The organism is Thiocapsa sp. C2-2m, from assembly GCF_041903745.1.
In the GTDB taxonomy this organism is placed as follows: domain Bacteria; phylum Pseudomonadota; class Gammaproteobacteria; order Chromatiales; family Chromatiaceae; genus Thiocapsa; species Thiocapsa roseilacustris.
Map to the genome: position 1 here is coordinate 1 of NZ_JBBWVD010000034.1, position 55,653 is coordinate 55,653.

Here is a 55,653-nt window from a genome sequence, read left to right on the forward strand (position 1 = left end):
GTCGGGGTTCAGGGTGGGGTTGATGCGCCTGGCGGGTCGATGGTCGGGGCCGTCGGCATGGGGGTGCCGACGGGAGGGTGTCGGGATACACATACGCATTCATGTTGGTTGACGGCATGGATCAAACGCCGTAGCGCTCCCTGTAGGCTCGGACGGCGTCGGCGAAGGCGTCGAGCTCGGGCTGCTCGTCGAGATAGGTGACGAGGTCGGTCAGGCTGACGATGCTGTAGACCGGGATGCCGAAGCTTGCGGTCACCTCGGCGACGGCCGAACGCCCGTCCAGGCCCTGCTCCTGCCGATCGAGTGCGATCACGACGCCCGCCGGCTCGGCCCCGGCATCGCGGATGATCTGCACCGATTCGCGTACCGAGGTGCCCGCGGTGATGACGTCGTCGATGATGAGGATACGCCCGGCCAAGGGGCTGCCGACGATGAGTCCGCCCTCGCCGTGATCTTTGACCTCCTTACGATTGAAGGCGTAAGCGGTGTCTCGGCCGGATTGCGCGGCGAGCGCGATGCTGGTCGCCGCCGCCAGCGGGATACCCTTGTAGGCTGGCCCGAAGAGCACATCGAAGGCCGGGGCGGCATCCAGGATGCAGCGCGCGTAAGCGCTCCCAAGCCGGGACAGCCGCTCGCCCGTGTTGAAGAGCCCGGCATTGAAGAAGTACGGGCTTTGGCGTCCGGACTTGAGCGTGAAGTCGCCGAAGCGCAATGCGCCGATCGCGGCGGCGAAGGCCAAAAATTCGCGTTGGTAATCTTTCATGCGGGGGTTCCCTATCGAAACGGCGAGGCTAAAAACCAGCAGGGCCGTAGGTTGTGCCGAGCCGTGCGAGGCACAACCAACCGTCGTTGCCGTCAGCTATCAGCTATCAGCTATCAGCTATCAGCTATCAGCTAACAGCTAACAGCTCTCCCTAAATGAGACATCGAGCATGATCGAGACACCGCTGGGGATCTACCTCACCGCTTTTCTGGTCGGCCTGCTGGGCGGCGTCCATTGTCTGTCCATGTGCGGCGGCCTGGTCGGCTCCTTGACCCTGGGATTGGACCCGCGGATCCGTCGCGACCCCTGGCTGATGCTGCCCTATCAGGCGACCTACAACCTGGCGCGCATCGCCGGATATGCCACTGCCGGCGCCTTGTTCGGCGGACTCGGCGCCCTGCTGCTCCAGCTCGATTCCTTTCAGGTCATGCAGCGCGTCCTTTACGGCCTCGCCGGGGTCGTGATGATCCTGCTCGGGTTCTATCTCGGCGGCTGGTGGCGTTTGATCGCCGTGGTCGAGCGGGCCGGCGCCGTGCTTTGGCGGCGTCTCGAGCCGCTGGGTCGACGCGTCCTCCCGGTCCGCACCCCGATGCAGGCTGCGGCCCTCGGTTATCTCTGGGCCTGGATCCCCTGCGGTCTCGTCTACAGCGTCCTCATTACCGCGGTCGCCACCGGCAGCGTCCTGAACGGGGCGCTCGTTATGCTGGCCTTCGGCGCCGGCACGCTCCCGAACCTCCTCGGCATCGGCCTCTTGGCCGGCGCCGCCGCGCGCATCTCCGAGCGCGAATGGGTCAAGCAAGTCGCCGGGCTTCTGGTTATCGGCTTCGGCCTCTACGCCCTCTGGCAGCTCTATTAAATCGCGCCCTGTCGGTCTATGCCCCGTTATCGGATGGGTCGGTGTCGTGCGCCCTGGAGAGGCCGGAGCGGGCGCGATTTAAGTGTTTTAAAAAATAATCTCTTAAACCGCGTCCGCTCAAAGGTCTGTTGGCGGCCGCATCCGTTCGCTTCAACTCGAACCCCTCCTGTCGCAACGAGACGCGGTTTAATCGGTGAAGAACTGCTGCTGGAGCTCGATCGCCACGGGCTCGGCGCCGCCCGGCGGGGTCACCTGGATCTCGAAATCGACGATCTGGAGATTCGCGATTGGAAACTGGCCGACATAGGAGACGCCTGCGCCGACGCTGATCTCGCGCATGGGGATCACGCTTGCAGGCATATTGCCGGTGCTTGCGGTGGCCTCGACGCGCGCGGGAACGTTTTCACGCGTCCCATCCGGGTGCGGCTTGACCACCGAGACGGTCAGCACACCTTTGAGCTTGCTGCGCTGGATCCGGTAGAGATCCGCGATCTCGGGGTTGAGCGTCTCGGCCGTCATGGCGTTGGCGAAGATGCTGTAGTCGCCGGCCGTGACCGGACCCTGAGCCCAAACGCTTTGTGCGGCGAGCAGTCCGGCGGTAATCAGGATCCCGAGTGTCCGTTGAATGATCATGGTGAAACCTCGTTTGGCGGATGAGATGAACCGCGTCCGTTGCGACATGCGTTATCAGCACGTGGGCTCGGACGCACATGAATCAACGACCGTCACAGAAGACGCGGTTCAGAAGTCAAAAAACGCTAAACCGCGCTCGCGCCGCGCTGCGCGACAGCACAGATCACTGCGAGCGCGGTTTATCGGCCACCGGAATCGGGAATGTCCGCGGCGCCTGAATCCGCAGCCGCTTGTATCGCGACTGCTCGCCGCCGATGAGGGACACCTTGGACGGCGCGACACCGAAGGCCTCCGCGATAAACCTCCGCAGTGCCGCATTGCCCTTGCCCTCGACCGGGGGTGCCTTGATGGCGACCCGATAATGATCCCCATCCGGTCCGATAAAGGCGTCCTTGGGTGCGCGCGGTTTCACTCGCAGCGCCAGCTCCAAGTCCTCGCCATCCCAACGGGACCAGGTCATTCCGCCTGACGGGCGGTTCGTGCAGGCTCAGAAGGGGCTGCCGACCAGCCACTTCAGCGGCGGGATCAGCAGCATCTCGAGTAGGACCAACCCGATGATCACCGCCATCGGTGAGAGATCGATCCCGCCGATGGGCTGAATCAGCCGCTGTGCCGGGCGCATGATCGGGTCCGTCAGGCGCGTCAGGAGTGCCACAGCGGGGTTGTAGGGGTCCGGATTGACCCAGCTCAGGATGACGCGAATCAGGATCCCGAACAGAAAGATGTTGAAGAAGAGCTGGATGACCGCAGGCACCGCCCACCCCAGCGCACCGAAGAGCGAGACGTTCAGCCCCAGCACCAGGACCAGCAGCCCCAGCTCGACGGATTTCAGCAGCCATGCCAGCACCAAGGCGGCCAGATCCATGCCGGCATAGCCCGGGATGACCTGACGCAGCGGGCGCAGCACGGGCGAGGTCAGCTTGACCACGAACTGCGAGATCGGGTTGTAGAAGTCGACCCGCGCCCATTGCAGCAGGAAGCGAATCGCGACCAGGGTGATATAGAGCCCGAAGAGGGTCTGGATCAGAAAAACGGCCGGGTTGGTCAGATAGGAACCGCTCATGCTTGCTCCGAAAGGCCCCGTGAGAGATCGACCGCACGATCATGCGCGGCGTGCGCGGCGCGCTTCATCAGGGCGTGCAGATCGGCTTTGAGCAGGTGCTCGAGCGCACGCTCTGTTGTACCGCCGGGCGAGGTGACACGCTCGCGCAGCTGCCCCGGTGTGTCTTCGCTCTCCACGGCCATTTTGGCCGCACCCAATGCGGTTTGGATGGTCAGGAGACGGGCGGTCTCGGCGTCCAGACCCAGCGAGATGCCGGCTTCCTCCAGCGCCTCCATAAAGAGGAAGAAATAGGCCGGGCCGCTCCCCGACAGGGCAGTCACCGCATCGATTTGGGCCTCGGTCTCGACCCAGCGGGTCAGGCCGACCGCACGCAGGATGGTCTCGGCACGATTGCGACCCTCCTCGCCGACCTCCGCACTGGCATGCAACCCGATCGCACCCGTCTGCACCATCGCCGGTGTGTTGGGCATGGCGCGCACGACCGCCATGGTGCCCCCGAGCCAGCGCTGAATCGCCTGCTCCGGTACCCCGGCCATGATGGAGATCACGAGCGGGGCACGCGCCGACGCGGCATCGGCGATCTCGGTGCAGACCTGTGCGGCGAGCTGCGGTTTGACACAGAGCACGAGTGTGTCCGCGTCGGCAAGCGCGTCCCGATTGTCGGCGAAGACCCGGACCCCGTAGCGTGCCTGGAGCATCTCGCGACGATCCGGCCCGGGATCGGCGACTTGGAGCGAGTCCGGCGCGTAGCCGTCGGCAACGAGACCGGCGATCAGACTGGTGGCCATGTTGCCGCCACCGATAAAGGCAATCCTGGTTGTCGTCATGTCGAGCCCTAAAGAGATCGGAGATTAAACCGCGCCCGGTGCGGTATGCGTCGTTTGTTGGATTGGCTTGGCCGCGCCAGCTCCGATAACTGTCGGAGCTGGCGCAGTTTAAGGTATTAAAAATAAGCCTTTTTAAACCGCGCCCCCACAAATGTCGGATAAATCCTTGCGCCCGACACAACATGAAAATGACGCATTTCACTCTGGACGCGGGTTAAGGCGAATACCGGAAACCCTCATATCAACGGCGTAGGTTGTGCCGAGCCGCGCGAGGCACAACCAACCGTCGGCGCAAGTTGTGCCTCCTATCGTCAGCACAACCTACGGGTATGGAAGTTTGCGGAAATCACCTAAGAGGAACGATCATCCCGCATTATAGGGTCGTGGCCCGAAGACTGCCGTTCCCACCCGAACCAGTGTCGCGCCTTCGAGGATCGCGGCCTCCAGGTCGTCCGACATGCCCATCGACAGACAGGCGAGCGGACGGGTCGGGGTGGCCAGCCGATCGCGCAGCAGACGCAGGGCGCGAAAGGGCGCGCGTTGAGCGTCATCGTCCTCGACCGGTGCGGGGAGCGTCATGAGTCCGCGCACATCCAAGCCGGGCAGGGCCTCGCACCCGGCAATCAGGGCCGCGACTTCGCTCGGCTCGACGCCGCCCTTGGTGGTCTCGCCGCTGACGTTGACCTGGATACAGACCTTGAGCGGGGGCAGATCGCTCGGACGTTGCTCGCTCAAGCGACGGGCGTGGGCCGGATCGGACAGACCATGGACCCAAGCGAAGTGGGTCGCGATCTGGCGGGTCTTGTTGGCCTGGATCCGGCCGATGAAATGCCACTCGATGTCGGTCAGGTCGGCGAGCAGGGCGAGCTTCTCGATTGCCTCCTGCACATAGCTCTCGCCAAATGCCCGGTGACCGGCGGCGTAGACTGCACGCACGGCCTCGGCGCCGTGGGTCTTGCTGACGGCGAGCAACGCGACGCTGTCGGACGGGCGCTGCGCCCGCTCGGCTGCCGCGCGGATGCGGGAGTGCACTTCGTCCAGACGTGTCTGGACGCCCTCGTCGCCGATCGTCTCAAGCGTTTCCATCGTCCAACCCGTCAGACGTCGGCGCCCGCCGACTCCAAGATGGCCTGCAGCGCTCGCAGGGCCTGACCCCGGTGGCTCAGCCGGTTCTTGGTCTCCGGATCCAGCTCCGCTGAGCTGCACCCCTGCGTCGGCACCCAGAAGATCGGGTCGTACCCGAAGCCGTGCTTGCCGCGCGGGGCGGCGAGGATCGAGCCCTCCCAGGTGCCTTTGCAGATGAGCGGCGTGGGGTCGGCGGGATGGCGTAGATAGACCAGAACGCACTGGAATCGGGCGGTGCGTTTGGATTCTTCTACCCCTTCCAGGTCGGCCAGCAACTTTTGCAGATTCGCGGTATCGGATGCGCCGGGCCCCGCATAGCGCGCGGAGTAGATGCCGGGCGCGCCGTCGAGTGCATCGACTTCCAGGCCGGAATCGTCGGCAAGGGCGGGAAGATCGCTGTAGCGTGCCGCGTGCCGCGCCTTGAGGATGGCATTCTCCACGAAGGTCAACCCCGTCTCTTCGATGTCCGGCACGGCAAAATCGCTTTGAGGCACCGCCTTGATGCGGGCGCTCAACAGAAGCTGATTGATCTCTCGAACCTTTCCCGGGTTGTTGCTGGCCAGGACGAGGGCCTCTCCGGCGTGCGGGATACTCATGCCATTCTCCTTGTCGACGGATCGGATGCGAGCATCCCCGTCATGCGTTTTTCAGCGCAGCGCGCTGAGCGGTCTGGATCTCGCGGATTCCGGCGGCGCCGATCGCGATGAGTGCGTCGAGCTCGGCGCGGCTGAAAGGCAGTCCCTCGGCGGTCCCCTGCACCTCGACGAAGCGGCCATCGCCGTCCATCACCAGATTCATGTCGGTCTCTGCGCCCGCATCCTCGGCATAGTCCAGATCGAGCACCGCAACGCCTTGGACGATGCCGACCGAGACGGCGGCGATCTGCGCGCGCAGCGGATCGGTCGTGATCTCTCCGCGTGCCAGCAGCCCGTCGATCGCGTCTCGCAAGGCGACCCAAGCACCCGTGATCGAGGCTGTACGGGTGCCCCCGTCGGCCTGCAGGACATCGCAGTCGAGTGTGATGGAGCGCTCCCCGAGTGCCTTTAGATCCATTGCCGCGCGCAGCGACCGACCGATCAGGCGCTGGATCTCGAGCGTGCGCCCGCCCTGTTTGCCGCGAGCGGCCTCGCGCGGACTGCGTGTATCGGTCGCGCGCGGGAGCATCCCGTACTCGGCGGTGACCCAGCCTTTGCCTTGGCCCTTGAGAAAGGGCGGAACTTGCGACTCGACGCTCGCGGTGCAGAGGACGCGCGTCTCGCCGAATTCGACCAGGACGGAGCCTTCCGCGTGGCGGGTGAAGCCGCGTGTCAATCGAATCGGGCGCAGCTCGTCGGGGCGGCGTCCGGACGGTCGGACAAGGGCGTTTGCAGGGGTGTCTGTCATGGCGATGCTCGACCTCGAAACCGGCAAGGGTGTGGCGTGGCGGGACTATTCGGATTCGCTCGGCGGTGCACCCGAAACCCTGTCCGGGCTCCGTGGCACCTCGTCGAGCACCGCCGCGAGGAGCTCTCCGGCATCCTGTGGACGGTCGCCGACCTCCATCGACATCGACCAATCGACCAGCCTGAGCAGGGGGAAAGGATACCGGTTTTTCAGCTCCACGGTGGCCGGAATCAGGGTGTCCTCCTTCTTGCGCTCGGGTGCGGGGGGCGGCGTGCGTCCTTCCATGCAGGCGCGGATGCTGGCCCCGACCGCATAGACATCGGTCCAGGTCCCGATGTGACCGTCGCGCATGTATTGCTCGATTGGGGAATAACCGGCGGTGATGACCTGTCCGCCGCGCGCACGTCCCTTCGCCAAGGGGTGAACGGCGCCGAGGTCGAGCAGCATGGGTCGATTGCCGTGTCTGAGATGAATGTTGCCCGGCTTCACATCCAGATGGACCATGGAGCGGCGATGCATCAGCGACAAGGCATCAAGTACCGGAACAAAGACATCGAGGATGAAGGTCGTACTGAGGCCGCCGCGCCGCGCCTGGACATAGGCCCCGAGATTGCGGCCCCGCTCGTTGGGCATAACCAGGTAGCCGGTATCGTTGGCGAGGAAGAAATCCAAGACTCGAACGATCGATGGGTGCTTTAAGGTGGCGAGCGCCTTGACTTCCTGAAAAAACAGCTTGCGCCCCTGATGAAGATTTTCTGCGAGCTGCGGCTCGCTCGCGGTCACGCGCCGGGCATTCTCGCGCCGCGCGATCTTCTTGGGCATGTATTCCTTGATGACAACCTCTTCGCCCGAGTCTTCGTCAAAGGCGAGGTAGATGAGACTGAACCCGCCCTGCGCGATGGTCTTAACGACTCGATAAGGACCCAGCAAGGTGCCGGCGGGAAGGCTGTCTCGGGCGACGGCCATGATGGTGCCTGTCGGTCTCCGTTCTTGGGTTGGAGATACGCATCCGGCGGGCCGCGGAAGCGTCGGTTCTTCGAAACGAATCCTGCGCCCGGGAGCGGGACAAGGCAATGGATCGCTGCGCGTGCCCTCGAGCACGTTTTCGCCTTTGCCTCGGTCACATCGACCGGGATAATGGTCGGCAGACCATCCGGCGCCATCTGCCATTACCTCGCATGCAGCCCTGCTGCCGGGCGGCGAGTCCAACGCCCCTTCCACGACAACCGATGAGACGACCCAATGATCAAAAGTATGACGGCCTTCGCGCGCGAGTCGCGGTCCGGTGATTTCGGCGAGCTGACGTGGGAGCTGCGGGCCGTCAACCACCGCTATCTCGAACCGCATCTGCGGTTGCCCGAGGAGCTGCGCGCGCTTGAAACCAGCGTGCGCACCCGCCTGGCCGCCCGTGTCCAACGCGGCAAGCTCGACTGCAACTTGCGCTACGTCCCGGCCGTCGGACTTACCGGAAGTCTGCGGGTCAACCGTGCCTTCGTCGAGCAGCTCCTGGCTGCGGGACAGGAGGTCGGCTCCATCATCGGTCGCGGGGTCGAGCCCTCGCCCTTCGAGCTGCTGCGGTGGCCAGGCGTACTCCAAGAGCAGGACCGCGATCTGGATCAGGTGACGGCCGCCGCACTGGATCTTTTGGAAACCGCCATCGACACCTTGCTCGCGACCCGCGAGCGCGAGGGCGAGCGTCTTGAATGTCTCCTGGTCGATCGCTGCGATCGCCTACAGGAGAGCGTTTCGCGTGTGCGCGCCCGGATGCCCGAGGTGATGACGAGCGTGCGCCGACGACTCGCCGATCGACTCGCCGAGCTGCGCGCCGAGCTGGACCCGGCGCGCTTGGAGCAGGAGATGGCCCTAGTCGCGGCCCGGCTGGATGTGGACGAGGAGATGGACCGTCTTCAGGCTCACGTCGCCGAGGTCCGCGACGTGCTCAAACGCTGCGAGCCGGTCGGGCGACGCCTGGATTTTCTCATGCAGGAGCTCAACCGCGAGGCCAACACCCTGGGCTCCAAGTCGGCCGATGTGGATGTCACCCGCGAGGCGGTCGAGATGAAGGTCCTGATCGAGCAGATGCGTGAGCAGGTTCAAAATTTGGAGTGACGGGGCGTTTCCGCGAGTTGTCTCGAAGCTCCCGACGACAATCACCGCAACCCTTGCCGCGACCGACAGCAGATCGCTCTGCGGTGTCACGCATGCCCCGTAGCGCTCTGCGCCCCATGCCGCGATGGCCGGAGTGACGACCAAGGCCCGCGTGCTTCTCAGGGGGCGCAAAAGACAAGACCTTTAGGCGGGGGTCTTGTTTCGATCTCCCGCCAGACGCGAGCGCATCGCGATCAGGACCAAGACGAGGGGCAGCTCGATCAGAAAGACCAGGGTCGCGAACAGCACCAGCTTGACCTGGCCCATGATCAGGGCACCCATGATGGCGACCAATCCGAGATTGCGGGTGCTGAACTCGATCAGCAGCGTGAAGCGGTCCTCGCTCGGAAGGCGCGCGAGCGAACCCACGATGAAGCCTGCCGTCATCGTGATGATACAGAAGGGCAGGGCAGTCGGAAGCGCCGCGCGGACAGCCGCCGGTAGACCCTCGTGCTGGTCGATCAGCATGAGGCTCACCAGGCAGGCAAGGCCGACGAGACTCAAGAGCCGCAAGGGGTGACCTACTGCGGCGACACCGGCCGGCCGCCACGCGCGCAAGGCCATGCCGAGCGTCAAGGGAAGGAGCATCATCAGGCTCAGTTGAACGATCATGCGCCCCGCCGGGATCGCGAGGTCCAAGATCGGGTCCGCGCCGGTCACGGGACGCGGCGCCTAGACCGACCTGTTCCTTCGTGTGACGCGGCCGGCCGCAGGATCCCCAGCTTCTGCATCCTCGAGCGCAGCGTGTTGGGATTGATTCCCAGGCGCTCCGCAGCATTGCCCTTGCCATTGATGCGCCAGCCGCAGCGCTCGCACACCGCCAGGATGTGTGCGCGCTCCACCTGCTCCAGGGTGCGGTCGTCGGCCGCAGTCTCGGGACCCGGCGCCGCGCACTGCATGGGCCTCGTCCCGTCGGCGCCGGGGAGGCGTTCGACCGACAGGGTCGAGCCCGACGAGAGGATGAGGGAGCGCTCGACGATGTTCTCCAGCTCCCGCACGTTGCCCGGCCAATCGTACGCCATCAGATCGGCGATGGCATGGTCCGGGATGCGGGTCACCTGGCGGCCCAGCTTGGCCCGTAGCTTCTCGACGAAATAGGCCGCAAGCAGGGCGATGTCCTCGCGGCGCTCGCGCAGCGGCGGCAGCGTAATGGGGAAGACCCCGAGACGATAGTAGAGGTCGGCACGAAAGGTTTCCTCTCGCGCCATCGACGCGAGATCACGATTGGTCGAGGCAATCACCCGCGCGTCGCTGCGCCGGGTCGTCGTCGAGCCCAGCCGCTCGAACTCGCCGCTCTGCAAGACCCGCAGGAGTTTCGCCTGCAGCTCCAGCGGCAGCTCGCCGATCTCGTCCAGTACCAAGGTGCCGCCGTCGGCGACTTCGAAACGGCCGACCTTGCGGGCGATGGCCCCGGTGAACGCGCCCTTCTCGTGGCCGAACAGCTCGCTCTCGATCAGTGTGGCCGGCAAGGCCGCGCAGTTGACCCGGATGAGGGGTCGCTCGGCCCTGCGGCTGCGTCTGTGGATGGCGGTCGCGATCAAGTCCTTGCCTGTGCCGGTCTCGCCCAGAACCAGGACTGTGCTGGCGGTGGGGGCGACTTGCTCCACCTGAAGCAGTACCCGCTTCAGGGCCGGGCTTTTCCCGACCAGCTCGTCGAATTCGCGGCAATGCAGCACCTCTTCTCGCCACACCGCGTTCTCCGCTTCCACCCGCTCGCGCAGGGCAAGGTTCTCCGCGAGGGCCGATTTGAGCTCCAACTCCTTACGCCGCCGAAGCATGGCATTCGAAAAGACCCCGGCCAGGAGGCGCAGGCGGCGGACTTCCGGCTCCGTCCAGATGTGCTCCTGGCGGATGGCCCCGAACGACAGCCAGCCAAGCGAGCCGCCGGTCGCGGACAGCGGAAAGGTGGCCATGGAGCGAAGCCCGAGCTTGCGCAGGGCCTCCGCGTCTGCCGCCGCCTCGGGCGGAAGATCGGTGATCCGGTTGACGACGACTGCGCTGCCAGAGCGCATCCGCGGGGCCAAATAGGGAAAGCAGGACTCGGCAACAGGCGATGGCACCGGCTCGATGCCCGGCACAGCCCAGGAGTGGGTCGTTGTGAGCTGTCCGGAGTTTTGCTCGTAACGGCCCAGCGTGCTGCGGTCGACGCCGAGGAATTGGACGATACGTCGCAGGGCATCCACGATCAGGTCGTCGAGTACCTCCGGCTCCACGTTGACGAAGGACGCCGTCAGATCGGCAAGGAGATCCTCGAAGCCGGTCGCGTTGACGAGGCCCTCTGCCACGGTATCGGCATCTCGATTGCGATTTGCGGCGGAAGGCATGGGCATCACTGAACAAGAATGCTTCGGAAGTGCCGCGAGTGTACCCGCATTTCCCCGAATCACGGTATTTCGAGAGTTACGAGATATCGTGAGAGATGCCGCTGCATGTCGTCACTCTCGGCAACGAAAAGCCTCTCTGTCTCCGAATGCTCGGTCGTCCGAATCCGGAAATCACGAAGTCCTGCAGTATCTTGATGGAATGTCGAGTAATCGTCTCAGGATTGGCCCGGATTCTGTTTCAGACCACTCCGTGACCTTTCGGATTTCACGTCTGGATACCCCCGGAGGAAGCCTCGTTAAGGTCGACGGCTGGCTGCAGGCCGACGGTATCACGGAGCTGGAGCGCGTTTGCGGCGAGCCGTCGGCGGGGCTGATCTTGGATCTCGGTGATCTGCGGCAGGCGGACGCGTCGGCCCTGGGCGCCTTGAGACGGGCTGCGGCGCGAGGCGCACGCCTCGTAAATTGCTCACCCTACCTTGCGCTGTTGCTCGGTGAACCGGCGGATCCGGCGGGTCATGATGAACATCAAAACAGGATCTTGTAAGAGATCAGAGAAAACAACGACTGGTTTTGAGGAGACTTGAAGAGCGATGCAGCTGATATTCAAAGAACAAGACCGTCGCGGCGGTCGTCCCCTCGGTCGCTTTGGCGCATCCCTGGGACTGATCCTTCTCACCCTCGGCGGCAGCCTGACCCTGGTCACGCCGGCCTCCGCGGCGGATGCGGCGAAGCCCAACGTTGTCGTCATCTGGGGCGACGACATCGGTGTGCACAATATCAGCGCCTACAACCACGGCGTCATGGGCTACGAAACGCCAAACATCGACCGTATTGCCAGCGAAGGCGGGATGTTTACGCATTACTACGCCCAGCAGAGCTGTACCGCCGGGCGTGCCGCCTTCATCCTCGGGCAGCAGCCCTTCCGCACGGGGCTCCTCACCATCGGCATGCCCGGCTCCGAGCATGGCATCCCGGACTGGGCGCCGACCCTCGGGGACCTCCTGAAGGACAAAGGGTACGCGACCGGTCAGTTCGGAAAGAATCACCTTGGCGACCGCGATAAACACCTGCCGACCGTTCACGGCTTCGACGAGTTCTACGGCAACCTCTACCACCTCAATGCGGAAGAGGAGCCCGAGACTTACCATTACCCCAAGGATCCCGAGTTCCATAAGCGGTTCGGGCCGCGCGGTGTCATCCACTCGTTTGCCGATGGCCGGATTGAAGACACCGGCCCGCTGACCCGCAAGCGCATGGAAACCGCCGACGATGTCATCGTCGGCAAGGCGCTGGATTTCATCGATCGGGCCCACGCGGACGACAAGCCGTTCTTTACCTGGATCACCACCACCCGCATGCACGTCTGGACACGCCTGAAGCCCGAATCCGAGGGCAGGACGGGCGTGGGCATCTATCCCGACGGTATGGTCGAGCACGACGACCATGTGGGTCAGATCCTGAAGAAGCTCGAAGACCTGGGCGTACTGGACAACACGATCGTGATTTACTCCACCGACAACGGCGCCGAGACCGTGACCTGGCCCGACGGCGGCATCACGCCGTTTTACGGGGAGAAGGGCACCACGTGGGAAGGCGGTATGCGGGTCCCCGCCATGGTCCGCTGGCCAGGCACGGTCAAGCCCGGTACCAAGTACAACGAGCTGATGTCCCACGAGGACTGGATCCCCACCTTGATGGCAGCGGTCGGCGAGCCGGACCTGGTGGAGAAGATGAAGCAGGGGTATTCGGCAAACGGAAAGGAGTGGCGTGTGCACCTCGACGGCCACAACTTCCTGCCGTTCTTCAAGGGCGAGACCGAGGAAAGTCCACGTAAGTCATTTCTTTACTTCGGGCAAGGCGGCGAGCTGAATGCCGTCCGCTACGGTCCGTGGAAGGTCAACTTTGCGGGTGTCGACGGCAATATCGCGCTCGGGGTCCGTCAAGCGACCAATTGGCCCTTGATCGTGAACCTTCATGAAGATCCCTACGAGATGATGCCGCATCACTCCTTGATGTACATGCGCTGGTACGTCGACAACATGTGGGTCATGGTTCCGATGCAGGAGGTCATCAAAAACTTCTTCATGACCATCCCGGATTACCCGTTCCAGGCGGGTTCCAGTCTCTCCGCAGGCAATATCGGCTACCAGACCCTGGAGAAGGCAGGGGCTTTGGAATCGCTGAAGAAGCTCGAGGCACTGAGTCGGCCCGGCAACTAAAGCGCCCTTGGTCGCCGATGTGCTATCGAGTGAAGACTGGGCGGGGCGCCGAGGCGCCTCGTCCATATCCTGCCTTGTACTAAGGTGATTTCCGCAAGATTCCATACCCGTAGGTTGTGCTGACGATAGGAAGCACAACTTGCGCCGACGTTTGGTTGTGCCTCGCACGGCTCGGCACAACCTACGGCTGCTGTATCGCCATATCGGATGGGAATTCAGCTCCGATTCCGCGTTGGACAACATTGCTTTCAGTGGGCCCCTGCTGGGCGCAACCTGGAGGTTTTGAGGCGCGGACGACACACCGTCTCGGTTCATACGTATTCATACGCGCCTGATCGCGTGCTGTTCAACCAATCATTTGGAACCCATGACATGCGATATAAGACGGCCATCCTTGCGATCCTAATGTTCTGTTGGGTCGCGACGGTTTCGTCGGAGTCCGATCCCCTGCCGTCATGGAAGGATGGGCCGGCCAAGGAATCCATCACCGCGTTCGTGACCGATGTCATCAGCGCCGACGGGCCGAATTTCGTTCCCCCTGCTCAGCGCATCGCCGTCTTCGACAACGACGGCACCCTTTGGGTGGAGCAGCCCATCTATACCCAGCTCGCGTTTGTCCTGGACCGGATCGAGGAGCTCGCGCCAGGGCATCCCGAATGGAAGGACGAGCAGCTGTTCAGGGCGGCGTTGGAAGGGAACATGAAGGTCCTCGGCGACGCCGGCATGGAGGGGCTCATGCAGCTGTTGATGGCGACGCATTCAGGCATGAGCAGCGATCGGTTCGAGATGATCGTGAGCGACTGGCTCGGTGCCGCGCAGCACCCGCGCTTCGAAAGGCCCTATACCGAGCTGGTCTACGAGCCCATGATCGAGCTTCTCGCCTACCTGCGTGCCAACGGGTTCAAGACCTTCATCGTCTCCGGAGGCGGGGCGGACTTCGTGCGCCCTTGGGCCGAGTCGGTCTACGGAATCCCGCCGGAGCAGGTGATCGGCTCTCAGATCGCGCTGCGTTTCGAGCTTCAAGACGGCAAGCCGGTCATCGTGCGCGAGTCCGAGATCGCGTTCATCGACGACAAAGCCGGCAAGCCGGTCGGCATCCAGCGCCACATCGGTCGCCGCCCGATTCTGGCCTTCGGCAACTCGGACGGCGATCTGCAGATGCTGCAGTGGACCACCGCGGGGCCCGGCCCGAGACTCGGGTTGATCCTGCATCACGACGACGCTGAACGCGAGTACGCCTACGACAGGGAGAGTCACATCGGCAAGCTCGATAACGCACTGGATCTTGCCCCCGAGAACGGCTGGGTTGTGGTGTCCATGAAGGATGCCTGGTCCCGGGTATTCTCATGGGCGCCCTGATGCGCAGGATGGCGGCGTCCTCTATCGAGCGGTATCAGCAGCGACAGCCTGATTGGCTTCGGAGTGGGTGCCTTGGGCGGAGGCCTCCTCACGGCCGCCATCATGTGGGACGACGACGATTGGAACGGCCGGCTTCAGCTTACGGCGATGACGCGATGACTCCCGACGGACACCCCGCATTCCGATGCCCCGGCGCCTTCGCGCGCGTCGGGCCGATCGCCGCGCTCGTGCTGCTCGCACTCGCGATCGGACCTCTGTCGGCCGATGCCCCGCCGACCCTGCCCGAGCTTCCGCGCACCGACGGCGCCGGCTTGCCGCCACCGCCGCCGGCCTTCGGACCCCTCGAATGGCCTCGCCTGATCGCCGAGAGCCGCCGTGCGTGTCAGGGTCCGTGCGAGACCCCCTTCGGCCAGGTGCTCGGGGTCGCCGACGGCGCCGAGGCCCGCTCGAACTGTGTCTCGACCTGCGTGCAGCCCGAGCGCAGCTTCCTTGACCTGGAGAGCGGCGAGATCGCGGTGTCGCGGGACGCGCCGCCCGACGGCTCGAAGCAGTATGTCGGCATCACCTACCAATGTGTCGGATACGCGCGGCTCTGGTGGATGAAGAACCGCTCCCTGACCTTTGGCGACGTCGACACGGCCCACGACATCCTTTATCTGACCGAGGCAACCGATCCGCGCACCGGCGCGATCGTGCCGCTGGGGCGTTCGCTCAACGGAACGGCGCGCCGCCCGCCCGAGCGTGGCGATCTGGTGGTCTATCTTGCCGATCGGGAGGATACGGAATGGCGTGCCGGGCACGTCGCCGTGGTCGTCGAGGTGGATCGCGAGCAGGGCCTGGTCGCGCTGGCCGAGGAGAACTACGACAACCGGCCTTGGCAGAATCCGCAGGCCTTCGCGCGGCGCATCCAGATGTTCGAGATCAACGGCCGCTTCACGCTGCTGGATGTCGAGCCGAGCAGCCGCTCCAGTGCCGATGGCGGTCGCATTGCCGGCTGGATGTATCCGGTGTACTGATCGTTGCGACGCAGCGCGCTTAGGTGATTTCCGCAAACTTCCATACCCGTAGGTTGTGCTGACGATAGGAAGCACAACTTGCGCCGACGGTTGGTTGTGCCTCGCGCGGCTCGGCACAACCTACGCCGTTGGTATGAGGGTTTCCGGTATTCGCCTTAGGCGCTCTCCTGAGAGTCGCGAAGCACCAAGAACTCGCACGGTAACGATAGCCTTGCAGATGCTGGTTTTACGCCGGCGGGGTTGGGTCCATGAGGCTGGCCCGCAGATCCCCGAGTGTGATCATGAGGGTCATTGGATGCAGCGGTGAGGGGTCAAATCCAAGGCGGTGGCAGAACGCCTTGGCGGATTCGTCGAGGGCATGCACGAGCAGGCCGCGAATGCCGATGGCGTCTGCAGCGCTGAGCACGCGCCGCCCGGCGTCCTGCATCAATGCCCGGCCCAGGCCCAACCCCTGATGCGAGCGGTCTACGGCCAAACGGGCAAGCACCACGACCGGGATGGGGTCCGGCATATTGCGCCGCAACCGGCCGGTCGCGAGCTCCGATGCCACTGCACTTGATGCCAAGGCTTAGAAGGCAACGACCCGCTGTGCCTCACAGACGACGAAGGTCCGCGAGGCCCCGTTTGCCTGGTTGCGCAACGCCCGTTGCTTGAGCCAGGTGTCGAGCATCTCGCGGCCACACATGAACTCGGCGCAGTGGTGCCGATCGGTCAACGGCTCCGGCGCTCCTACCGTCAAGGCTTCACCCAAGGCGGCACACTCTGCATGGTCTTGCGGAGTCGCTCGTTGGGTTGAGGAGGCGCATCGAGCCGCGCCTTGAAGGCGGCAAAGGCATCGCTGTCGACGCGCAACAGGGCCCGGTCGAGCAGCGCCTCCTCTGCCGCCCGTCGGGTGGCTTCGAGAATAAATTCGGTGCGATTCTTTCCCGTCGCATGGGCGGCGCGATCGATCAGATCACGCTCCTCGGCCTTGATGCGCAGGTTCAGGGTCTGGCGTTTGGCGGTCGGTTCGTGAATGGTCGGCATAGCGTGTCTCCCGTTTGCGCCGAGACTACCACGTCGGTAATGACGACGTCATCACAACCACAGCGGTTTTGGGAAGGCTGGTTTGCGGCGACGCGGTCGTCGCATCTCGTCTTTGAGCCAGAACTGGGGGGCTGGTCTTGAAGTCGCGCCAACCGCAGGGTGGTGTCGGCGGTCATGGCGCCGTTGCCCCGGGGCTGGCATGGATACCTCAGGCACAGACGACGCCTGGCTGTGCCGCCGCGCGACGCATGGATCCTCAGTTTTCAGTCAGGCGCGTCGGCACGGACGTCGCGGCAACCAGCGAACGATAATCCACGCCTTCGATCTCCTCGCTGTCTGCAACCGCTTCCGGGACGGGGAAGATCGGGCTTCCGGGCGACCACAGCTCGGTGCTGTCGGGGTGCTGCTCGTAGTAGTCGGGATCGGTTGTAACGCGCACTGCGGCCGGCATTCCCGGCGCTTGCCAGGACCAATCGCGCGCGCCGAGCGCCTTGGCTTGAATGCCCGGCGGCAGCAGATCGGGGCGGGCAAGCAATGCCCCGAGATCGGCCAGGTCATAACGGGCCGGCGGGCGCTCCGGCGCGTCGAGGTCGACCGCGGTGACCTCGTCGAGGTCGAATCCGGCCTGCTCGGCGGATTCCACCTCCGAGGCGATGTCCGTGACCAGGTTGGCCCTTGCCCTCTCGCGATCCTCCGGGCGGCCCAAGGCGACCTCGGTGATCGCGCGGGGCAGGCGGGCGAGGATGGGTTGGAGGCGGCCGACGAAGCTCTGGAAGAGGTTGATGCGGTGGCGCAGGGCGTCGTCAACGTCGGCTTCGACGAGACGACTTGCATACGCTCTCACCTCTTTCGGCAGTGGCTTGCGCAAGCTGAACCTGCGGTCGCCGTGGTCACGCTCGGTGAAGACCATGCGCTAGCGGCCCAATGAGTAGGTCGTGTCGAACACCTCGGCCCAGGTCAAGGTTTCGATCTGCGTTCGCTTGCCCATCTCCGCTTCCGCATCGCGCTTGGCGATGATGAATGCGCGCGCCAAGAGATCCTGCAGCACCTTCTCGTTCAAGCTGGGTGTTTCTTCTCGAATGTCGGCGATCTCGTCGCGCGCATCTTCGATCCTGGCGATCCAGCTCAGTGACCGTCGCTCCGGCTGTGCTCGCCACTTGATGATGTGCAGCATCAAGCGCACGAGTTGGCGCTTCAACGCCCGCTTTTCAGATCTGAACAAGGCTTCGATCAGCTCCTGGAGACCAAGAGTCGCTTCCGCGATGCGGCCTTCCTCGATCTCCTGCTTGATGGCCACGGCCGTTCTGTAGGGCGAATCGGTCGACAGGGTCTGCCAGTTCATGGTGACTGGATACCCTCGCTCGCTTACGGATAGAAAAGTCCATCGCCTGGCGGACCGGCTCTCTGCTTTGGCGCGGGGCGACCGAACCGGTCGTCCTTGGTCAGCTCCTTGAGCGGCTCCACGCCAACGCACCCGGCACATCCATCACACCGCATACTGCCCGAACACCTCATCGAGCTGAGGATTCGCCGTCAACGGCAATGCCTGCTTGCGCACGGCCTCGCTGTTCAGCTCCAGCCGGAAAAAGCGCTCACCGCCAGCCTTGGAGCCCTGCTTGCGGATGAGTTGGATGCGATGGAACAGATGCCCATGCTGCTCGGCGAAGCGGGCGAGCCCCAGGGCCTTCTCGAAGTTGTCCGCCAGGCTCGGATCGTGCGGCTCCAGGATGTCGAAGCGGTAGCTGACCGCGTCGCCCGCCCCGTCTTTCCGAACGATGAGCAGGTCCGGGAACATCGGTCGAACCTCGCCGCTGGTCTGATAGGGGATCTCAAGTGACCAGGGTTTGCGGTCCAGGTTGCGCAGCCAGCCGACCACATCCGGGTCGGCCAGCTCCTCGGCGAGGAGCTCGCGCTCCCAGGTTTCAAGATCGGCCCGGAAGCTGCCGTCGTCTTTCAGGTACAGGTGGCGCTCGTAGCTCGGGGCGTCCTCGGTGCGCCGGAACTCGATGCGCTGCGGCAACCGCCACTCCACCCCCACCGACTTCGCGGTCGCCAGACGTAGGCGCTCGAAGCGTCCGCGCTCCTTCTCCTTGAGCTTTCCGATCGCCTGCTTGTGCCGGTCGTAGACTGTATCAAAGGCACGCTCGGCTTTGATCTCCAACCGACCCATGACGTCGTGGTTGCGGGCCAGCACGATGACCTCGACCTTCACATCCAGGGCATCGCGGTCGCCGTTGGCATCCCAATAGGTCTGGTGGAGCCCATTGCCCAGGCGCTGGCCCGCCTCGGCGAACTGGCGCTCGATGTCCGCGTCGGACGCCTCGATTTCGTACTCGCGCACCGGGGTGACGAACTCCGCGTCTTTGTCGTCAACCAACGCCATGGGGAGATACACTGCCCGGAATCCCCGATGAACCAACTGAGCGACATGACCCACAGCGTCGAGACTTTCCTCGCGGCCCAAGAGGCCGTCGTCGCCGCGGTCGCGATGACCCCGCGCAGCGCCAACGACAAAGAATACTTCCCCCAGGACTGGCTCGCCGACCGGGTTCGGTCCCTGGGGTTGCCGCTTTACCCGCAGGGGCGCAACAGCTACCCCGACTTCTGGATCGGCGACGATGGCCACCAGCCGATCGAAGGCTACGAGGTTAAGTCGCTGGCCTTCAGCAAGGGGAAACCGGCAAGGCGGGACTACGACTCCAACAGCACGATTCCCTCCGGGCGCAAGGACGGGCGTGACTGTTTTCTGGTTTTCTTCCTTTACACCGGCAGCGGCGCCGCTCCCCGCCCGGTCCATTCCCTGTGCATCGCCCATGGCGATCTGATCAACGCCGACCACGAGACGGCCGCTGCCCATGTCAACGAAGGGATCGGGGGCTTTGGGTCCTACGGGGACGGATTTATCCGAGACCGCAAGATGTACCGCTTCCCCCACCCCCTGACCCTGGACGCCTCCGGAATCGGCCGCTGTCGGCTCATCGTCCCCGAGGAATGGGGCATCGCGGACCCGCGCCTTGCCCAGATCTGCACCCTGGAGCGAACCTTGGCCGCCCAAGCGCTGACGGGCTACTCGATCTACCTCGACGGAAAGACCAAACCCACCGCAACGACATACCAGAGACCCGACGCGGGCCAGGTCCGCCGGTTCGCCGTCTTCGAGCGCGCCTGAACTGGGCCGCAGACCCTCAGAACAACGATGGCTGAACGACTGGGGTAGCAACCGTGCCTCGGCCGGCGCGGCGGTCCGCATCCTGCCCGGCATGGAGCCTCTGGGCGATGGCCGCACAGGTGTCGATAGAAGCCTCGAAGGCGGCAAGGACCTGAGCCGGGGCACGCCCTGCGCACAGCTCCACCAAGACCTGGCTGTAGGCAACGATGCGCGCGTCGTTGAGTGATAAGCGCCGGCCCGTGGCGTTGAACCGACGCACCTTGACCCCAGCCAGCCTCTCCGCTGTCGCCAAGGCATCATCCGTCGCGACCAGGTTCCGCCGGTCCGCCGCTGCTTTGCGACAGACCATGAGCACGTCCAGGTCGATGGGGGACTTGGCGGCCAGCTTGGGCATGGCTACCGACATCTCCGCCTTCACCGGTTGCGCCTGGACCAGCTTGAACCCCGCCCGCAGGACTGCCGCCGCCACCGAGGTCCAGCCGTCCTCGCGGGAGTGGTGGTAGGAGAAGACCATCAGCCCCTCGTCCTTGAGGACGCGATGGCACTCGGCGAAAACCCCCCGAAGCTTATCGGAGAAGCGCTCGGACTCCGTGTCCTGGACCTCCGCCGGGCTCCTCGTGCTGTCGGCGCCGATGGGGTCGCCGAGCCACAATTGCTGCCAGACGTGGAAGAAGTCCGCCAGCTCGGAGTAGTGGACGTTGTCGAAGAACGGGGGGTCCGTCACCACGGCATCGACGGTGCGGTCGGGGATGTCGGTGGCCGCGGAATCACCGCAGGACAGGTATACCGTTCCCGGGGCAAGCCCGCCCTCGGGCCAGGCGTTCAGGATCTCGGCGCCCATGGGGCGACTCTTGCCGAAGAGCTTACGCCCCGCCCGCTTGCCATCCGCATCCGACAGGGCCACCTCGAAGGGCGCCGCCTTGTAGTCCAGGGCTCGCAGCAGACGGGACTGAAAGAGGTTGAGGAAGGACCCCGAAGACTTGCTCGTCCCCCACAGGTTGGCCTCGATGGGGGTGCGCTCCGGCTTGAGCACATGGTGGGAAAACATATGCCGCACCGCCCCGGTACCCTCGCCCTTGTAGCTGGCAAAGAGGTTGTTGAACTCCAACACCCCGGACAGCAGCACGAAGAGTGCGTCCCGCTCCGGCCCGGCCGGAAGCTCGCCGATCGCTCGGGCGAGAAGTCCTATCCCCAACAACTGGCGATCATTGAAGAACTGGTCCCAGTGCGTATAGCCGTAGTTCAAGACTTGGCGGGTGTTGTAGCCGATGCGGATCTCTACCCGAGGAGCGGGAAGGGCCAAGGTCTTCAGGGTGGCGCACGCCTGCGCGTAGGCGGCTTCGTCCTCTGCCGTCGCCCGCAGGTAGGCTTTGGTTCCATCCTGGCGCAGCACTAGCTTCGCATAAAGACGGTGGCGCGGAGGCTGTCCGGCCGCACGCGCCGTTTTGGCAATGGGGAAGTGGGCGCCGCAGCGGCCGCAGTCGGCGTATGCCCCTGAGGCCGGTCCCTTGTGGGGATCAAACCCCTTGCGGCATGCAGGACAGGTGACCCGGAGATCGTTGAAATCGGCAGCGGACACCTCGCCGCAGTGCGGGCAGACCACTTGGACAGTCGGAAACTTCTTCACGTAGGCGTGCTTGGCGAAGACCCGGCTGGAGAAGAGGTCAACGGTTGCGTCGCAGTCGGGGCAGTCGAGCTGCTTGACCCAGAACCAGTAGAGGACCTGGCAGGGGTCCCCTGCCGCATCTCGGCTGGAGTGGAGTGCCCGTAGCTGCGGGGCCACGGTTTCCTCGAGTCGGGCGAAATGCGCCACGAGCCGATCCCGGTCGATGTGCGCCAGGGCCGTCCGTACCGCCCGCCAGGCGACAGGGTTGATGTCCCGTCCGATCACGGTGCAACCGAGCTTGTGCGCCTCCCCGACCGTGGTGCCGCTGCCCATGAAGGGGTCGTAGACGACCGGTCCGGGGAGGCGCACAGCCCCAGCGTACAGGTCCATAACCGCCGATCCCTTCGGAGTGGCGCAGCCCAGGATTACCGCTCGAAAGACGCTCCCCAGGCGCTGCGCCCACCATTTGTGGGTGTGGTAAACCGGGCGCCAAACCTCCTTGCGCCAGCTTTCCACCTCGGCGATGTCGCTCAGGTGCTCAAAGGGGAAGCCGTCCTCGATCACCCTCTCCCCCGGACCCCCGAGCACGGGCGCGCCGTAAGGCGTCCCGGGTTCCGTGACCATCATCCCGGCCAGATCCGTCAGGGCACCGGCCACCTGATGCGGGTCCTGCTCGACCAGTCGCCTTAGAGACGGAGGGAGGCGGCCCGAGACCAACAACAGCTCATCCAGGGGGACCCCCAGAGCATCCGCCAGCTTAGCCAGGAGGGCATCAGAAGGCGGAGCTGCCCCCGCCTCGACCCGGGACAAGTGCGCAACGTCGACGGCACAACGGGACGCCAAGGCACGTAACGACAGCCCGACATCGTCGCGGCGGGACTTGAGAATATCGGCGATGTTCATGTCCCTAGCCTAGGTGGCGTTGACTTTTTAGTCAACAGTCTCGGCGATACCGCCGGCGCGGGAGCACAATCGAGAGGAGCGCAGCTTACCACCACATCACGTTACGATCGACAGCCGAATCCAAGGCTTCCAGGCATTCGGCGGATCGATCATGAGGCCGAACGTCTTCGTCTTTCGTGCCTCGGCCCATTCGCGCTTGAGCTGCTCACGCAGCCTGGGCTCCTGGATTTGGGCGATCAGATCGTCGATGGCTGACAAGGCGAATCCCTGTTGTGTTCTGCGTCGATTCCGGCTCGGCGGCTGCGCCGAGGCTGCCCGAGGGCTAAGCGGCGATCTGCTCGTAGGAGAAGGTCGGGATGTCGGCACGCTCGGAGGCGTGCTCGATGGTCATAGCGCAGATCGCGCCGCGGTCGTCCAGGTCGATCACCGTGTCCTCGTCCAGGTCACGTGTCTCCGATACCAGGGCGGGACGCAACTCGATGTAGAGCGTATCCGTGTCTTGGAAGTAGCGGATCTTCATGGCTTGTATCCCCTGTCGAAAAAGGCGTTGTGGACGGTCTCGCCGTCGGGGAGCAGCACGATCCGTAGCGCTCGGCCCTCGGCCTCCTCGATTCGCAACCATCGGTGGATTCACGATTGACGCAGCAGGATTTGGAGCCCCGCCTGGGTAAAGTGGTGGTCTGTCGTGAAGACCTGATGGATGCCGTGATCGGAGGCAACGACCACGCTGATGGAATCCGTCAGGCTCCAATCCTTGTCCGACATTTGCCGAAACAGGGTGAGCCCCCGGTCGAACAGGTCACGATCCACCTCAAGGCACTCCCATCGGGGGGACCGGCGAGCAATTTCGATCAATCGCAGTGCAACCGACTTGTAGGCCGCTCGGCTGAAGGTGTTCCCGACCTCCAGCAGGACCGCATCCGTGGTCACGAAGCGGCACCCCGAGAGTGTGAGCTGTCGACTGACCTTAACGGCCTGCGGATGCCACTGGTCTTGCCTGTTGCCCAAAGCAACCAGGGCGGCGGTATCGACGAAGACCCGCGTCATTTACAGGGTGCCGAGATAGTGGTCATGCCGCTCCGCGAGGTCCGTCACGCCCGTATCGACCGCAACCCCTTCGATGTCCTCAAGGAGTGCCCACCACTGGTCCTGGTCCAATCCCCCGTCCAAGGATTGGACCAGCAAGCCAATGACGAACCGCTGTGGGTCGGGCAGGGCATTGAGCCTGGCGGCCAGGGGATCGGGGATATCCAATGTGATCTGCATATACGCCTCGCGCAGGCTGGGGTTAGTGGGTCAACTCGACGAGACTGGGCAAAGCTTGTGCGCCCTATCACGCCAACCGATGACTTACTTTGCGTTTCTCAAGCGTCGAGGTCAATCAACAGGGATTGCGAGGGTCAGGTTCGGCATGAGGTTGACTCAGCGAGGTGTTGGCGCGCCGGGGGATCGGTCTGAATTCGGATGCGACATCGATCCTTCCGGTTGCCAAGCGTCACCAGGCGTCGGCTGGCGCACCAGACGCGCAGTGGGCGATGCGCCGGGAAGGGAGTCATCGGCGTCCGCTCGCGCAGGCCCTCCAGGCCGATCTCGGCGATGGGCAACCAGGTCTCGATCAGGCGGGTGGTCATAGGGTGTCGGATAAGTCGGCAAATGGATCGGTCAATGGCAGCGAGCCATTGATGGGCCATTTCGGCACGCGAAATGGCTCAGAGAATGGAATTGCGCGTCTTTCGCGCTCATTTAACGCCCGTCCAGCGATACTGGGCGCCACGGCCACTTCCGGGCTCGGCGATTTCCGCGACCTGTCCGGGACAGGTCTGTGCCGATGCGCCCTGGGATGTTGGCGCAGCGGTCGTCGAACTCCCCAGAACGAAAGCAGCCGGCGAGCGCCTCGGGTCGTAGAGCGTGGAATTCGGGATTGCGTGGGTCAAGTTCGGCATGAAGTTGACTCCGCGAGGTGAATCAACGGCGACGTATTGACCACCAGCCGCAGCTCGTCCCCGCTCATGGGGCCTTGGGCTCGCCAGACGCAGCGAGGCCAAGCTCTCGCACCAGGCTGTCGTCATCCAGGACAAAGACGTCCGCACCCTCTCGGACCAGGGCATGAATGAAATCGCGCCTGTTCAGACCGGCCAACTCCGCCGCGCGCTCCTGCGACATCAGTCCGCGCCCGTACCAGTGGATGGCGGCGGCCAGTTTCATCTCGCGGCCAAGCTCGGCCGGCGAACGCCGCAAGGCGGACAGTGCGGATTCCGGGATCGCGAGCGTCAAATTCGGCATGAGGTAGCCTCCGCCCGGTCTTGGAGCGCCCGGGATTGCTGTGAGTGTGGATGCCGCTGGTCCTGGTCCAGTCCCCGGTCCAAGGGCAGCGCCCGCCAACCAGCGATGAACCGCCGTGGATCCAGGGTATCGAGGCGGACAGCCAGGGGATCGAGGACATCAAGTGTGATCTACATCGTCGCCCGCCGCAGGTTTGGATTCGTTTCCATGTCGTTTCCGATGGTTTGCTTTAAACTTCGAGGCGTTAGGCGTTTTCCGGGAAGGACTCTACCGGCGTGTAGGGGCGAATTAATTCGCCCCTACAGTCCCTACAGGTCTTCGTGGCATGCGCAGAGGGGATGCCATTTCTCGGACATCGCCTTATCTCTGCCCACCATGCCGGGCGGTGTCCGGCAATCAAAGCCTGCGGGCTCGCACACATGCTCATTACCTACGAACGCGACAAGCTGGTCAACACCATCCTCTTCTTCGCCCACGAAACGAAGCACTTGGGCAAGATCAAGCTGTTCAAGCTGCTCTATCTGCTCGACTTCGAGCACTTTCGGCAAACCGGGCGGAGCGTGACCGGGCTGGACTATCAAGCCTGGAAGTACGGTCCCGTTCCGGTGGAGGTTATGCAGGAGTGGGACGACCCGGAGCCTGATCTGGTAGCAGCGATTCGGATCAAGCCTGAGGCGGTGATCGACTACGTTCGCGAGACGGTGGTGCCCTTGGTCGCCTTCGACGACAGCCACTTCACCAAACGCGAGTTGCGCATCATGGACGAACTGGCGTCTCGCTATCGCGATACCTTCTCGCCGGCAATGATCGATGTCACCCATACGGAGAACGGAGCCTGGGCCAAGATTTGGCAGGACGGCAGAGGCATGAGCGAGGCGATTCCTTACGCGTTGGGATCGGACCCGGACAGCCCATTGCGAGAGTCCATCCTGGAGATCGCACGCGAGCGCGAAGCGATCCGCAGGCCTTGATCGTCGTTCGGTCCAGCGGCTTGCCATCCCTGCGTAGTCAGGGCTTCCAGCCCTGATTCTGTCAGGCCAAGATGGCCTGACTACGCAATTCGGTGGCCGACTTTGACGAAGGGATGATCGACGCCCAGTCAGTGACTCTCCACGGCCCGGCCTCAAGCCTTGGGATCGATCAACAGAAAGCGCAGAGACATGAGCACGCGCCTTGGGTACTTGCGGTGCATGGCCATGCCCAGCCAGTAGGCGGCCTCCTCGCGGCCCATCTCCTCGATGCCCTCGGCGCAGGCGCGCATGTATTCGCGGTTGCGCATGGGTGCCAGAACCCGAAAGAGGAGCCCGAGATTGAGGGCCAGGTCCTCGTCGAGGCTGAAGATCTGACGCGCGTCGGCCAAAGGTCCGCCGAGCTGGATACGGGCCTTGGCGAGCCGGCGCAGCACGCGATGCTCGACCAGGGCGAGATTGCGCCCGCGCAGACCGGCAATGCGCACCGGGGCCTTGATGTGGGGCGTGGCGGGGGCCGGAACCTGCCAGATCTCCATCTCCAAATCTTCCGCGCCGTGGGTGCGGACCCACAGCTCATATTTCGGCATGGCCGTATCCGATCCGGACCCGGCGCGGCCAGATTGGCCTGCTGGTTTGTACGAGGGCAAGGCGTTCACGCGCTGCCCTCGGCGGTGATCGCCACATAGGCCGCGCCGGTGCCGAAGCGGGTCAGTCGCTCGGCGAGCTTTTCCGGGATGTCTCCGGCGAGGCTAAGCCCGGTGTCGTCGAAGCGGATGTCGAAGCGAGCCGACAGATCCTTTTCTTTCGCCGCGCGCAATTGGGGGTCCAGGAAGTCTTTGACGGGCTGGGCGTCCGCGGGTGGGCCGGTGAACTCGATCTCCAAGAGCCCGCCCTCTGCGGTCTCGTAGCTGCCGGTGATGACAACCAGCTTGGTGGCGCCCTGAACGGCCGCGACCAGTCCCAGCAGGCGGAAGGCGTCGGTCGCGTCGAAGAGGCGCAGCTCAAGGGTGCGGATCCGGGTGAATTTGCGGGCGCGCGCCCGTTCCCAGAGCGTGGTGAGGGCCTCTTTGAGGACGCCCTCTTCGGTCAGCGTGTTCGATGGCGGCGTGGTCTTGCCTGTGGAGTCGGTACCACCGCCCGTGGTACCTCCGCCGGACGTGCCTGATCCGGGGTCTTTCCCGCCCGCAGTGCTTGCGGATCCGCCCGATCCGGTTGATCCGCCCGAGGCTGTACCAGTGCCGTCATTGTTGCCCGTTCCGCCGCCGGAGCCGCCGATCGGGCCGGGTCCAGGCGGCGGCTCGGAGACCTTCGGCCAGATGCCGCTCTCTTTTGCATAGGCGGCGGTGTGGACGAAGGACTGCTCGTCGATATGGATGTTGGCCCAGGGGTCCCCTTTGGCGTGGATCAGATCGCCACTCTGATACACGAATTCGCCTCCCTCGACGCCACGACGGATGCCTTTCACGAAGCAGTCGTTGCCCACCAGGATCGGCAGGCCGGGGTCGCGTCGGAACTCGGCGCGCAGGGCGGCGGTGGTGATGGTGCCCTTCTTCAGGGGCGTGCGGTCGCGGATATAGGTCGCCGAGTCCGGCTCGTCCTCGGGCAGGCGCAGTTTGTTGTTGGCGCGCAGGACTTCGACCACCTGCTTCTGGCCTTGGCCGGGCTTGTCCGAGGCGCTCTGCACATCGATAGCGCTATGGGCGAGGTCCAGGTCTGCGCCCTCGATCCGGTGCTTGGATGCGTAGATGACGTGCCGGTAGCACTGCTGGATGGCCAGGGCCAGCTCGTGCTCGGAGCGTTGGTACCACTTCTTGATCCGGTCCTGTTGATGATCAGGCAGCTCGTTGAGCCGTTCCGGGCGGCGCAGCTCGTTCAACGCCAGGCGCCGAACCATCTTATGCCGCATCTCCTCCTTGCGGGCCTGATCGGCCAACAGGAAGACGAGGTTGTTGCGGTTGATCCGCAGGCCGCCGCTTGCGTCCTTTTGTGCGTAGATGCGACCGACCAACTCGGGGACGGTGACATTGTCCGATGCAACCTCGACGGCATCGAACCCCATGAGGACCAGGGACGGCTTGCCGTCGCCCGCGTCGTCGGGCACCTCGTAGGGGCCGCCGGGGAAGGGGTAGAGGTTGAAGACGGTCCCGCCGAAGATCGATTTGATGCGGTCGTTGAGCTGGGCGCGGGCCTCGCCGGGATCCGCGTGCTGCTCTTGACGGCGCAGGATCTGGGTCAGGTTGGCCTCGGCGAGAAACCGCAGCGGGACATTCGGGCGGTCGTCCAGATAGGCCGAGCCCTGCACGAAGCGCCGCCGGGCGTCGTCGATAAAGCTCAGGTCCGTGCCGGGCGAGAGGATCGACCAGCGCAGCTCCTCTGGGGTGGCGCCCTTCAGGTTCTCGTTGAAGGCCAGGGTATGGAATAGAATCGCCCGGCCGACGTAGGAGCCATAGGGTGCGAGTCCTTTGTAATGGTCGGTGTCGAGCTGCTGGGCCAGCGCGCTTTGATCGCCATCCACCGCGGCCACGTCGGACTTGATGGCGGGGACGAACTGGCGCTGGCCGAGACGCGTGACGATCTCCTGGCGAATGGGCTCGAAGCCATCGAAGGCGGCGACTCGGACCTTCGTCGTCGGGAGGATGGCAGGGTCCAGAAACTCGGCCGTATTGGCAACGCCGGCCATGCCTTTGGTGGCGTGGGTCAGCGCAATCAGGGCATGCGTTTTTCCGCCGCCGTATTTGGTGTCCAGCCGGAAGATCGCGGCGACCTGATCCGGACTTCCGGCCAGACGCAGACAGACATTGCGCAGCAAATCTTTGAGTCCGCGGGTCGGATGGGTGTTCGCGAAGAACTTGACCGGGTCGAGGTATTCCTGCGGGGCGTCGCCGCGCAGCACCTGGGCAAGGTCAGCCGCGAAGTCCGATTCGGAGATCGTGCCCCTCAGGACGTCCTGGCGCGGCGTGCAGATGTCGAAGATGGTCGGCAAAGTCATGGTCCGTGAGATCTCGCGTCTTGGACTCAGGGCGATGGTTACGGCTGGCTTGGTTTTCGGTCAACCGGTTGGAGCTCGGAGCCTCGGTCTGCTCGGTTCCGATTGTCCGGTGGCCCTCATGATCAACGGGTTTGTAGCACGTCGCGGCAGACGAAACCAACTCCGCCGCGCGATCTTGGCGAGAGGAACGCTGCGATCATCGCTCCCCGCGCTCGATCCGCGTGCGTGCTCGGCGCGGGCGCGATATTCTGAGGTTCTGATCCGGTTGCCGAGTTCGCGTGCAGGACGCACGGTCGCGGTCGGCATCGGCCGGACGCCCCTATTCAAACACTTGAGCGCATCATGAGCGAAGGCATCCTCTTTATCGTCTCCGCCCCGTCCGGCGCCGGGAAGACCTCATTGGTCAAGGCGCTCTTGGCGCGTGATCCCGGCCTTTCGCTGTCGGTCTCTTGCACGACGCGGGCGCCCCGCGCCGGTGAGCAGGACGGCGTCCACTACCAATTCATTGATCAGGCGCGGTTTCGGCAGTCGGTCGCCGCAGGTGAGTTTCTGGAGCATGCGGAGGTCTTCGGCAACCGCTACGGGACCCGCGCGGCCGACGTGCGCGCCGCGCTGGACGCCGGGCGGGATCTGATCCTGGAGATCGACTGGCAGGGCGCGCGGCAGGTGCGCGAGCGCTTCGGCTCGGCGGTCGGGATCTTCGTCGTGCCGCCGTCGATCGCGGAGTTGGAACGCCGCCTGCGCGGGCGAGGCACCGACAGCGATGCGGTCATCGCCGATCGGATGGCGCAGGCGCGCGACGAGATGGCGCATGTCGAAGAGTATGCCTATCTGGTCGTCAACGAGGTGTTCGACACGGCCCTGGAGGCGCTCGTGGCCATCGTCCTCGCGGAGCGTCAGCGTTTCGAGCGGCAGCGACCACGGCTGGGGTTCTTGCTCGATGTCCTGACCTGATGCGGGCGCGCCGTCGCTCCCTGCGGCTTCGCCATGTATGTTAGGCTCTTAGCACAAAGATGCCGCGAGGGCTGGCGGTTCGGAGGGGCATGAACAGCGCGCCCGTCCGCCTGTCGAACAACGACAAGTACTCACACCCGCGTCCGTCGCATTCCCAGGCCCGTTACGGCGGTGCCCCCTGAATTTTCGAGACCCCGATGGAGATGATTTCGCATGGCCAGAATTACCGTTGAGGACTGCCTCGATCACGTCGACAACCGCTTCGACCTAGTGCTGCTCGCAACCAAGCGTGCCCGCCAGTTGGCGAACGGCGTCGAGCCGATCCTGCCCTGGGCCAACGACAAGCCAACCGTCATGGCGCTGCGCGAGATCGCCGCGGGCCATATCTCCACCGCGATGGTGCAGGCCGCGCAGCGCGAGATCGACGAGACCACGGCCGCCCTGGAGCAGGCGCTCGCCGAGGAGCTTGCCTCCGAGCTCGGCGAGGCGGAGCCCAAGGGCGATCCGCGCGAGTAGGTCCGGTATGCGGCTCGACGAGGCTCGGCGAACGACCGCGGGGGTTGGCCGTACAAGGGCCGACGCTCCGGCCGGGCGCGCATCGTCATGAGCCCGTTCGATGTCGGATCCATGCAAACCGCCCTCCTCCCCGTCGTCGCCCCGGCCTCCGAGCACCCGGTTCAGTCCGCAGCGGAGGCATCCGACCGTGCGCCTGTGGCCCGTTATTTGATCAGCGACCTCTGTGCCTACCTCGAGACCTATCTCTCACCGGAGCAGGTCAGCGAGTTCTATCGTGCTTATCTATTCGGCGCAGAGGCGCACGAGGGGCAGAGCCGCAAATCGGGCGAGCCCTACATCTACCATCCGGTCGCGGTCGCGCGCATCCTGGCCGAGATGCACATGGACCATAAGTGCCTGATCGCCGCGCTGCTACACGACGTGATCGAGGACACGCCGGTGACGAAGGAGGACGTCGCGGAGGTCTTCGACGAGGAGATCGCCGATCTCGTCGACGGGGTGAGTAAGCTCTCGCAGATCGAGTTCGAATCGCGTGCCGAGGCCCAGGCGGCGAGCCTGCAGAAGATGCTGCTCGCCATGACGCGCGACATTCGCGTCATCCTGATCAAGCTCGCCGATCGGCTCCACAACATGCGTACGCTCGGGTCCATGCATCCCGATGCCTGTCGACGGATCTCGCGCGAGACGCTCGACATCTTCGCCCCTATCGCCAACCGTCTCGGCATCAGCCGCATCCGCGTCGAGCTCGAAGAGCTGGGCTTCCTGCATCATTGGCCTTGGCGCCGTCACGTGATTCAACGCGCCTTGCAGAAGACCTGCGGTGCGCGCGTCGAGATGGTCGGCACCGTCGAGATGGCCCTCAAACAGGCCCTGCATCAGGAGGATATCCACGGGGAGGTCGATGGCCGGCGCAAACACCTCTACGGCATCTATCGCAAGATGCGCGAGAAGCATCGAGCCTTCTCGGAGGTGGTGGACGTCTTCGCCTTCCGGGTGACGGTGGATCGGGTCGACACCTGTTATCGTGTACTCGGGCTGGTCCACAATCTCTACAAACCCGTGCCGGGGCGCTTCAAGGACTACATCGCCATCCCCAAGGCGAACGGCTATCAATCGCTTCACACGGTGCTCATCGGCCCTCAGGGCATTCACATCGAGATTCAGATCCGCACCGAGGACATGCAGCGCATGGCCGAGTCCGGGATCGCCGCGCACTGGCTCTACAAGAGCGGCGAGCAATCCACGGCCAAGGCCACGACACTGGCCTCGGAGTGGTTGCAAAATCTGCTCGTGATGCAGCATGCGGCCGGCAATTCGGTGGAGTTCCTCGACCATGTGAAGATCGATCTCTTCCCCGACGACGTCTATGTCTTCACGCCCAAGGGTCGGATTCTGACCCTCAAGCGAGGTGCTACGGTCATCGACTTCGCCTATGCGATCCATTCGGATGTCGGCAACACCTGTGTCGCCGCGCGGATCGACCGGCGGATGGTCTCGCTCAGCACGCATCTGCGCAGCGGCCAGACCGTGGAGATCATCAACGCACCCGGTGCCAAGCCGAATGCGGCCTGGCTGAATTTCGTCGTCACCGGCAAGGCCCGCGCGAGCATCCGGGGCTATCTCAAGAACCTCAAGCACCGCGAGGCCCAGGTGCTGGGGCGGCGCCTGTTGAGTGCGGAGCTCGGCGCATTCGGGGTAGATCTGGAGAGCCTCGATCCGATCCGTGTTGCGGCCTATTTGGAAGAGGCCAACCAGCGCACGCTCGACGACCTGCTCGGCGACATCGGGCTCGGCAATCGTCTGGCCGCATTCGTGGCGCGTCGTTTGGCTGCCGGAGACGACGACGAGGCGACCCAAGCGATGCAGGCCGACAAGAATCTGCATCCCCACCGCTTGGCGATTCGCGGCACCGAAGGCATGGTGGTGAGCTTCGCGCGCTGTTGTCGGCCGATCCCGGGCGACACCATCGCCGCGCTCTTCAGCCCGGGGCGCGGGATCGTGGTCCATCGCACTGAATGCCGCAACCTCGGCAGCCTCGAGACCAAGCGCGACAAACGCCTGGATGTCGAATGGGCCAGCGAGCCGGACGGCGAGTTCCCGACCGAGATCCGGGTGGAGATCGGCAATCGACGCGGTGCGCTTGCGATCGTCGCCGGCGCCATCGCCGAGCTGGGCTCGAACATCGAGAACGTCCACTCGCGCGAGAAGGACGGCATGACGACCGCGTTGGAGTTTCTGATCCTCGTGAAAGGCCGTGCCCACCTCGCGCGCATCATGCGCCGCCTGAGACAGATCCCGCTGGTCCTGCGCATCACCCGCGTCCCGCGCTGATCTGACCCTCACGATCCCGCGCAGATCGCCCCGTAGGATGGGTAGAGCAAAGCGAAACCCATCCTCAACGCTCCGATCCCGCGGTTCCCGCTCCCGGCTGGGTAGAGCGCAGCGAACCCCCGACAGGGCGGCGCCGGATGTCGGGTGACGGGTTGCATCCGAAAGGCGTCGGCGCCACCTCCCTCACCAGACGCGTGGTTGGAGGTCGTCCGACCCGCGACCATCAAGCCGTACGCTCTCGGGCGTGCCTCAGACAAGGGTCGACTCATGTCCGAACTCACGCTCGACGAGCGCTGCTCGCTCACACGCCGCATCATGTCGCTTCTGGAAGGCTGGAACCTCGGTGCAAGTGACATCCTGGTGCTCCTTCAACTGCCGGCAAGCATCAAGGCGCGCAACCTCTCGCGCTATCGGGACGAGGAGTGCTTTCCGGATGATCCGCAGGTCAATCGCCGCCTGTCTTATCTGGTGCGGATCGAAGACGCGTTGCATACCTACTTTCCGCGCAACCCGGAGATGCGCCACCTCTGGGTCAAGCGCGCCAACAAGCAGTTCAACAAACGTGCGCCGATCGCCGTGATGGTCGAAGACGGCGAGAGCGGGCTCATCTCCGTCCTCTCGCATCTGGACTGCACCTTCGCGTGGGATATGACGGGGTCGAAGGCCGAATACGGTAAGGGCTGACCAAGCCGCAGCCCTAGCCGATTTCCTGAGAATTCAAAACCCGTAGGTTGTGCTGACGATAGGAAGCACAACCACCGCCTGCGCTCGTTGTGCCTCGCACGGCTCGGCACAACCTACTGCCGGGCGGGGGTTTCGTCGTCAAGCCAGTCGCGTGGCTTGAGGAAACGCTCGTAGAGATCGGCCTCCGGGCTACCGGGCTCGGGGCGGTAGTCGTAGCGCCAGCTCACCTCCGGCGGCAGGGACATCAGGATCGACTCGGTGCGACCGCCCGATTGCAGCCCGAACAGGGTGCCTCGGTCGTAGACCAGGTTGAACTCCACATAGCGACCGCGGCGGTATTTCTGGAAGGCGCGCTCCTCGTCGCCGTATTGCCTAGCCCAGCGGCGATTCACGATGGGCAGGTAGGCCGGCAGATAGGCCTCCGCGACGCTGCGCATGAAGGCGAAGCTGTGCTCGAATCCTCCTTCGCTCAGATCATCAAAGAAGAGTCCGCCCACTCCGCGCGGCTCGGCGCGATGCTTGAGATAGAAATAGCGGTCACACCAGTCCTTGTAGCGCGGATAGACGTCCTCGCCGAACGGCAGACAGGCCTCGCGCGCCGCGCGGTGCCAGTGCCGAACGTCTTCCTCGAAGCCATAATAAGGCGTCAGATCGAAACCGCCGCCGAACCACCAGAGCGGCTCGGCATCGGGCCGCTCCGCGATGAAGAACCGCACGTTCAGATGCGAGGTCGGCACATAGGGATTCTGCGGATGCACGACCAAGGACACGCCCATCGCCTGGAAGCCGCGCCCGGCCAGCTCGGGCCGATTCGCGCTCGCCGAGGGCGGCAGGCGCTCGCCGAAGACGTGCGAAAAGTTGATGCCGCCGCGCTCGAAGACGGCCCCGTCTTGCATGATGCGCGTGCGCCCGCCACCGCCGCCCGGACGCTCCCAGGCATCCTCGCGGAAGTCCGCTCCGCCGTCGGTCTCGCGCAGGGCCGCGCAGATGCGGTCCTGCAGATCGAGCAGATAGGTCTTGACGGCGTCGGCGTCGGGTTGATCGGACATCGCGGCAACTCCTCGCGGGTGCGGTTATCATGAGATGGCTGGTCGGATAGTACCGAATGTTGACCCGTTGAGGTCCCTCTCGCCGAGCTCGACCCGATTGGCCCCCAAGCCCGGCGAGTCCTGCGAGCCATAACACCATCAGGAGACAACCCCATGTCCATCGTTCTGCGCTCGCTGCTGATCGCCCCCGTCCTGCTCGTCGGCTCTGCTCTCGTCTCGGCCGATCAGTCCGTCGCACTGCTGTCCTATCAGTCGTCGGTCCCGGATGCCTGGGTCGCCGAGACGCCCAAGAGCGAGATGCGCCGGCTCCAGTTCAAGGTGCCCGCGCCCCCCGGCGACGAGGGCGGCGACGGGGCGGAGTTCGTCGTCTATTTCTTCGGACCCGGTCAGGGCGGGACGCTGGAGGCCAACATCGAGCGCTGGCAGTCTCAGTTCCAAGATCCCGACGGTGCCCCGGTCGAGCCGACCGTGACGCAGATCGGCACCGAGACGATTCCCGCCACCCTAGTCGAGCTGCGCGGTAGCTACGGCCGCAGCGTCGGCATGGGTCCGGGCGACGATGTGCAGGCCGATCGGATGCTCCTCGCGGGCGTCATCGAGACCCCCGAAGGCAATCTCTTCCCGCAGTTGCACGGCCCGGCGGAGCTGGTCGCTGCACAACGCGACGGCTTCGTCGCGTTCGTGAAGGGGATCCAGCCGGCCGACCAGACGACGCCGTAAGCCAAGCCTCGGGAGTCACGCCGCATGCCACGTCGGATCCTGTTGGTCGTCGTTGCGATCCTGGCCATCGGCCTTTTGGCCGGCGCCGCCGGCTTGGTGTGGATCGCCAAACGCGGCGAGCCGAGCTATGCGGGGTGCCTGGCCATTCCCGGACTCGAAGCCCCGGTGCGCGTTCGTTACGGGCCGCACGCCGTCCCGACGCTCGAGGCCGACAGTCTGCATGACCTGTTGTTCGCTCAAGGCTATGTCGTGGCGCGCGAGCGGATGTGGCAGATGGATCTGCTGCGCCGTCTCGCCGGCGGGCGTTTGGCGGAGGTGTTCGGTGCCCTGGTGCTGCCGGCGGATCGCTTCTTTCGCACCATGGGGCTCGATCGCGAGGCCGAGCGCAGTCTGGCTGTCTTGAACCGCGAGGAGAGGTCTCTCCTCGAGTCCTATGCGGCGGGCGTGAACGCCTATCGGACCGAGGCGACGGCCGAGCGTCGCCTGCCGCTTGAGTACCTGGTCGTCGGCACCGACCCCGCACCCTGGACCCCGCAGGACAGCCTCCTGATCGGCGGCTATATGGCCTGGACCCAGTCTTACAACCTGCGCGCCGAGCTGACCTTTCTGCGTCTGGCGGCCCGCATCGGCCCGGAGCGGGCGCGGGAGCTCTTTCCGACCGATGCCGGGATTCCGGCGCCGGAGGTGTCGCCCGAGCTGGTGCGCGAGCTAGCGCAGGAGCAGGGGCGGACCCGGATGCGCGGTCACCGGCAAGGGCCGACGATCGAGCCCGTGCTTGAGATCGTTGCCCGACTCGGCCTGCCCTTGCCGGCGGCGGCCAGCAACGGCTGGGCGGTGAATGGACCCCGCACGGCGGACGGCGCGGCGTTGCTTGCGAACGATCCCCATCTCGCCGGCTCCATGCCCGGGATCTGGTACATGCTTGAGCTGATGGCGCCGGACCTGCACGTCGCCGGGGCGAGTCTGCCCGGTGTCCCCTTGGTGATGATCGGGCACAACCCTGATCTTGCCTGGGGCTTCACCAGTACCATCGCCGATACGCAGGACATCTTCGTCGAGCGTCTCATGCCCGACGGCAAGAGCGTCGCCCGTGCGGACGGGCGGTCCGAGCCGATCGCGATCCGGGTCGAGCGCATCTCGGTCAAGGGTGCCGATCCGGTCGATCTGGTCATCCGCTCGACCGACAACGGTGTGATCGTCAACGACATCCTGGGTCCGATCACCGAGACGCCGATGGATCTGCCGAGCCTGAACACGCCCCATCTGCTGGCCCTACGCGAGACCAACGATCTTCCCGATCGCGCCTTCCCCGGGTTGCTGCGTCTCAACCAGGCCGAGACGCTTGAGCAGGCCGGCGAGGCCATCCTGGAGTTCAAGCACGTCGTCCTGAACCTCATGTCGGCGCACCGCGATGGCGGGATCGCCCTGCAGGTCAGCGGGGTCCTGCCGCAGCGCGGCAAGGGCTCGGGTGCCTTCCCCTCGCCGGGTTGGGTCGAGGGCTATGCCTGGCAGGGGCTCGTGCCCCAGACGCGCAACCCGCGACGCGTCGATCCGCCCGGGGCGGCCTTGGTGACAGCCAACAACCGGATCGTTCCGGTCGAGTATCCGGTAACCATCAGCAACGCCTGGATGTCGCCCTTTCGCGCCGAGCGCATTGCCGAGCGGCTCGATGCAGCCGGCCCGCTGACGCCCGAGGCGATGGCGGAGATTCAGACCGATCGCATCAGCACCCAGGCACGGCTGGCCCAAGCCGCCCTGCGCAGGATCGAGATCGATCTGCAGGCGGTGGATCAGGCCGTTTGGAACATCGCTGCCGAGGAGCTGCTCGATTGGGACGGCGACATGGCGGGGTCGAGCCGGTCCGCGGCCTTCTATGCCTTGCTCGAGCCGGCGCTCTACAGGGCCCTGTATGAAGACGAGCTGGGCGAGGACCTCGAAGCCATGACCGCGATGGCCATGTTCGCCTACAGCCCCTTGCAGGAGATGCTCCGCAGCGGGCGGTCGAGCTTCTGGGACGATGTGACGACGTCCTGGACCGAGGGTCCGGCCGAGATCTGGGCGCGGGCGCTGAAGGCCGCCAAGGCGGATCTCGATGCCCGTATCCCCGACCCGGAGGATGCGCGTCTGGACCGGATCCGCACCCTGACCTTTCCGCATGCCTTCGGCACCTTGCCCTTGGTCGGCCGTCTCTTCAACGTCGGCCCGATCGGTGTCGGGGGGCATGCGGACACGGTGAACGTCATGAAGCCGATGCCGCTCGCACCCGAGGAGCCCATCTTTATCCCCTCGATGCGGGTCGTCTACACCCCCGCGGATTGGGCAGGTACCCGCGGCGTGCTGCCGCTCGGTCAGTCCGGACACCTCTTTTCGCCCCATCGAACGGATCAGCTCGATGCTTGGCTGACGGGCGCGACCTATCCTTGGCCCTGGAACGGTCCGAGCGAGCAAGAGACGATCGGTGTTCTGATGCTGGCCCCAGGTCTTTAAACCTAAACCGCGCCCAGTGCGGTATGCGATGTTTTTGGATGGGATCGGCCTCGGCAGATTTCAGAACCGCTGGAGCCGGCGCGGTTTAAAGTATTAAAAAAATATTAAATTCTAAACCGCGTCTCACTGGGATCGAGGATATCGCCGAAGCCAAGCGCACAATGAAAACGACGCATGTTGCTCTGGACGCGGTTTAGGTCTCCAGCCAGAAGGTCACGGGTCCCTCGTTGACCAGGCTGACCTGCATGTCTGCACCGAAGCGCCCGGTTGCGACCCGGGGATGCGCGGCATGCGCCCGCGCGACCAGGTCGTCGAACAAGCACTTGCCTTCGTCCGGCGGCGCAGCAGAGGTGAAGCTCGCGCGGGTCCCTTTGCGGGTGTCGGCCGCGAGTGTGAATTGCGGCACCAACAGAAGCCCGCCGCCGATGTCGCGCAGGCTGAGGTTCATGCGGTCGTCGGCATCCGGGAAGACCCGATAGCCGAGCAGACGCTCCAGCAGCCGTTCTCCCCGGGCGGTCGTATCGCCCCGCTGCACGCCGACCAAGACCATCAGGCCGCGCTCGATGGCGCCGATCGTCTCGCCCGAGACCTCGACTTGAGCACGGGAGACACGTTGCAGTAAACCGATCATGCTGAATCGCGTCCGGAGCGGCAGGCTAATTTAGTGGGTTGGGTCGGTCTTGTCTTGATCCATGACATTGGTGCGACGCGATTCAGGAGATGCAAACGCGCTAAAGACCTGAGCCGGTTTCTTGTGGATCAGGCAATCGCATCGGCAAAGCGGTCGGTCGCCGCCACCAAGGCCGTTCGGATGCCGGGCTCGAAGGCCGAGTGACCGGCATCTGTGATCACTTGCAGCTCGGCCCTCGGCCAGGCCTGATGGAGATCCCAGGCCGAGCGCATCGGACAGATGGTGTCGTAACGGCCTTGGATGATGATGCCCGGGATGTCTTGGAGACGGTGTGCGTCGTCGAGCAGCTGATTCGGGCGGAAGAAGGATCGGTTCATGAAGTAATGGCACTCGATCCGCGCCAAGCTCAAGGCGACATGCGGGTGGGCGAAGTGCGCCTCGATGTCCGGATTTGCCCGCAACGTCGCCGTACGCCCCTCCCAGACCGACCAGGCTTGGGCCGCGGCGAGACGGGTCGCCGAGTCCTCGCCGGTCAGACGTCCGTGATAGGCCGAGATCAGGTCGCCGCGCTCCTCGACCGGGATCGGGGCGAGAAACTGCTCCCAATAGTCCGGATAGATCCAGCTTGCGCCCTCTTGATAGAACCAACGAATCTCTTCGTCGCGGCAGAGAAAAATCCCGCGTACGACCAATGCCGTCACACGATCCGGATGCGTCTCTGCATAGGCGAGGGCCAGGGTCGAGCCCCAAGAGCCGCCGAAGACCAGCCAGCGCTCGATCCCGAGTCGCTCGCGGATCCGCTCGATATCGGCGACCAGATCCCAAGTGGTGTTCGCGGACAGGGACGCGTGGGGTGTGGAGCGCCCGCAGCCCCGCTGATCGAACAGGACCGCGCGATAGCGCGCCGGGTCGAAGAAGGCTCGGTGGGGCGGCTCGCAACCCGCACCGGGCCCGCCGTGCAGAAAGACCGCGGGGATGCCGTCCGGCCGACCGCATTCCTCGACATAAAGCCGGTGGTCGTGGCCGACGTCCAGCGTATGGGTCGCAAAGGGCTCGACGGGGCGATAGAGATCGGGCATGGGCGTTGTTCGATGGAGTGATTCGTTATGGTTGAGCCGTCAGCCGTCAGCCGTCAGCCGTCAGCCGTCAGCGATCATCCTTTGGCCTAAACCGCGCTGGCTCCAAAGGTCGTCACGTCTGCCGGGGCCGATCCCTTCCAAAAACATCGCATACCGCGCTGGGCGCGGTTTAGCAAAGAGCCGTCAGCTCTCAGCTTTAAGGCGATTTCCGAGAATAGGCATCCCGACTGTGCATGCCCGGACGACCTGTCGGGACTCTAGTAGGGGCGAATGAATTCGCCCCTACACGCCGGTCGATCCTTTCCCGGAAATCACCTCGGCTCCGGACGCCGAGCCGCGATAGCCACGTCGCGATTAATCGTCGTCTTCACCCTAAACCGCGTACCGCCGTCGCCGGTTGTCGTGTCGAGACTGAATTCACCCTCGAACCCTACCTGTTGCTCTGGACGCGGTTTAGGTGCGACTGGCCCGCTTGCGGTCGTTCTCGGTGAGATGGCGCTTGCGCACCCGAATCGCCGCGGGCGTGATCTCCACCAGCTCGTCGTCTTCGATGAACTCCAGTGCCTGCTCAAGGGTGAACTTCACCGGTGGGGTCAGCAGGATGTTCTCGTCCGAGCCCGCGGCGCGGATGTTGGTCAACTGCTTGGCCTTGAGCGGATTGACGGTGAGATCGTTGTCGCGCGAGTGGATCCCGACCACTTGGCCTTCGTAGACCTCGTCTCCCGGGGAGACCATCATGCGGCCGCGCTCCTGCAGGCTGAAGAGGGCGTAGCCGAGCGCCTTGCCGGTGCCGTTGGAGATGAGTGCGCCGTTGCGCCGCGGGGCGATGCCGCCCGGATTGGCGGGGCGATAGCGGTCGAAGATGTGATACTTCAGCCCGGTACCCGAGGTCATGGACATGAACTCGGTCTGAAAGCCGATGAGCCCGCGCGAGGGGACCTCGTAGTCCAAGCGCACGCGGCCCTTGCCGTCCGGGACCATGTCCTTGAGCTCGCCGCGGCGCTCGCCGAGCGCCTGCATGATCGAGCCCTGCGAGGTCTCCTCGACATCAACCGTGAGCTGCTCGTAAGGCTCGCAGATCTGTCCGTCGATCTCGCGGAAGATGACCTCGGGACGCGAGACGGCCAGCTCGTAGCCTTCGCGGCGCATGGTTTCGAGCAGGATCGACAGATGCAGCTCGCCGCGACCGGAGACCCGGAACTTCTCCGGGTCGTTGCCTTCCTCGACACGCAGGGCAACGTTGTGGATCAGCTCGCGCTCGAGCCGGTCCTTGAGCTGGCGCGAGGTCAGGTACTTGCCGTCGCGCCCGGCGAAGGGCGAGGTGTTGACCTGGAAGGTCATGGTCACGGTCGGCTCGTCGACGGTGAGCGGCGGCAGCGCCTCGGCATGCTCCGGATGACAGAGTGTATCCGAGACGTTCGGCGCCTCAATGCCGGTCAGGGCGACGATGTCCCCGGCAGTGGCGAGCGGGACTTCATGGCGCTCCAGACCGAGATAGCCGTAGACCAGACCGACCTTGGCCTTGTAACGCCCGCCGTCCGGCTTGACCACGACGATCTGCTGGTTCGGCCGCACGCTGCCGTGGCGGATGCGCCCGAGCGCGATGGCCCCGACGAAGGAGCTGTAGTCCAGCGTGGAGATCTGCATCTGGAAGGGCGAATCCGGATCCACCTCGGGCGCCGGGCAGTGCTCGACGATCGCCTCGAAGAGCGGCGTCATGTCGCCCTCGCGCACGGCGTTGTCCAGCCCGGCATAGCCGTTCAGGGCCGAGGCATAGATGATCGGAAAATCGAGCTGCTCGTCGCTCGCTCCGAGCCGGTCGAAGAGATCGAAGACCTGGTCGATGACCCAGTCCGGCCGCGCACCCGGACGGTCGATCTTGTTGATGACCACGATCGGTCGCAGGCCATGCTGGAACGCCTTGCTGGTGACGAATCGTGTCTGCGGCATCGGCCCTTCCTGGGCATCGACCAGCAGGAGCACCGAGTCGACCATGGAGAGTACACGCTCGACCTCGCCGCCGAAGTCGGCATGGCCTGGCGTGTCGACGATGTTGATGCGGTAGTCGCGCCAGCGCAGCGCGGTGTTCTTGGAGGTGATGGTGATGCCGCGCTCCTTCTCCAGCGCGTTGGAATCCATCACGCGTTCGACCGGCCCGAAGCGATCCCCCAGCGTGCCCGATTGCTGCAGCAGCTTGTCCACCAGCGTGGTCTTGCCATGATCGACATGGGCGATGATGGCGATATTGCGTAACGTCTCGATCACGAGTGGAGCTCCGGAGAAGATGAAATCGGGGTCGGGTCGGGCGATGGGTTCGGTTCGAGCGGAAAATCGGGGTGCCGAGCCAGCGTGAGAGTATATACCCTACGCCCGTGAATATTCGGTGATCGAAACAACCGGCTTCGCAAGTCGCGAGACATGCGGATCGGCCATGGCCGGATGTGTTTGCGGATGTGTTCTCGGGGATGCACGGGCCGAGGCATCGAACGCCACCGGCCGGGAGGTCGAAACGATTTGATGCGGATCCCGCTTCAGCCGATGGGACTCATCGATCGTTGCCGAACCTAGCCTCCAGGTAGCGGGCGACCGATTCTTCATGGTTGCTCCCGATCTGCTCCAGTTGCGGCAGTGCCTCCTTGAGGCGCGGGTCGGCATTGGCCATGAGGATGCCGGTTCCGGCGAGGCTCAGCATCTCGCGATCGTTCATGCCGTCGCCGAAGGCGATGACCTCGGAGAGCGCGATCCCCATGCGCCCAGCAACAACGGCGAGAGCCGCCCCCTTGGAGACCTCCGCGGCCATGACCTCCAGGGTCACCGGCAGCGAGAAGGTGGTGGACACGCGATCCCCGACATGCTCCGAGATGAGCGTCTCCAGCCGCCTCAGCTCGGATGGCTCGCCATAATAGAAGACCTTGAGGACGTCATCCGGCGCCAGGGCGCCGAGATCCGCGATTCGGTAGTGAAAGCCGGAATCACGGTGATACCGGAGCAGATCCGGTTCCGCGCGTTCCACCAGCCAGTCCTCGCTGCGGTAGAGGTTCACGTGAACGGTTCGGAAGGCAGGGTCGCCGATCAAGAATCGAACGCACTCGGGATCAATCGGGCTGCGCTGCACCAGACGCGCCTGATGGTCATGGACGGCGGCCCCGTTCGACGAGATCAGACAGCCGTTGCCGCCGAGCGCGTCGGACAGCAAACGGATGTCCTGAAAATGCCGGCCGGACGCGAGCATGAGCTCGATCCCCCGAGCGCGCAGGCGGGCGAGCACCGAGCGGGAGTAGTCTCCCAAACGGTGCTCCGGCGTGAGGAGCGTGCCGTCGAGGTCGCAGACGACGAGCCTGCACAGGGCGTGACTGGACATCAACAGCGACCCGAGCGCATCCGGCTCAGACGGCCTTGTAGATCTGCGCCCCTTCCTTTCTGAACTCGCTCGCCTTCTCCTTCATGCCTTCCTCGATGGCGATCTCCACGTCGTCGAGTCGATGTGCCTGTGCATAGTCACGCACGTCCTGCGTGATCTTCATCGAGCAGAAATGCGGACCGCACATGGAGCAGAAGTGGGCGACCTTGTGCGACTCGTGCGGCATGGTCTGGTCGTGGAATTCGCGTGCACGCTCGGGATCCAGCGAGAGGTTGAACTGGTCCTCCCAACGGAACTCGAAGCGGGCCTTCGACAGCGCATTGTCGCGGATCTGAGCGCCGGGCAGACCCTTGGCGAGATCCGCGCCGTGTGCGGCGATCTTGTAGGTGACGATGCCGTCGCGCACGTCCTGTTTGTCGGGTAGGCCCAGATGCTCCTTGGGCGTGACGTAGCAGAGCATGGCGGTGCCGTACCAGCCGATGTTGGCGGCGCCGATGCCGGAGGTGATGTGGTCGTAGGCCGGGGCGATGTCCGTGATCAGCGGACCCAAGGTGTAGAAGGGCGCCTCGTAACAGTCGGCCAGCTCCTTGGTGACGTTCTCCTCGATCATCTGCAGCGGCACATGGCCGGGGCCTTCGATCATGACCTGAACGTCGTGCTCCCAGGCGAGCTTGGTCAGCTCCCCCAAGGTCTCCAGCTCCGCGAACTGGGCGGCGTCGTTGGCGTCGGCGATCGATCCGGGGCGCAGCCCGTCACCCAGGCTGAAGGAGACGTCGTACGCCTTCATGATCTCGCAGATCTCGCCGAAGTGGGTGTAGAGGAAGTTCTCCTTGTGGTGTGCCAGACACCACTTGGCCAGGATGGAGCCGCCGCGCGAGACGATGCCGGTGAGGCGCTCCGCAGTCAGTGGGACATAGCGCAACAGGACGCCGGCGTGGATGGTGAAGTAGTCCACGCCCTGCTCGGCCTGCTCGATAAGCGTGTCGCGGAACATCTCCCAGGTCAGCTCCTCGGGCTTGCCGTCGACCTTCTCAAGCGCCTGGTAGATCGGCACGGTACCGATCGGCACGGGTGCGTTGCGCAGGATCCACTCGCGGGTCTCGTGGATGTTCTTGCCGGTGGAAAGATCCATGAGGGTGTCGCCGCCCCAGCGCGCCGACCAGACCATCTTCTCGACCTCCTCCTCGATGCCTGAGGTGACGGCCGAGTTACCGATGTTGGTGTTGATCTTCACCCGGAAGTTGCGCCCGATGATCATGGGCTCCAGCTCGGGGTGGTTGATGTTGGCCGGGATGATGGCGCGCCCGCGGGCGATCTCGTCGCGGACGAACTCGGGAGTGATGGTGTCGGGCAGGCTGGCGCCGAAGGAGTGGCCGCGATGCTGGCGCAGGAGCTTGGCGTAACGCGGATCGGCGCGCAGCGCATCCAGACGCATGTTCTCGCGGATGGCGACGAACTCCATCTCGGGCGTGACGGTGCCGGCTCGTGCGTAGTGCATCTGGGTGACGTTGCGCCCCGGCTTGCCGCGACGCGGGGTGCGAATATGCTCGAAGCGCAGATGCGCGAGCCGCGGATCGGATTGGCGCTGGCGACCGAACGCGGAGGTGGGTCCGTCGAGCTGCTCGGTGTCGCCGCGCTCCTGGATCCAGGCGCTGCGCAGATCGGCCAGGCCGGCGAGCAGATCGATGTGCGCGGAGGGATCCGTGTAGGGTCCCGAGGTATCATAGATCATGATCGCCGGATTCTCCTCGATCCCCGCGTTGGTCTGTGTCGGGGTCAGGGTGACCTCGCGCATCGGGACGCGCAGGTCCGGACGGGATCCCGTCACATAGACCTTGCGCGAGCTCGGAAAGGGCCGCGTGACCTCGTCGGACAGCTCGGCGGTCTTCTGGACGAAGGCCTGTGGGATAGCGCTCATGGAATCTCCTCTCGACGGACGCGTGGCGTATGGTGGCGACTGTGATATGGGGCCGGATCGGCCGTAAAAGCTGCGGCTCGAAAGGATGACGGCGGACGGTGGTCGGCGGGAGGCGCGGCGGGGTCATCGGGATGCAAACGCATCCCGAGTCGAGGCGGCAGGAACCGAGAGCCGACAAGGCTCATGAGATACACTACCCGGATGGTTGCGCGGGCCGTTCGATGGATGTGCCCGGCGGGCTCCGTCATCGTTGCGGGCCGGCGCCCTTGATCCGTCCTCGTCGCCTGCTTTCCTGCGCCGGCATGATCCGGATCAGGTTCGAAGGGTCTTTCTCAGCCCGGCGCGTGACTGCATCATGGAACCGTGCGGTGCCGGTCGGTCGACAGGCCCTCTCGGTCGGATTCGGTCACGCGTACCGGACACCCCCAGCAGCATGTCCGCGGAAACTAACGAAAGACTGCCGGGATTTCAACCCGATCGAACCGAGGGTACTCCGCGGACCGGCGTTACACTTGACCTTCGGGTTCGGGCTGCCGATCCCGAAGTCGGTCTCAAGGGAGTCTGCCCGCGTGGACGGTGTCGGACCAGGCAACGGCAGACAGGATCTCTCGACGCCCCACCGAGGCGCTTTCGCTCATGAACGAAGCAGATATCGCGGTTACCGAGAATAGGATCTTCTATCTTGGCAGCGACTTGACGTTGCAGACCGGGCTCGCGAGCATGATTGGGCCGGCCGGGTTGCACCTGGATGCCTTCGAGGATCTCGACGCGCTCGAAGCCGCGCTCGGGCGGGCGCGGCCCGCGGCGCTGATCCTCGATCTGCGCTACGTCTCTTTCGGTGCCGGCCCATCCGGTTTGATCGAGCGCCTGACGGGAACCGGGAACACGAAGCCCGAGGTGGTCTGTATCGCCGCCGCCGAGAACATCGAGACGCGGCTCCAGGTGATGCGCGCCGGTGCGCGCGGCTATTTTCCGACGCCGGTTGCGGTATCCGACTTGGCCAAGCGACTCGTCGAGCTGAGCGGTCCGACCAAGAGCAGCCGACCCCGGATCCTGGTCGTCGAAGACGACCCGCTGCAGGCCAAATACATCGCGTTGCTGCTGAGCAAGGCGGGGATGGAGCCGCACATCGTCGATCGACCGCTCGAGATCCTGCGGAAGATGCATGATGTTCGGCCGGATCTGATCCTGATGGATCTCTACATGCCGGATGCGAGCGGAACCGAGCTGACCGCGATTATTCGGGATCACGGCGAGTACTTCGATACGCCTATTATCTTTCTCTCTGCCGAGACCGACCCGGACAAGCAGCTGGAGGCGTTGCGGGTCGGCGGCGACAGCTTCATCGCCAAGCCGATCCAGCGCGAGCAGCTCATCGGTGCGATCGAGCATCGCATCCGGCTGTCGCGTCTGCTCAAGGATCGCCGAGTCAACGCCGATCAGCCCGAGGGCATTCCGGGTGCGCTCTCGAAGGAGACGTTTCTGCTTGGTCTCGATCGCGTGGTGCGCGACCCGGAGGCGCCGTCGCCCGGGGTCGGTCTTGTGCTGATCGAGCTCGATCGGTATCAGGACATCTCCAATGCCTTGGGGATCGATGGCACGGAGCGGCTGTTGCGTCAGCTCGAGGAGAAGCTCGTCGACCAGCTTGCCCCGCAGGAGTGCGCTGCGCGCCTGGATGACTTTACCTTCGCCGTGCTGGCCAGGCGAGCGACCCGCGAGGCGTTGGAGAGGTTTGCGGAGCAGCTGCTGCGGACCTTTGCCGACACCAAGCTTCGGGTCCAGGACAAGCGCTTTGCGCTCACCGTGACAATCGGAATCGGGCTCTTTACGCCACCCGCCGACGACGCCATTACGATGGTCTCGCGCAGCCGCACCACCGCAGCGCGGGCGCGGCAGGCGGGCGGCAATCGGGTGCGGGTCTGGACTCCCGTCGTCGCCCCCGATCGCGGCTCGGACTACGAGCGTCTGCTCAAGCAGTTGATCGACACCGCCGTCAACCAGAACGGACTGCTGCTGATGTTTCAGCCGATCGTCTCGCTCGGGGCGAACGTCGGCGAGCTCTACGAGGTGCAGCTCCGCTTGCGCACGCTCGACGGGGAGTACGTTCCGGCTGCCGATTTTCTGCCAGTGGCCAAGCGTAGCGGATGGATGTCGAGGATCGACCGTTGGGTGCTGGAGCACGCGCTCGATGTCATGGACGCAGAGCGCAAGTCGCACCCCAAGCTGCGTCTTATGATCCATCAAAGCGTCGCGTCGGTCGCGGCCGAAGAATGGCTCCCCTGGTTTCGCGATCAGATGGTTCGTCGCAATCTGATCCGGCGCCGCCCGTTGCTTCAGTTCCAGATGCAAGACGTCCGAGAGCACTTGGCCGCGGCCAGGCCGCTTGTCGATGTCCTGCGCAGATACGGGATTCAGGTCTGCGTCGTCAACGTCACGGGCAATGCGGCGGATTTGGGCCTGCTGGCGGAGTTGCCGGTCGCCTTTGCCAAGCTCTCCTTCGCGACCCTCATCAACGCCGATCCGGCCGAGCTGCTCCAAGTGGTTCAGCGGATCAGAACACATGGTGCATCCGTCATCGCGGCCGGCATCGAAGATCAAGCCACGATCGTGCGGGTTTGGAATTGTCGGCCCGACTATATTCAAGGCAACGCGGTCCAGATGCCGAGCAGCGAGTTGAGCTACGATTTCCATCACTCCACTGATGACATCTGAACCGCGTCCCTCGCGATGGTCGAGTGTCGGGAGCGGCAAAGGCATGCGCGTACCCCGGGATCAGTGGCGGGCGCGGGTCGGGGATCACATGTCATGACACTGAAGGGTTCGATGCCTGTCGCGGATGTCGCGCCGCCGCCCAATCATGCAGGTCGGTTGATTCTTGCGCCCCGCGCTGCCGAGGTCTGTCCGGATCGGGATCGGCTCGTCCGCATCCTGTCCGATGCGGGGTTTATCGCGGATCGCATCCCGGATCGCGAGTTCGCCTATCGCGTCGGGCCCGAGTTTTCCGCGCTGCTCGCCTTCGTCGGGTGCGCGGTCGCGATCGCGAGTGAACCGCAGACGGGCAGCGCCTTTTCTCACGTCGTGGTCCCGCTGGCTTCGGACTATCCGCGCTGGTGCTACGGCCGCAATACACGCGCACCGCGGTGTCCTGGATGCCGCGCTCGCTTGAGCGATTGGCCGCTGTACGTCGAGCAATTCGTGCAATCGGCGAGAACGTCCGGTTCGGATCGGCAGGAATCAGCCATAGTCTGCCCGAGTTGCGGCGTGTGTCGTCCGATTTGGTCTTGGGATTGGAAGCGGCAGGGTGGGTTTGCGCGCCTGCTCATCCAGGTCGAGGAGATCTTTCCGGGCGAGGCGGTGCCGACAGATGCCTTGCTCGCATTGCTCAAGCAACAGAGCGGCTGTGCGTGGCGCTATTTTTACGTGCAGGATTAAACCGCGCCCAGTGGGGTATGCGATGTTTTTGGATGGGATCGACCCCGGCAGACTTGACGACCGCTGGAGCCGGCGCAGTTTAAGATATCAAAAAACATTAAAATTTAAACCGCGTCCCCGCTAAGGGCCGTGGATGCACCAAACGTCGAGCTCACTCGAAAATCAGCATTTCGCTCTGGACGCGGTTTAAGCGAGCGGGCCAGTGATTGACCCAGTGAAGCTGTGAAGTGATCGGCGACGCCGGGAAGCCCGGCTCGTCCGGTTTAGTGCGTCCGGTTCAGCGCGCCGATTTCGGATCCGGCCGGGGTTGGTCTGCCGAGAAGGAAACGCCCTCGGGCAATTCGATCGTCATACTGATCGGAAGGTGATCCGACAAGGCATAATCGACCACGCGAGCGGCGATCACGCGCAGCGGCTGAGAGACCAGGATGTGATCCAGATTGTGCGTCGGACGCCAGCTCGGGAAGGTCTTGAGCTCGCAGTCGAGTCCGCGCATAGCGGCTTTTCGGACCATGGCTCGGAGCCCTTTCGAATCGCACCCGCAGTTGAAGTCGCCCATGATGACGAGATACGGGTGTTGCTCGGACAGTGCGATCAGGTAATCGAGTTGACGCCGCCGTGCGCGCCATCCGAGGGCCAGATGTACGATCGCCACGGCGAGGGTCTCGTGGTCCGAAAGCCCGAGCTCCGCGACGACGGCGCCCCGTCCCGGGAGGCCGGGGAGCTTGTGCTCGGTGATTCGCTGCGGATGCAGGCGGCTGAGAAGCCCGTTGCTGTGCTGTGCGAAGGGGCCGAGGTTGCGGTTGACCTGCCTGTACCAGTGCGGAAAGGCGCCGTGGCGAGCCAGATACTGGATCTGGTCGATGTAGGCGCTGCGCAGGGAGCCGGCGTCGACCTCTTGGAGGCCAACCAGGTCGAACTGATGCAGCAGTTGAGCGATGCGGGTCAGATTCGCCAGTCGTTCGGGGTGCGGGAGGATGTGCTTCCAACTATTGGTGAAGTAGTCGCTGTAGCGGCGCGAGTAGATCCCGGCCTGCACATTGAAGCTCAAGAGCTTGAGACGGCGTGCGTCGGTCGAAAGCGAGGACGCATGGGAGACGGTTTGATGGTGCGCGTGGCCAGGTATCCCATCGGTCGGCTCGGCGCCTGCGGCCGGGCTCGCTCGCCTCGTCTGCCCGGTCGCGATCGCCGCGCGCTCGACTCCCACGGCTTCGATCAAGCCTGGTTCGGTCGGCCCTGAGTCCAGTGCTCCGATGACCAATCTCCGAAATCGACGGTCACCCCGCGGACGGGATGCGCAAAGCGACGGATCGGAAACGACTCCTCCGTGAGCCGCCCCGGTTGCCGCGCGTGACTTACTTGCTCAACCCTTGAATGTACTGAGACACCGCGGCGATCTCCTGATCGCTCAGCCGAGCCGCGGCGCCGCGCATCATCGCGTTCGGATCGTTGGCACGCAGCGCACCGCGGAAGTGCTCGAGGGTCTGCTTGGTGTAGTCCGCGTGCTGGGCCGAAACCCGCGGAAACTTGGCGAGCGACTGGCCTTGCCCGGCCGGGCCGTGACATCCGCTGCACGCCGGGACGCCGGTCTCCGGATTGCCCCAGCGATAGATGGATTCGCCCATGCTCGCCAACTCGGCATCCGCCGTGCCAGGGGTCTTGGGCTGAGTCGCGTAGTAGGCGGCCAGATCGAGGACCTCTTGATCGGTCAACGGCATGGCCATCGGGGTCATTTGCTCGTTGGCGCGGCGACCGGCCTTGTAGTCGGTCAACTGTTTCACGATGTATTCCGGGTGCTGTCCGGCCAGCTTAGGCCAGATCGGTACGATGCTGTTGCCTTGGGGACCGTGGCAGGCGATGCATACGCCGTTGGCTTTCGCTTCGCCGGCTTGCGGGTCTCCGACCTGAGGGGCGGCAACTTGGAGCCCTTGGGACGCGTGTGCCGCGCCACTTACCAAAGCCGTTGCCATCGTCACTGTTATCAGCCAGTTCTTTACCATGGAGGATGCCTAATCGGGTCGTGATTCATGGCCGCGACACCTTGCGCGGATCGACGGCCTGGTCGGGGGGCGAGAAAACCCATGGATGTATATCAGAACATCCGCATATGGGTCAAACCAGCGGTGTCTCGCATCCATCCAAACGAGGCCGTTTCACCTGCTCGAGGACAGGCAAGGAGCAAAAAAATTCCGTCATCCGGCGTCGTGATCCGGATCGTTTGACCATGAGCGTACTGCCGATGTCAACACATGGGCGGCGATGAAGGATCGGTCCTCGTCGGCCGCGTGGCGCTTGTCACTCTCGGCGTCGGTCCGATCTCAATGATTCATGTGCTTCATCGGTGCCTCGATTCGGCGCACCGGCGCCTGAACGGGCTTGCGCGAGCCGTCTTCGAAGATCAGGGTGAGATCGACCGCGTCTCCCGGCTCCAGGGGTTGTTTGAGGCCGATGAGCATGACATGCAGGCCGCCCGGCTTGAGGGTAACCGTCTCCCCGGCGGGCACTTCGATCTTCTCGATCCGGCGCATCCGCATCATCCCGCCTTCTTCGACGTGCGTGTGCAGCTCGACGATCTCCGAGACAGCGCTCTCGGCACCGACCAGCGCCTGGTTCTCCGCGGTTTGGTTCTCCAGGGACATGAAGACGGCGCTGTTCGGCTGGCCGGGCGGTACCGCCCGAGCGTAGGGATCGCCGATCGAGAGCTCCGCGCCAAGAGCGGAGAAGGAAGCGGCGAAGGAAATGGCGGTGAAGAAGGTGGCCGCGAGCAGTGGCAATGCATATCCGGGCATGATGTGTCCTCCAACAGACGGCATGGGTTGCGGGGTTCGGCGGGTTAAGGTTCGGACTGATTCTCGGCGGGCGGGCTCGATCCCAGCAGTGTTCGGATCGCCGCGACGATCTCCGCGGAGGGCGTGGCGTGATCGAGGTTGCGCACGAGCTTGCCTTGCGTGTCCACAAGATGACTGTAGGCGGAGTGATCCACGACGTAACCCATCGCCGAATCGTCGAGGTCGGTACGCCGGTAGGCTGCGCCGTAGAGCTTGGCGACCTCGGCGATTTGCTCGGTCGTGCCGGTTAGGCCGATGATCTCGGGGTGAAAATAGCCACTATACTCGGCGAGCCGCTCGACCGAATCCCGCTCGGGGTCGACGCTCACGAAGAGGACCCGGACCCGTTCCAACTCTTCGGGCGTCAGCGCCTTGAGCGCGCCTGCGATCAGGACCAGATTGGTCGGACAGATATCCGGACACCAGGTGTAGCCGAAGTAGATCAGAACCACGTTGCCGCGAAGATCGGCGAGGGCGACCGGGCCGTTTGCGGAGTCGAGAACAAAGTCACCGCCTTGCGGCGGCGAGGCCAGTTCCAGCGTGCTGTGCTTTGGCCCTTCCGGATCCACACCGACCCCGCTCGGGGTCCAATACAACAGCCATGCCAAGAGTCCGACGAGGACCAGGATTACGATGATCAGCAGCTTTCGCGTCATGATCGGGAGCCAGGCGGGGGAGAGTCGATCCCTGCATCTTGGGCAGCGGTGTGCGATTCGCCTTGACGTACGTCAATTACCCGGCGAAGACCCGGATAGGCGCGTGCTTTTGCGCGATAAGACCCGTGCCATGCGCCATTCGCCTCGATTGTACGAACCCTGTCGTGCTCGGCCTCGTCGGGCGGTGCAGACGTGCGCGCTCTGACCGGATGGTGGCAGTCGCGCGTGCTCGAGCGCGAGCGGGCGCGCGTCGACCCACACGACTTGGCGCGTGTCCGGGACGCCCTCCCGCTGCTCGATGACCTGACCGAAGAGGAGATCCGGCGTCTCGCCGATCTGGCCCTCCTCTTCCTGCGCGATAAACGTCTGGACCCCGCGCAAGGGCTTGAGCTGACGGACACGATGCGTCTGGCGATTGCCCTGCAGGCCTGTCTTCCCGTCCTTGAGCTGGGGCTGGATTGGTACCGCGGCTGGTATGCGGTCATCGTCTATCCGGAGGAGTTCGTTCCCGAGCGCGAGGTCATGGGCGACGACGGCGTGGTCTGGACCGAGCAGGAGGCGAAAAGCGGCGAGGCATGGGAGCAGGGGCCGGTCATCCTCTCGTGGGCGGATGTCGAGGCCGGGATGGAGCGCGACGGCTACAACGTCGTGATCCATGAGCTGGCTCACAAGCTCGACATGCGCGACGGGGCAGCGAACGGCTGCCCGCCGCTGCATGCCGGCATGTCGCCGAAGGTCTGGGCGGAGACCTTCTCCGCCGCCTACGAAGACCTGTGTCGACGAGTCGACGCCGACGAGGAAACACCGATCGACCCCTACGCGACAGAGTCGCCTGCCGAGTTTTTCGCCGTGCTCAGCGAGGGATTCTTCGAGCTGCCCGATCTCGTTCATTCCGAATACCCGGCGGTCTACGAGCAGATGCGGCTGTTCTACCGGCAAGACCCTTTGGCGCGACTCACTGCCGTTGCGGATGAGGTTCGACCGGCGCCTTAGCCGCGTCGGGCGTTGCGCCGAATCCCACACCTCGATTGCGCCGGGGCTGTCGTGATCCCGACAAGCGCTTGGCTCGGGTGCTGTCGTCTGTAATTCTTTCAGTCGGTTAACCCATCGCAAAGACCGGGCATGGTCTTTGCTTATCTGCCTTTCAGAGACATCTTTTCGCGGGGCCTGTGCCCCATCTCCGGAGGCAGCGTGATGGAGTTGAAGGTGATTGCCGATGCCGCGGGCGTGCCCGGCGGCGGTTGCGCGTCGAGCGGCTGCGGTGCCGGCGGCGAGAAGCTCGCTCATCTGCCCGAGGCGATCCGCGCCAAGATCAACAATCATCCCTGTTTCTCCGAGGATGCGCATCATCACTATGCGCGGATGCATGTTGCCGTCGCTCCCGCCTGCAACATCCAGTGTCACTACTGTAATCGCAAGTACGACTGCTCCAACGAGTCGCGCCCGGGTGTTGTCTCCGAGGTGCTGACCCCGGATCAGGCGGTCAAAAAGGTCATCGCCGTCGCCGCGGCCATCCCCCAGATGACGGTGCTCGGCATCGCCGGTCCGGGCGATCCGCTCGCCAATCCGCAGCGCACCTTGGAGACCTTTCGCCAGCTCTCCGAGAAGGCCCCGGACATTAAGCTGTGCGTCTCCACCAACGGGCTCGCGCTGCCCGACCTGGTCGACGAGATCTGCAAGCACAACATCGAGCACGTCACCATCACCATCAACTGCGTCGACCCGGACGTTGGCGCCAAGATCTATCCCTGGATCTTCTGGAACAATCGGCGGGTGACCGGGCGCAAGGCGGCCGAGATCCTGATCGAGCAGCAGCAGAAGGGCCTTGAGATGCTGGTCGCGCGCGGTGTCCTGGTCAAGGTCAACTCGGTGCTGATCCCGGGTGTGAACGCCGAGCATCTCAAGGAGGTCAGCCGGGTCGTCAAGGCCAAGGGGGCCTTCCTGCACAATGTCATGCCGCTCATCGCCGAGCCCGAGCACGGGACCTTCTACGGGTTGATGGGCCAACGCGGACCGACCAACGAGGAGCTGAGCGCACTGCAGGATGCCTGCGCCGGGGACATGGCCATGATGCGCCATTGCCGCCAATGCCGCGCGGATGCCGTCGGCATGCTCGGCGAGGATCGGGGCGACGAGTTCACACTCGACAAGATCGCGGAGCAGGAGGTCGATTACGCCGCCGCGATGGCCCGTCGTGCGGAGGTCCATGCCGCCATCGAGGCCAGCCGCATGGCGCAGCGCAACCAGTCCAGCGAGACCTTCGTCTCCATCGCCTCCTTGACCCGGCGTCGCCCCGCGCGCCCCGAGCCCCGTCCGGTGTTGATGGCGGTGGCCACCACCGGCGGCGGCGTGATCAACCAGCATTTTGGCCACGCCCGCGAGTTCCTGGTCTACGAGGCCAGCGCGAACGACGTGCGCTTCGTTGGTCACCGCAAGGTCGACCTCTATTGCTCCGGAGACGAGACCTGCGGCGACGGCGAGTCCGTTCTGGCCAAGACCATCCGTGTGCTCGACGGCTGCGAGGTCGTGCTCTGCTCGCGCATCGGCTACGAGCCTTGGGGCCAGCTAGAGGCCGCCGGAATCGCGCCGAACGGAGAGCATGCGATGGAGCCGATCGAGGAGGCGATTGCCGCGGTGTATCGCGAGATGGGGGAGGCGGGGCTGCTTGAACGCCCCGACGGCGCCGAACATCGCATGAGCGCTTAAACCGCGCCCGGTGCGGTACGCGATGTTCTTGGATGGGATCGGCTCCGGCAGATTGAACGACCGTTGGAGTCGGCGCGGTTTAAGGTATTAGAAGATAATAAATTCGAAACCGCGTTTCCGCAAAGGTCGGAGAAATCCTTGGGCCCGACACGCGATGAAAACGATGCAGTTCACTTTGGACGCGGTTTAGAGCGCAACACCAGACGAGACCCAGGGGAGACCAGTCATGGCATACAAGATTATCGAAGGGTGTGTAAATTGCTGGGCGTGCCTGCCGCTCTGTCCGAGCGAGGCGATCCGGGACGCAAGTCCGCATTTCATAATTGACGCACGCGCCTGCACCGAGTGCGAGGGCGACTTCGGCGATCCGCAGTGCGCGAGCATCTGCCCGATCGAGGGGGTCATTCTGGACGGTCTCGGGGTGCCGGTGAATCCGCCGGGGTCGCTGACCGGGATCCCGCCGGATCGGTGGGCGGAGATACGCACCCAGATCCAGGCTCGCTGAACCGCGCTCCGTGTGATCCGCGACCTTGGAGTGGTGCAGGCTTCGGTGTAGTCCGCGGCATTGGTGGGGCGCGGTTCAGGATTTTTTATCCGGTTGATTCAAATTGGAAAGGTGAGTTGATGTCGTCTGTGCTGTTCTACGAGAAGCCGGGGTGTTTGTCCAACGCCAAGCAGAAGGCGTTGCTGACGTCGCTCGGGCATCGTCTGACCGTGCGGAATCTGCTCGCCGAGCCTTGGACCGACGCGCGGCTGCGGCCGTTTTTCGGGGATCTGCCGGTGGTCGAGTGGTTCAATCCGACTGCACCTCGGATCAAGCGGGGCGAGGTTCGGCCCGAGACCCTGGATGAGGCGACGGCCTTGGCCCTGATGCTGGAGGATCCGCTGCTGATCCGTCGACCTTTGATCGAATCCGAGCATGGCCTGGGTTGTGGCTTCGAGCCGGGTTCGTTGCTCGACGCGCTCGGTGTGACGCTCGTGGTCGATCAGGATCTGCAGTCCTGCTCCCGAAGCGGCCTAGATCCCCGGTGCGATCTGCCGGCCGACGGAGCGGTCGCCTGATGTCGCCCGCATCCTCGGCGATCGCTCGGGATCTCGCCGGTCATGGCGAGGCCGTGGCAGTGGCGCCCGGGGTGCACTGGATCGGCGCGCTCGATCCGGGTCTGCGCACCTTCGACATCATCCTGCGCACGGCCAACGGCACGACCTACAACAGCTATCTGGTGCGCGGGGAGGAGGGTGTCGCGGTCATCGACACGGTGAAGGCCGAGTTCGCCGAAGACTTCTTCGCGCGTCTGGAGTCGGTCGCCCGCTACGACGAGATCCGTGTCATCGTACTCAACCATCTGGAGCCGGATCACACCGGGGCGCTGCCCGAGCTGATGCGCCGCGCGCCCCAAGCGCAGCTCTACATCTCCAAGCGCGCGACGGCCATGCTCAAGGCGCTGCTCAAACCGAGCGACGACCGGCCGCTGACCTACAAGACGGTCGGAACGGGCGACGAGGTCTCGCTCGGCGGAAGGACCTTGCGCTTTCTGCATACGCCCTTCCTGCATTGGCCCGATACCCAGTGCACCTGGCTGGTGGAAGAGGGGGTTCTTTTCTCGGGCGATGTCTTCGGCTGCCACCATTGCGACG

57 protein-coding genes and 1 riboswitch (1 of these 58 only partly in view) are annotated in these 55,653 nt (G+C 64.4%); of the genes, 21 read left to right on the top strand and 36 right to left on the bottom strand.

What is annotated here, in order from left to right:
- Positions 1–121: 121 nt before the first annotated feature.
- Positions 122–763, bottom strand: coding sequence for an orotate phosphoribosyltransferase (gene pyrE, locus AADX97_RS22215; protein WP_374238586.1), 642 nt, complete (start codon positions 761–763; stop codon positions 122–124).
- A 169-nt stretch (positions 764–932) separates the two neighbouring features.
- On the opposite strand from pyrE, the gene AADX97_RS22220 reads away from it, so the two are divergent.
- Positions 933–1,619: a sulfite exporter TauE/SafE family protein gene (locus AADX97_RS22220; protein WP_374236334.1), complete on the top strand. Its 687-nt coding sequence runs from the start codon at positions 933–935 to the stop codon at positions 1,617–1,619.
- Between the two features lie 186 nt (positions 1,620–1,805).
- Here AADX97_RS22220 and AADX97_RS22225 read toward each other — a convergent pair whose 3' ends face one another.
- The 8 genes from AADX97_RS22225 to AADX97_RS22260 form a co-directional block, all read right to left on the bottom strand.
- Positions 1,806–2,252: a DUF4426 domain-containing protein gene (locus AADX97_RS22225; protein WP_374236333.1), complete on the bottom strand. Its 447-nt coding sequence runs from the start codon at positions 2,250–2,252 to the stop codon at positions 1,806–1,808.
- Between the two features lie 163 nt (positions 2,253–2,415).
- Complete coding sequence (locus AADX97_RS22230; RefSeq protein WP_374236332.1) at positions 2,416–2,712, bottom strand: DUF167 domain-containing protein; 297 nt, start codon at positions 2,710–2,712, stop codon at positions 2,416–2,418.
- 27 nt (positions 2,713–2,739) lie between these two features.
- A complete protein-coding gene (locus AADX97_RS22235) occupies positions 2,740–3,315 on the bottom strand; it encodes a YggT family protein (protein WP_374236331.1) in 576 nt (191 codons plus the stop codon).
- Positions 3,312–4,142: a pyrroline-5-carboxylate reductase gene (gene proC, locus AADX97_RS22240; RefSeq protein ID WP_374236330.1), complete on the bottom strand. Its 831-nt coding sequence runs from the start codon at positions 4,140–4,142 to the stop codon at positions 3,312–3,314. The genes AADX97_RS22235 and proC overlap by 4 nt, the downstream gene beginning before the upstream one ends.
- Before the next feature lie 363 nt (positions 4,143–4,505).
- Positions 4,506–5,228, bottom strand: coding sequence for a YggS family pyridoxal phosphate-dependent enzyme (locus AADX97_RS22245; protein ID WP_374236329.1), 723 nt, complete (start codon positions 5,226–5,228; stop codon positions 4,506–4,508).
- An 11-nt stretch (positions 5,229–5,239) separates the two neighbouring features.
- Positions 5,240–5,863 carry an XTP/dITP diphosphatase gene (locus AADX97_RS22250; RefSeq protein ID WP_374236328.1) on the bottom strand — a complete coding sequence of 208 codons (624 nt, stop codon included), beginning with the start codon at positions 5,861–5,863 and terminating at the stop codon, positions 5,240–5,242.
- Between the two features lie 40 nt (positions 5,864–5,903).
- Positions 5,904–6,650: a ribonuclease PH gene (gene rph / locus AADX97_RS22255; protein WP_374236327.1), complete on the bottom strand. Its 747-nt coding sequence runs from the start codon at positions 6,648–6,650 to the stop codon at positions 5,904–5,906.
- A 45-nt stretch (positions 6,651–6,695) separates the two neighbouring features.
- Positions 6,696–7,616 (bottom strand): serine/threonine protein kinase, encoded by a 921-nt coding sequence (locus AADX97_RS22260; protein WP_374236326.1) that lies wholly within the window; start codon positions 7,614–7,616, stop codon positions 6,696–6,698.
- 276 nt (positions 7,617–7,892) lie between these two features.
- On the opposite strand from AADX97_RS22260, the gene AADX97_RS22265 reads away from it, so the two are divergent.
- Positions 7,893–8,759, top strand: a complete 867-nt coding sequence (locus AADX97_RS22265) for a YicC/YloC family endoribonuclease (RefSeq protein WP_374236325.1) — start codon at positions 7,893–7,895, stop codon at positions 8,757–8,759.
- A 183-nt stretch (positions 8,760–8,942) separates the two neighbouring features.
- Here AADX97_RS22265 and AADX97_RS22270 read toward each other — a convergent pair whose 3' ends face one another.
- Both AADX97_RS22270 and AADX97_RS22275 read right to left on the bottom strand, forming a co-directional pair.
- Positions 8,943–9,410: a hypothetical protein gene (locus AADX97_RS22270; RefSeq protein WP_374236324.1), complete on the bottom strand. Its 468-nt coding sequence runs from the start codon at positions 9,408–9,410 to the stop codon at positions 8,943–8,945.
- Between the two features lie 44 nt (positions 9,411–9,454).
- Positions 9,455–11,083, bottom strand: a complete 1,629-nt coding sequence (locus AADX97_RS22275) for a sigma 54-interacting transcriptional regulator (protein WP_374236323.1) — start codon at positions 11,081–11,083, stop codon at positions 9,455–9,457.
- A 289-nt stretch (positions 11,084–11,372) separates the two neighbouring features.
- On the opposite strand from AADX97_RS22275, the gene AADX97_RS22280 reads away from it, so the two are divergent.
- The 4 genes from AADX97_RS22280 (at position 11,373) to AADX97_RS22295 (ending at position 15,716) form a co-directional block, all read left to right on the top strand.
- Positions 11,373–11,666 carry a hypothetical protein gene (locus AADX97_RS22280; protein ID WP_374236322.1) on the top strand — a complete coding sequence of 98 codons (294 nt, stop codon included), beginning with the start codon at positions 11,373–11,375 and terminating at the stop codon, positions 11,664–11,666.
- Positions 11,667–11,712: 46 nt separating this feature from the next.
- Positions 11,713–13,341 carry an arylsulfatase gene (locus AADX97_RS22285; RefSeq protein ID WP_374236321.1) on the top strand — a complete coding sequence of 543 codons (1,629 nt, stop codon included), beginning with the start codon at positions 11,713–11,715 and terminating at the stop codon, positions 13,339–13,341.
- A gap of 372 nt (positions 13,342–13,713) precedes the next feature.
- Positions 13,714–14,700 (top strand): HAD family hydrolase, encoded by a 987-nt coding sequence (locus AADX97_RS22290; protein WP_374236320.1) that lies wholly within the window; start codon positions 13,714–13,716, stop codon positions 14,698–14,700.
- Between the two features lie 155 nt (positions 14,701–14,855).
- The gene (locus tag AADX97_RS22295) at positions 14,856–15,716 is read left to right on the top strand and encodes a CHAP domain-containing protein (protein ID WP_374236319.1); all 861 of its coding nucleotides are present in this window, start codon (positions 14,856–14,858) and stop codon (positions 15,714–15,716) included.
- 226 nt (positions 15,717–15,942) lie between these two features.
- Here AADX97_RS22295 and AADX97_RS22300 read toward each other — a convergent pair whose 3' ends face one another.
- The 6 genes from AADX97_RS22300 to AADX97_RS22325 all read right to left on the bottom strand — a co-directional run bounded on the left by AADX97_RS22300 (position 15,943) and on the right by AADX97_RS22325 (position 19,137).
- Positions 15,943–16,227, bottom strand: coding sequence for a GNAT family N-acetyltransferase (locus AADX97_RS22300; protein WP_374236317.1), 285 nt, complete (start codon positions 16,225–16,227; stop codon positions 15,943–15,945).
- 57 nt (positions 16,228–16,284) lie between these two features.
- Positions 16,285–16,431 carry a hypothetical protein gene (locus AADX97_RS22305; RefSeq protein ID WP_374236316.1) on the bottom strand — a complete coding sequence of 49 codons (147 nt, stop codon included), beginning with the start codon at positions 16,429–16,431 and terminating at the stop codon, positions 16,285–16,287.
- A 20-nt stretch (positions 16,432–16,451) separates the two neighbouring features.
- A complete protein-coding gene (locus AADX97_RS22310; RefSeq protein ID WP_374236315.1) occupies positions 16,452–16,742 on the bottom strand; it encodes a DUF1778 domain-containing protein in 291 nt (96 codons plus the stop codon).
- Positions 16,743–16,998: 256 nt separating this feature from the next.
- Positions 16,999–17,652, bottom strand: a complete 654-nt coding sequence (locus tag AADX97_RS22315) for a hypothetical protein (protein WP_374239323.1) — start codon at positions 17,650–17,652, stop codon at positions 16,999–17,001.
- 3 nt (positions 17,653–17,655) lie between these two features.
- Positions 17,656–18,084, bottom strand: coding sequence for a DUF29 family protein (locus AADX97_RS22320; protein ID WP_374236313.1), 429 nt, complete (start codon positions 18,082–18,084; stop codon positions 17,656–17,658).
- Between the two features lie 144 nt (positions 18,085–18,228).
- A complete protein-coding gene (locus tag AADX97_RS22325) occupies positions 18,229–19,137 on the bottom strand; it encodes a hypothetical protein (protein WP_374236312.1) in 909 nt (302 codons plus the stop codon).
- Between the two features lie 15 nt (positions 19,138–19,152).
- Here AADX97_RS22325 and AADX97_RS22330 point away from each other — a divergent pair, with 15 nt between their 5' ends.
- Positions 19,153–19,911 (top strand): hypothetical protein, encoded by a 759-nt coding sequence (locus AADX97_RS22330; RefSeq protein WP_374236311.1) that lies wholly within the window; start codon positions 19,153–19,155, stop codon positions 19,909–19,911.
- A 16-nt stretch (positions 19,912–19,927) separates the two neighbouring features.
- On the opposite strand, the gene AADX97_RS22335 is transcribed toward AADX97_RS22330, so the two are convergent.
- The 7 genes from AADX97_RS22335 to AADX97_RS22365 all read right to left on the bottom strand — a co-directional run bounded on the left by AADX97_RS22335 (position 19,928) and on the right by AADX97_RS22365 (position 24,703).
- Positions 19,928–22,420: a DNA methyltransferase gene (locus AADX97_RS22335; RefSeq protein ID WP_374236310.1), complete on the bottom strand. Its 2,493-nt coding sequence runs from the start codon at positions 22,418–22,420 to the stop codon at positions 19,928–19,930.
- 96 nt (positions 22,421–22,516) lie between these two features.
- A complete protein-coding gene (locus AADX97_RS22340) occupies positions 22,517–22,678 on the bottom strand; it encodes a hypothetical protein (RefSeq protein WP_374236309.1) in 162 nt (53 codons plus the stop codon).
- 64 nt (positions 22,679–22,742) lie between these two features.
- Positions 22,743–22,940, bottom strand: coding sequence for a DUF2283 domain-containing protein (locus tag AADX97_RS22345; protein WP_374236308.1), 198 nt, complete (start codon positions 22,938–22,940; stop codon positions 22,743–22,745).
- A gap of 110 nt (positions 22,941–23,050) precedes the next feature.
- Positions 23,051–23,467 (bottom strand): type II toxin-antitoxin system VapC family toxin, encoded by a 417-nt coding sequence (locus AADX97_RS22350; protein WP_374236307.1) that lies wholly within the window; start codon positions 23,465–23,467, stop codon positions 23,051–23,053.
- Positions 23,468–23,686: a hypothetical protein gene (locus AADX97_RS22355; protein WP_374236306.1), complete on the bottom strand. Its 219-nt coding sequence runs from the start codon at positions 23,684–23,686 to the stop codon at positions 23,468–23,470. It lies immediately after the preceding gene.
- Between the two features lie 134 nt (positions 23,687–23,820).
- The gene (locus tag AADX97_RS22360; protein WP_374236305.1) at positions 23,821–24,051 is read right to left on the bottom strand and encodes a hypothetical protein; all 231 of its coding nucleotides are present in this window, start codon (positions 24,049–24,051) and stop codon (positions 23,821–23,823) included.
- Positions 24,052–24,427: 376 nt separating this feature from the next.
- Positions 24,428–24,703 carry a UPF0175 family protein gene (locus AADX97_RS22365; RefSeq protein ID WP_374236304.1) on the bottom strand — a complete coding sequence of 92 codons (276 nt, stop codon included), beginning with the start codon at positions 24,701–24,703 and terminating at the stop codon, positions 24,428–24,430.
- Between the two features lie 419 nt (positions 24,704–25,122).
- On the opposite strand from AADX97_RS22365, the gene AADX97_RS22370 reads away from it, so the two are divergent.
- A complete protein-coding gene (locus AADX97_RS22370) occupies positions 25,123–25,674 on the top strand; it encodes a Panacea domain-containing protein (RefSeq protein ID WP_374236302.1) in 552 nt (183 codons plus the stop codon).
- A gap of 152 nt (positions 25,675–25,826) precedes the next feature.
- Here the strand turns inward: AADX97_RS22370 and AADX97_RS22375 are convergent, their stop codons facing one another.
- Together AADX97_RS22375 and AADX97_RS22380 are read right to left on the bottom strand one after the other, a co-directional pair.
- Positions 25,827–26,261 carry a hypothetical protein gene (locus AADX97_RS22375; RefSeq protein WP_374236301.1) on the bottom strand — a complete coding sequence of 145 codons (435 nt, stop codon included), beginning with the start codon at positions 26,259–26,261 and terminating at the stop codon, positions 25,827–25,829.
- A gap of 65 nt (positions 26,262–26,326) precedes the next feature.
- Positions 26,327–28,663, bottom strand: a complete 2,337-nt coding sequence (locus AADX97_RS22380) for a hypothetical protein (RefSeq protein WP_374236300.1) — start codon at positions 28,661–28,663, stop codon at positions 26,327–26,329.
- Positions 28,664–29,005: 342 nt separating this feature from the next.
- On the opposite strand from AADX97_RS22380, the gene gmk reads away from it, so the two are divergent.
- The 4 genes from gmk to AADX97_RS22400 all read left to right on the top strand — a co-directional run bounded on the left by gmk (position 29,006) and on the right by AADX97_RS22400 (position 33,148).
- The gene (gene gmk, locus AADX97_RS22385) at positions 29,006–29,617 is read left to right on the top strand and encodes a guanylate kinase (RefSeq protein WP_374236299.1); all 612 of its coding nucleotides are present in this window, start codon (positions 29,006–29,008) and stop codon (positions 29,615–29,617) included.
- 213 nt (positions 29,618–29,830) lie between these two features.
- Positions 29,831–30,133, top strand: coding sequence for a DNA-directed RNA polymerase subunit omega (gene rpoZ / locus AADX97_RS22390; protein ID WP_374236297.1), 303 nt, complete (start codon positions 29,831–29,833; stop codon positions 30,131–30,133).
- Between the two features lie 111 nt (positions 30,134–30,244).
- Positions 30,245–32,464, top strand: coding sequence for a bifunctional (p)ppGpp synthetase/guanosine-3',5'-bis(diphosphate) 3'-pyrophosphohydrolase (locus AADX97_RS22395; RefSeq protein WP_374236296.1), 2,220 nt, complete (start codon positions 30,245–30,247; stop codon positions 32,462–32,464).
- Between the two features lie 267 nt (positions 32,465–32,731).
- Entirely contained in the window at positions 32,732–33,148 is a 417-nt protein-coding gene (locus AADX97_RS22400) for a DUF2384 domain-containing protein (RefSeq protein WP_213460118.1), read from the top strand.
- Positions 33,149–33,261: 113 nt separating this feature from the next.
- On the opposite strand, the gene hemF is transcribed toward AADX97_RS22400, so the two are convergent.
- Complete coding sequence (gene hemF / locus AADX97_RS22405) at positions 33,262–34,197, bottom strand: oxygen-dependent coproporphyrinogen oxidase (protein ID WP_374236295.1); 936 nt, start codon at positions 34,195–34,197, stop codon at positions 33,262–33,264.
- A gap of 153 nt (positions 34,198–34,350) precedes the next feature.
- On the opposite strand from hemF, the gene AADX97_RS22410 reads away from it, so the two are divergent.
- A complete protein-coding gene (locus tag AADX97_RS22410; protein ID WP_374236294.1) occupies positions 34,351–34,917 on the top strand; it encodes a hypothetical protein in 567 nt (188 codons plus the stop codon).
- A gap of 24 nt (positions 34,918–34,941) precedes the next feature.
- Positions 34,942–37,404, top strand: coding sequence for a penicillin acylase family protein (locus AADX97_RS22415; RefSeq protein ID WP_374236293.1), 2,463 nt, complete (start codon positions 34,942–34,944; stop codon positions 37,402–37,404).
- Between the two features lie 193 nt (positions 37,405–37,597).
- Here AADX97_RS22415 and dtd read toward each other — a convergent pair whose 3' ends face one another.
- From dtd to thiC, 5 genes are all read right to left on the bottom strand, one after another.
- Positions 37,598–38,035: a D-aminoacyl-tRNA deacylase gene (dtd, locus tag AADX97_RS22420; protein WP_374236291.1), complete on the bottom strand. Its 438-nt coding sequence runs from the start codon at positions 38,033–38,035 to the stop codon at positions 37,598–37,600.
- Between the two features lie 128 nt (positions 38,036–38,163).
- Positions 38,164–39,114, bottom strand: a complete 951-nt coding sequence (pip, locus tag AADX97_RS22425) for a prolyl aminopeptidase (protein ID WP_374236290.1) — start codon at positions 39,112–39,114, stop codon at positions 38,164–38,166.
- A 453-nt stretch (positions 39,115–39,567) separates the two neighbouring features.
- Positions 39,568–41,379: a translational GTPase TypA gene (gene typA, locus AADX97_RS22430; protein WP_374236289.1), complete on the bottom strand. Its 1,812-nt coding sequence runs from the start codon at positions 41,377–41,379 to the stop codon at positions 39,568–39,570.
- A gap of 280 nt (positions 41,380–41,659) precedes the next feature.
- Positions 41,660–42,475 (bottom strand): Cof-type HAD-IIB family hydrolase, encoded by an 816-nt coding sequence (locus tag AADX97_RS22435; protein WP_374236288.1) that lies wholly within the window; start codon positions 42,473–42,475, stop codon positions 41,660–41,662.
- 25 nt (positions 42,476–42,500) lie between these two features.
- On the bottom strand, positions 42,501–44,393 hold the full coding sequence (gene thiC, locus AADX97_RS22440) for a phosphomethylpyrimidine synthase ThiC (RefSeq protein WP_374236287.1): 1,893 nt from the start codon (positions 44,391–44,393) through the stop codon (positions 42,501–42,503).
- A 272-nt stretch (positions 44,394–44,665) separates the two neighbouring features.
- Positions 44,666–44,830: riboswitch (TPP riboswitch) on the bottom strand.
- A gap of 199 nt (positions 44,831–45,029) precedes the next feature.
- Between thiC and AADX97_RS22445 the strand changes: the two genes are divergently transcribed.
- Positions 45,030–47,105, top strand: a complete 2,076-nt coding sequence (locus tag AADX97_RS22445; RefSeq protein ID WP_374236286.1) for an EAL domain-containing protein — start codon at positions 45,030–45,032, stop codon at positions 47,103–47,105.
- Positions 47,106–47,198: 93 nt separating this feature from the next.
- Complete coding sequence (locus AADX97_RS22450; RefSeq protein ID WP_374236285.1) at positions 47,199–47,825, top strand: hypothetical protein; 627 nt, start codon at positions 47,199–47,201, stop codon at positions 47,823–47,825.
- Positions 47,826–48,102: 277 nt separating this feature from the next.
- Here AADX97_RS22450 and AADX97_RS22455 read toward each other — a convergent pair whose 3' ends face one another.
- From AADX97_RS22455 to AADX97_RS22470, 4 genes are all read right to left on the bottom strand, one after another.
- A complete protein-coding gene (locus AADX97_RS22455; protein WP_374236339.1) occupies positions 48,103–48,876 on the bottom strand; it encodes an endonuclease/exonuclease/phosphatase family protein in 774 nt (257 codons plus the stop codon).
- 304 nt (positions 48,877–49,180) lie between these two features.
- The gene (locus AADX97_RS22460) at positions 49,181–49,825 is read right to left on the bottom strand and encodes a cytochrome c (protein ID WP_374236284.1); all 645 of its coding nucleotides are present in this window, start codon (positions 49,823–49,825) and stop codon (positions 49,181–49,183) included.
- A gap of 318 nt (positions 49,826–50,143) precedes the next feature.
- The gene (locus tag AADX97_RS22465) at positions 50,144–50,614 is read right to left on the bottom strand and encodes a copper chaperone PCu(A)C (RefSeq protein ID WP_374236283.1); all 471 of its coding nucleotides are present in this window, start codon (positions 50,612–50,614) and stop codon (positions 50,144–50,146) included.
- A 44-nt stretch (positions 50,615–50,658) separates the two neighbouring features.
- On the bottom strand, positions 50,659–51,309 hold the full coding sequence (locus tag AADX97_RS22470; RefSeq protein WP_374236282.1) for an SCO family protein: 651 nt from the start codon (positions 51,307–51,309) through the stop codon (positions 50,659–50,661).
- Positions 51,310–51,501: 192 nt separating this feature from the next.
- On the opposite strand from AADX97_RS22470, the gene AADX97_RS22475 reads away from it, so the two are divergent.
- The 5 genes from AADX97_RS22475 to AADX97_RS22495 all read left to right on the top strand — a co-directional run.
- The gene (locus AADX97_RS22475) at positions 51,502–52,302 is read left to right on the top strand and encodes a zinc-dependent peptidase (protein ID WP_374236281.1); all 801 of its coding nucleotides are present in this window, start codon (positions 51,502–51,504) and stop codon (positions 52,300–52,302) included.
- A gap of 201 nt (positions 52,303–52,503) precedes the next feature.
- On the top strand, positions 52,504–54,015 hold the full coding sequence (gene nifB, locus AADX97_RS22480) for a nitrogenase cofactor biosynthesis protein NifB (protein WP_374236280.1): 1,512 nt from the start codon (positions 52,504–52,506) through the stop codon (positions 54,013–54,015).
- Between the two features lie 226 nt (positions 54,016–54,241).
- The gene (locus tag AADX97_RS22485) at positions 54,242–54,520 is read left to right on the top strand and encodes a ferredoxin (RefSeq protein ID WP_374236279.1); all 279 of its coding nucleotides are present in this window, start codon (positions 54,242–54,244) and stop codon (positions 54,518–54,520) included.
- Positions 54,521–54,639: 119 nt separating this feature from the next.
- On the top strand, positions 54,640–55,077 hold the full coding sequence (locus AADX97_RS22490; RefSeq protein ID WP_374236278.1) for an ArsC/Spx/MgsR family protein: 438 nt from the start codon (positions 54,640–54,642) through the stop codon (positions 55,075–55,077).
- On the top strand, positions 55,077–55,653 hold the start of the coding sequence (locus AADX97_RS22495) for an FprA family A-type flavoprotein (protein ID WP_374236277.1). 722 nt of this gene lie beyond the right edge of the window; the window shows 577 of its 1,299 coding nt (coding positions 1–577); its start codon is at positions 55,077–55,079; the stop codon falls past the right edge of the window. Before AADX97_RS22490 ends, AADX97_RS22495 begins: the two co-directional genes overlap by 1 nt.

Bases quoted from the DNA above. Each gene is read 5' to 3' on its own strand.
- pyrE (WP_374238586.1), bottom strand. From the start codon at position 763: ATGAAAGATTACCAACGCGAATTTTTGGCCTTCGCCGCCGCGATCGGC.
- AADX97_RS22220 (WP_374236334.1), top strand. From the start codon at position 933: ATGATCGAGACACCGCTGGGGATCTACCTCACCGCTTTTCTGGTCGGC.
- AADX97_RS22225 (WP_374236333.1), bottom strand. From the start codon at position 2,252: ATGATCATTCAACGGACACTCGGGATCCTGATTACCGCCGGACTGCTC.
- AADX97_RS22230 (WP_374236332.1), bottom strand. From the start codon at position 2,712: ATGACCTGGTCCCGTTGGGATGGCGAGGACTTGGAGCTGGCGCTGCGA.
- AADX97_RS22235 (WP_374236331.1), bottom strand. From the start codon at position 3,315: ATGAGCGGTTCCTATCTGACCAACCCGGCCGTTTTTCTGATCCAGACC.
- proC (WP_374236330.1), bottom strand. From the start codon at position 4,142: ATGACGACAACCAGGATTGCCTTTATCGGTGGCGGCAACATGGCCACC.
- AADX97_RS22245 (WP_374236329.1), bottom strand. From the start codon at position 5,228: ATGGAAACGCTTGAGACGATCGGCGACGAGGGCGTCCAGACACGTCTG.
- AADX97_RS22250 (WP_374236328.1), bottom strand. From the start codon at position 5,863: ATGAGTATCCCGCACGCCGGAGAGGCCCTCGTCCTGGCCAGCAACAAC.
- rph (WP_374236327.1), bottom strand. From the start codon at position 6,650: ATGACAGACACCCCTGCAAACGCCCTTGTCCGACCGTCCGGACGCCGC.
- AADX97_RS22260 (WP_374236326.1), bottom strand. From the start codon at position 7,616: ATGGCCGTCGCCCGAGACAGCCTTCCCGCCGGCACCTTGCTGGGTCCT.
- AADX97_RS22265 (WP_374236325.1), top strand. From the start codon at position 7,893: ATGATCAAAAGTATGACGGCCTTCGCGCGCGAGTCGCGGTCCGGTGAT.
- AADX97_RS22270 (WP_374236324.1), bottom strand. From the start codon at position 9,410: ATGATCGTTCAACTGAGCCTGATGATGCTCCTTCCCTTGACGCTCGGC.
- AADX97_RS22285 (WP_374236321.1), top strand. From the start codon at position 11,713: ATGCAGCTGATATTCAAAGAACAAGACCGTCGCGGCGGTCGTCCCCTC.
- AADX97_RS22290 (WP_374236320.1), top strand. From the start codon at position 13,714: ATGCGATATAAGACGGCCATCCTTGCGATCCTAATGTTCTGTTGGGTC.
- AADX97_RS22295 (WP_374236319.1), top strand. From the start codon at position 14,856: ATGACTCCCGACGGACACCCCGCATTCCGATGCCCCGGCGCCTTCGCG.
- AADX97_RS22300 (WP_374236317.1), bottom strand. From the start codon at position 16,227: ATGCCGGACCCCATCCCGGTCGTGGTGCTTGCCCGTTTGGCCGTAGAC.
- AADX97_RS22310 (WP_374236315.1), bottom strand. From the start codon at position 16,742: ATGCCGACCATTCACGAACCGACCGCCAAACGCCAGACCCTGAACCTG.
- AADX97_RS22315 (WP_374239323.1), bottom strand. From the start codon at position 17,652: ATGGTCTTCACCGAGCGTGACCACGGCGACCGCAGGTTCAGCTTGCGC.
- AADX97_RS22320 (WP_374236313.1), bottom strand. From the start codon at position 18,084: ATGAACTGGCAGACCCTGTCGACCGATTCGCCCTACAGAACGGCCGTG.
- AADX97_RS22330 (WP_374236311.1), top strand. From the start codon at position 19,153: ATGAACCAACTGAGCGACATGACCCACAGCGTCGAGACTTTCCTCGCG.
- AADX97_RS22335 (WP_374236310.1), bottom strand. From the start codon at position 22,420: ATGAACATCGCCGATATTCTCAAGTCCCGCCGCGACGATGTCGGGCTG.
- AADX97_RS22345 (WP_374236308.1), bottom strand. From the start codon at position 22,940: ATGAAGATCCGCTACTTCCAAGACACGGATACGCTCTACATCGAGTTG.
- AADX97_RS22350 (WP_374236307.1), bottom strand. From the start codon at position 23,467: ATGACGCGGGTCTTCGTCGATACCGCCGCCCTGGTTGCTTTGGGCAAC.
- AADX97_RS22355 (WP_374236306.1), bottom strand. From the start codon at position 23,686: ATGCAGATCACATTGGATATCCCCGATCCCCTGGCCGCCAGGCTCAAT.
- AADX97_RS22360 (WP_374236305.1), bottom strand. From the start codon at position 24,051: ATGACCACCCGCCTGATCGAGACCTGGTTGCCCATCGCCGAGATCGGC.
- AADX97_RS22365 (WP_374236304.1), bottom strand. From the start codon at position 24,703: ATGCCGAATTTGACGCTCGCGATCCCGGAATCCGCACTGTCCGCCTTG.
- AADX97_RS22370 (WP_374236302.1), top strand. From the start codon at position 25,123: ATGCTCATTACCTACGAACGCGACAAGCTGGTCAACACCATCCTCTTC.
- AADX97_RS22375 (WP_374236301.1), bottom strand. From the start codon at position 26,261: ATGCCGAAATATGAGCTGTGGGTCCGCACCCACGGCGCGGAAGATTTG.
- AADX97_RS22380 (WP_374236300.1), bottom strand. From the start codon at position 28,663: ATGACTTTGCCGACCATCTTCGACATCTGCACGCCGCGCCAGGACGTC.
- gmk (WP_374236299.1), top strand. From the start codon at position 29,006: ATGAGCGAAGGCATCCTCTTTATCGTCTCCGCCCCGTCCGGCGCCGGG.
- rpoZ (WP_374236297.1), top strand. From the start codon at position 29,831: ATGGCCAGAATTACCGTTGAGGACTGCCTCGATCACGTCGACAACCGC.
- AADX97_RS22395 (WP_374236296.1), top strand. From the start codon at position 30,245: ATGCAAACCGCCCTCCTCCCCGTCGTCGCCCCGGCCTCCGAGCACCCG.
- AADX97_RS22400 (WP_213460118.1), top strand. From the start codon at position 32,732: ATGTCCGAACTCACGCTCGACGAGCGCTGCTCGCTCACACGCCGCATC.
- hemF (WP_374236295.1), bottom strand. From the start codon at position 34,197: ATGTCCGATCAACCCGACGCCGACGCCGTCAAGACCTATCTGCTCGAT.
- AADX97_RS22410 (WP_374236294.1), top strand. From the start codon at position 34,351: ATGTCCATCGTTCTGCGCTCGCTGCTGATCGCCCCCGTCCTGCTCGTC.
- AADX97_RS22415 (WP_374236293.1), top strand. From the start codon at position 34,942: ATGCCACGTCGGATCCTGTTGGTCGTCGTTGCGATCCTGGCCATCGGC.
- dtd (WP_374236291.1), bottom strand. From the start codon at position 38,035: ATGATCGGTTTACTGCAACGTGTCTCCCGTGCTCAAGTCGAGGTCTCG.
- pip (WP_374236290.1), bottom strand. From the start codon at position 39,114: ATGCCCGATCTCTATCGCCCCGTCGAGCCCTTTGCGACCCATACGCTG.
- AADX97_RS22435 (WP_374236288.1), bottom strand. From the start codon at position 42,475: ATGTCCAGTCACGCCCTGTGCAGGCTCGTCGTCTGCGACCTCGACGGC.
- thiC (WP_374236287.1), bottom strand. From the start codon at position 44,393: ATGAGCGCTATCCCACAGGCCTTCGTCCAGAAGACCGCCGAGCTGTCC.
- AADX97_RS22445 (WP_374236286.1), top strand. From the start codon at position 45,030: ATGAACGAAGCAGATATCGCGGTTACCGAGAATAGGATCTTCTATCTT.
- AADX97_RS22450 (WP_374236285.1), top strand. From the start codon at position 47,199: ATGACACTGAAGGGTTCGATGCCTGTCGCGGATGTCGCGCCGCCGCCC.
- AADX97_RS22460 (WP_374236284.1), bottom strand. From the start codon at position 49,825: ATGGTAAAGAACTGGCTGATAACAGTGACGATGGCAACGGCTTTGGTA.
- AADX97_RS22465 (WP_374236283.1), bottom strand. From the start codon at position 50,614: ATGCCCGGATATGCATTGCCACTGCTCGCGGCCACCTTCTTCACCGCC.
- AADX97_RS22470 (WP_374236282.1), bottom strand. From the start codon at position 51,309: ATGACGCGAAAGCTGCTGATCATCGTAATCCTGGTCCTCGTCGGACTC.
- nifB (WP_374236280.1), top strand. From the start codon at position 52,504: ATGGAGTTGAAGGTGATTGCCGATGCCGCGGGCGTGCCCGGCGGCGGT.
- AADX97_RS22485 (WP_374236279.1), top strand. From the start codon at position 54,242: ATGGCATACAAGATTATCGAAGGGTGTGTAAATTGCTGGGCGTGCCTG.
- AADX97_RS22490 (WP_374236278.1), top strand. From the start codon at position 54,640: ATGTCGTCTGTGCTGTTCTACGAGAAGCCGGGGTGTTTGTCCAACGCC.